The sequence below is a fragment of the Paenibacillus vortex V453 genome (genome assembly GCF_000193415.1).
GTDB lineage: Bacteria > Bacillota > Bacilli > Paenibacillales > Paenibacillaceae > Paenibacillus_AQ > Paenibacillus_AQ glucanolyticus.
Genome location: NZ_ADHJ01000008.1, coordinates 1 through 57671, shown reverse-complemented (window position 1 = coordinate 57671; position 57671 = coordinate 1). Strand labels below are relative to the sequence as shown.

Sequence of the window (57671 nt, the reverse complement as noted above, 5' to 3'; positions counted from 1 at the left end):
GCTGATATGCACGGCCTCCTGCTTGACGGAGTAGGGCTCTGCCCCGCTCTCGAACGCTAGCGAATACAGGTATCTCCGCTCATCAGCATTCAGCAACAGCGCACTGGCAACACAGTCCAGCACAGACGAGGATACCTGAATATCGCGCCCTTGCTCCAGCCAGGTATACCATGTCGTGCTGACACCTGCCAGCTGGGCAACCTCCTCCCGGCGCAGGCCCGGTGTTCTCCTTCGGGTGCCGGAGGGCAATCCAACGGACTCGGGGGAGATTTTGGCACGCTGACCTTTCAGAAAAGCCGACAAGGCTTGAAGCCTGACTTGGGAATTCATAGGGTACGCCTCCTTCATCCAACTCAGGATAGCAGTATTTATACTAGGATAAACGGTATCTTGTAATAGGATACTCTACGTGACATTATAACCTTAAGATTGACAAGTTATAAAGGCTTGCCGTTAGTAAAGTCTTAAAGGAGGCTGTTATTCCATGGAAAGAGTCGTTATTACCGGCATGGGTGTCATCTCACCGCTGGGAAATGATGTTGAGACGTTCTGGTCCCGGCTTGTTCGGGGAGAATCCGGTATTACACATATAGATGCATTTGACACATCGAGGCAAAAAGTAAAAATAGCAGGTGTCGTAAAGGAGTTTGATTCAAACTCGCTGTTCGGTGTAAAAGAAGCACGGCGTATGGACCGCTTTCTGCCAGTTTGCACTGGCTGCGGCAGATCAGGCCTTGCATAACGCCGGACTTGATCTTGACCAGATCAACCGGGAGCGCATGGGGGTATACGTCGGCTCCGGCATCGGCGGTATCCAAACCTTGATGAATCAGAGTGAAACGCTGGCTTCACGAGGACCTGAGCGAGTCAGTCCTACTCTGGTGCCGATGATGATTCCCAATATGGCGGCTGCCCTCATCAGTATTAAATACGGTGCGCTGGGCTCTACGCTGGCTCCGGTTACAGCGTGCTCGATCGGCAATACGGCGATTGGGGAAGCTTTCTTTAATATCCAGGCGGGACGGTCCGATATCATTATCGCGGGAGGCTCCGAAGCGGCCGTGACCGATATCTCGCTGGCCAGCTTCTCGAATGCAACCGCCCTCTCCACCCGCAATGATGATCCCGGCCGAGCCAGCCGGCCGTTTGATGCGGCCCGGGACGGATTCGTGATGGCGGAAGGGGCCGGTATCCTCGTGCTCGGAGTCGCTCTCCCATGCCCTGCGCAGAGGGGCCGGCATTTTGGGTGAAGTAATCGGGTATGGGGCCGGCTCGGATGCCTACCATATGGTGGCAACCCCGGAAGACGGCAACGGTGCAGCCCGGGCGATGAAGCTGGCACTGACGGAAGCGAACCTCTCCCCTTCCGATATCGATGTCATCAGTGCCCATGCCACAAGCACAGTGATTGGCGACCGGTCCGAGACGGCTGCAATCAAGTCTGTATTCGGTGAAGCTGCCTACCGCATCCCCGTGACCGCCAACAAATCGATGACCGGACATATGCTGGGCGCATCGGGTGGCGTCGAGGCGATCGCCCTCGTGAAATCGTTGCAGGAAGACGTCATACCGCCAACCATCAATCTGGATGCAGCCGATCCCGGATGCGATCTGGATTATGTGCCTAACGAGGCGAGATCAGCTGCGCTTCGGATCGGCATGTCCAACTCCTTCGGCTTCGGTGGACACAACTCGGCGATTGTTATCAGAAAATATGAGCATGAATAACAGCAAAAACCGAAGACCCCCGTATTGGGGTTATTCAATCTCATCTTAAACTCCCTGCAGAAAACAGGGAGTTTCGCGAAACTCTGAGGCCCCAGTGAAACTGGGGTCTTTTTCTTGTTGCGACCGCTGAAGGGTTCGCTGAATAATGAGGCAGACGCTGTTTTTAAATTTTTTATGGAAAATCAAACTTTTTGAAGGACTTGCACGTCATGCATCCGTAAGTCAATTGCAATTGATGGTTACCCGCGCGGGCCCAAAGGAGTGTCATATTTACATGAGAGGCGGACGGAAGCTGGAGAAGCTTCTTTTACAGTGCATAACCGAAAATCAGGATAGCGCCTATCGACTGGCATACAGCTACGTTAGAAACAAAGAGGATGCCCTCGATATCGTTCAGGACGCCATCCACAAAGCATTTTTATCCATAGAAAAACTGAAGCAAACGGGTTCATTAAAAAGCTGGTTTTTCCGGATTATTGTAACAACCTCCCTGGATCTCATAAGAAAACAGAAAAAAGTCCGCGTCATGGACGACGAGAACCTGGAGTTTGTATTACCCAGCAGCCATGATCATTATCCCAATCTGGATCTGGCCCAGTCCTTGGAGGAACTTCCCGACAAATATCGGGTCGTGATCATTCTCCGGTATTTTGAAGATATGAAAATCGAAGAAATCGCCGAAGTGCTTCATGAGAATGTCAGCACGGTGAAAACACGGTTATACCAAGGACTGCAGAAGCTGCGCGTGAATTTAAGTGAGGAAGATCAAGAGGAGGAAAAACAATAATGCATGACAAGCTGAATAGGATGAAAGAACAGTACGAGAGCACTCCTATTCCTGATGAATTGAGCTCGCTGGTTAACAGGACCATTGCAGCCAGGCGAAAAAAAAATAAAACCCTGCCCTGGCTCGCCAGCGCGGCGGCAGCATGCATTCTGCTGTTTGCCGGTGTGAACACCAGCCCAGTCCTCGCCCAAGCCATGTCGGATGTGCCGGTTCTAGGCAATATCATCAAGGTCATCACCATAAGGGAATATACCGAGCAGGATGACCAGACGAACCTGCATATGGAAACGCCGGGCATAACCAATCTGGGTAATGCGGAGCTGGAGCAAACGTTGAATAACAAATACCTGGAAGAGAACAAAAAGCTGTATGACAACTTCAAAGACGAAGTGGCCCAGCTTCATAAGGAAGGCGGCGCGCATCTGGGACTCGACAGCGGCTATGAGGTTATCACTGACAATGAACAGCTGTTGATCCTTTCGCGCTATGTCGTCGAAACGGCCGGCAGTTCGGCCGAGTCCAGACAATACGATACGATCGACAAAATCAATCAGATGGTGATCACGCTGCCAAGCCTGTTCAAGGATGATCGTTATATCCAAACCATCAGCGACAATATCAAGGAACAGATGCGCCAGCAGATGCAGGATAACCCGGATATCGTCTACTGGGTAGAGCAGCCGGGCGTGGAGCCTGAAATACCGGAGGATATTTTCCAGTCCATCGCTAAAGACCAAAACTTCTACATTAATCAGGACGGAAAACTGGTCATCAGCTTCAATGAATACGATGTCGCACCCGGCTATATGGGCGTTGTGGAATTTACGATTCCAACGGAAGCCATCGCAGCCGAGCTTGTCAGCAACGAGTACATCCGGTAGATCACACATGGTAGATATCCATTATAAAACTGGAGGTAATAACGATGAAAACAATGAAACATACAACGACCCCGTTGACCAGAACCTTGGCGGCTGCCGGATTAGCAGGCATTCTCATGATATCCGCTTCAGGGCTGTCGTCCAGCCACGTCCATGCCGAAACCCGGACTGCAGCGAGTACGGATCAAGCAGAAACGCCGGCCATAACCCCACCACTCGTGACATCCAAAACGCTGCAATCCAAGGAAAAGTGGCTGGCAACCGACATCAAAATCCCTGTATTTCAGGGTCTGGCCGACACCAAATATCAGGAGCGAGCTGAACGACATCATCGAATCCCACGCTTCCAAGGATATGGCCAAATGGGAGAAGGAAGCGGCAGAAACAGCCGCCAGTGCTCAGAAGAACGGCTATACCATGCGCCCTTATCAGCTGACGATCACCTATGAGCTGACTTCGGATGGCACGGATGGCGACTTGTTCTCCCTCAAAGTCATTACAGCAGGCATGGGAATGAACAATGGTGACCCCCGCGTGGATACGTACAACTTCCGAAACGAAGCCGAAGCACAGCGTGTGACGCTGGAAGACCTGTTCGGAAGGGATTACAAAGCCATTGTGGATCAAGCGGTCAAAACAGCAATTGCGGCAGATCAAGAGAATTACTTCCAGCATGAGGACGGGTTCCAGGGCATCGATGCCGGGCAAGCCTTCTATGTTTCAGGTGGAACCGCCTATATCGTGTTCCAGAAATACAGCATCGCACCCGGGGCTGCAGGCATGCCCGAATTTGCCGTGAAGCTGCTTGGTCAAGGTCAAGCAACGGAGGAACAAGCAGCTGCAGCTGTGATGAAACCAGGCGTTTATTATAAGGATAACAACGGCAAAATCATGGTTCCGGCAGCTCAAGTGCTGCGCCAGCTGCACTTCGACGTCAAGTGGAACGGCAAGAGCAAAACCGCCGAGATTTCCAAGGGAGCCGTCTGGAGTGCGGTGACTCTGAACAAGGATGCTTACTCTGTTGGCAAAATGGCCCCGCGCCCGCTCGGCTCGGCTCCTGAAATGAAAGGCGGCCATGTGTATGTTCCGCTGGCCTTCCTGACGGATATTTTGCATCTACAAGCCAAGCAAGACAAGCACGGCGACATTACGGTGACAGCAGCGCAATAACTTTTTATGCTGATCTTATGTCATTAACTTCCATCCAACTGTACGGCTGCTCCTCAGCCAGAACACCATGCCACAGCACATACCGAGGCACTCTCAATCCCTTGAGGTGGGCCTCTTTTCGCGCTGTGCGATGGGCGGATGGGCGGTTAGCCCTGCGACCTGCCAGCATGACACCATGGTGATTGTGCAGAAGCTCAACCATGCGTTTTTTTTACGAAAGCGTCATAAGCTATAAGCATTCAGAGGTATTCCTTCACCTGTATACCGGCTTGTCATCTCTGCATAAAAGGTCGATAATGGAAGCAGATTTCTATCGTACTATGGGATTGAGGAGGGTATGGGATGGAATATGTCTATTTGGGAAGAACCGGACTTGAGGTATCCCGCTTTTGCCTGGGAACCATGACTTACGGAGACTGGGATTTGGACGAGAAAACCTCGCTTGGCATCATCGACCGTGTGCTGGATTCCGGCATTAATTTTATCGATACTGCGGATACCTATGGCAAAGGTACGAGTGAAGAAATTATAGGCAAAGCCATTCAAGGACGCAGAGACGATGTTATCATCGCGACCAAATTCAAGGTACGGACCGCCGAAGGACCGAACGGAGAAGGCGCAAGCCGCTACCGTATCATGAAACAGGTTGAGGCAAGCCTGAAGCGGCTGAATACGGACTATATTGACCTGTACCAAGTACATCGGCCCGATCCGCATACCCCGCTGGACGAGACGCTACGTGCGCTCGATGATCTGGTTACCCAAGGGAAGGTAAGATATATCGGCTGCTCGAATTTCGAGGCTTGGCGAATCGTTGAATCCCTATGGACCAGCGAAAAAATGAACCTGGAGCGTTTTGTCACCAATCAGCCTTCGTACAGCATCTTCAACCGCTACATCGAGCAGGAAATCCTGCCGGCTTCACAGCGTCACGGGTTGGCTACACTGGCCTATTCCCCGCTGGATGGCGGCTGGCTCTCCGGTAAATACCGGGCCGGGCAGCCGCTCCCGGACAACTCGCGCGGTGAGCGCATGGACATGGATTCACCTGATAACCGCGCCAAGTTAGAGAAGGTCGAGCTGCTTGCCCAGCGGGCGGAGGAGAAGGGAGTCACGCTGGGACAGTTTGCACTGGCATGGCTTCTGCAGCGCAACATTGTTCCTGTTGTCGGTATCCGTAACGAGCAGCAGCTTGCAGATAACCTCGGTGCGCTGAAGGTGCAGCTGACCGAGGAGGATTTGAAGCTGGTCGACCAGGTGTCACCAAGTCCATACCGGGACTTCTCCCAGGACGGCAGCTTCTGGTTTACCGAGCCTCGGGCCTACCGGTTTAAGTAAGCCTGTCCATCCAAAAATCGGCAAACATATGAAAAGCCGCAATCGCACGTAATTCTGCGATTGCGGCTTTTTGAGTTACAGCCTCATGCTATAGATCATCAACAAACTCCAGCTTCCCGAACCGGGCAGGAATATGATAATTCACCTCTCCAGTTGGACTCCATGCCTGATATTCCCGGATGCCTTGAGGGTCTTCGTCGATCCGGTAAAAATTCACATTCCAGCTCCGCCCCCTCTGTGGAGGATTACCGAAGTTCACGGCAGGGATTGTAATCTCACAAACCCAATTCCCCTGCTCGTCATGATCGACCGAGGTCACAAGACCGGTTAGATCCCACTTGATATCGCTGGTCGTAATCGACTTCCCGCCGTCGTTGCGGATAAGGGCATCAAATACAACATTGTTCGGGCTAACCTCAAGCTCTATGTATTCCTTTCCACTCCCGGCATCATCCACGAACAATTCCACAACATCCTGTTCATATAGCGGCTCATCCCTGTGAAGATACTCGGATACCATGTATGAATCCTGACAAACAAATTGCACATGAAAATATTCAGGACTCCAGCAGGCACGGACCTCGGTTGCTTCTTTCACGGCATGCCCGGTCACCGTATCGTGGAGAACAACCGCTTCATAGCGACTCCAATCGATCTGTTCCCGTTCCTCTCCCTGCCGGGTGAATGAAGCCGGCTTGCATGGATAAACGGCGGCATTGTGCATGATAACCCCTCCACAAAATTCAATTGCAACTCATCTCTCTATGATAATTCATACCCGTTGGGTTCACCATGCCATGCCAGGAATAAAAAATTCGGAAAATCCCAGCTTTTGCTCTATATCCCCATAGTGAAAAAAAGCGCATGCTGTGCTACAATATTAAAATTGCAAACTCTAGGGAGGGTTATGGATTCGCCATGCTCATAATTGGTATTGCCGGCGGCACCGGATCGGGCAAAACGACGGTTGCCCGCTCTGTCATTGACCGTCTTGGTTCAGATAAAGTGACTTTCATTTCGCAAGATAACTATTACAAGGATCATAAAGAGCTCAGCTTTGCGGAACGCGAAGCGATCAACTATGATCACCCGTTCGCCTTCGACAACGAGCTGCTTATCGAGCATCTCGGCATCTTGAAGGGAGGGGAGCCCGCTTATGCACCGGTCTATGATTTTACTGCACATGCCCGCTTCACGGATCAGACCCTTGAGCTCAAGCCAAACAACATCGTTATCATTGAAGGACTTCATGTGCTGTCCGACGAGAATCTGCGCAAGCTGCTTCACATTAAGGTGTTTGTGGATACCGATCCCGATGTGCGCCTGCTTCGCCGGGTCGTTCGTGATATTGAGGACCGCGGCCGGACCATCCAGTCGATTCACAATCAATATCTGACAACGGTCAAGCCTATGCACGAGGCGTTTATCGAACCCTCGAAGAAATACGCCGACCTGATCATTCCGGAAGGTGGAGAGAATGAGGTTGGCATTCGCCTGCTCTCCATACTGACCGAGAAATATTTGACCGGCGATCACACATTGTCAGGAGAATAGCCCTGGCACGCGCGCCCTATAAATCTCCCCGTAGGGAGACGTCAATAACGCCCGCATTCCTGTTGCTTACAGGTTTGTGGGCGTTTTGGCGTTTATGTTTTTCATAAGCGATTAATTCCCTGACGGTTTGGGCTCGTTCGTGCACGGATCATAATCGGCAACCACCAGCACATCCATATGCCTTGCATATCTCAGCAGGCTTCGGATCGATTTCCGCTCGTCGTACAGCCTCCATCCCGTGATCTTCGGCTGACCGATGATCAATTGGGTAGCCTTCGCCTCATCAGCCGCCGCGACCCATTGGGATGCAACTTCACGCGCCTTCCCTCTTCTTACAGGCAGCACGCAGAATGTTCCTCCAAGTCGTTCTGTCAGCGTTTGAAGAGCCGTTAAGCGTTTGGAGTCAGCACGGGATGGATGCGCACGCCCCTCCTGAAGGAGCGTCACATACCAGGCCGCCTTCAGCCGATGGGCAATCCGGAAGCCGCGGCGGATGAGCCGCTCCCCCTGAGGTCCGCTGCCAACCATAACATAGATAACCTCCTCGCGCCGCCACGGTCCCCGAAGCGAGCTGCTTCGCTGCCATGACTCCAGCCTCTCATCCACATCATCTGCAATTTCCCTCAGGGCCAGTTCCCTTAGAGCAATCAGATTTCCCGTCTTGAAAAAATGGCTGAGCGCCTGGTGGATCTTCTCCGGCGCATAGATTTTGCCATCCTTCATCCGCTGCTGCAGCGACTCCGGCGTGACATCGATGAGCTGAACCTCGTCCGCCAATTGCAGAATATGGTCCGGCACCGTCTCGCGGACACGTACACCGGTAATTTGCTCCACCGCGTCATTCAAGCTCTCCAGATGCTGCACAATTCACGGTCGTAATAACAGAGATGCCAGCCGACAGTATATCCAGCACATCCTCATATCGCTTCCTGTGCTTGCTTCCGGGAACGTTTGTATGCGCCAGTTCATCCACCAAAACCACATCGGGCCTTTGGCGGATGATCTCATCGGTATCCATCTCTTCAAGGCATGAGCCCCGGTAATCCATCACTCTTCGTGGAAGAACTTCCAGTTCGCCGACCTGTAAAAGCGTATCCTTCCGCCCGTGCGTTTCCAGCAGTCCGGTAAGAACCGTCAGTCCCTTTTTCAGCAGATCATTGCCCTCCCGCAGCATCGTATACGTCTTGCCTACACCCGGGGCTGCACCGATATAGACTTTGAACCGCCCACGCTTGACCTGCTCGATCTTCTGATCCAGCTCCTGTTCATTCAAGCGATGAAACGATTCGGACGAACGCTGCGGTGGATGAATCTGAGCCGGGATGATTCGTTCTCCGTCATGCGCTGCCCGGTCCGCTACGATAAAAATATCAATCCCGCGCGTTTTCTTAAGCAGCTCCTGAATCATCGATCCCTGCCGCAGCTCCTGCCAGGGGGTCTGCTTCGAGTGACCCAGCACAATACGGGTGACATGATGCTCAAGTGCATATTGAACGAGTTCACCTGGCAGCTCCCTTCGCGAATGAAGGGGCAGTTCTTCCAGCTTGGCGCCAATCCGTTCCGCAAGCTTCAGCATGGAGCGCTTAAAAGCCGCCTGTTCCTTCGTAAGCTCCTGCTTCTGATTCACAAACGTTACCGCCAACAGTTCGCCGTTCAGTCTCTTCGCAATCTGCTGACCGCGGCGCATATAGATGGACCCGTTCCAATGGTACTGTGTGGACACCAGTATCCGCTCATCGGCCCCCGATGGGCCGATGAGTCCCTGTTCCTTGCGGTACCGCGCAAGCGAGTTGTTCACGCCCTCTGCAACAAGACGGAGGGTAAGCTCCCGAAGCACGGCCAGATTGCCCTGCTTCCATATGCCTCCCCCCGCAAGCAGGCCTTCCTGTGCCCGATCCAGCATCGTTTCAGGTGTTACATCAATGAGCACCACCTCATCGGCGGTCTCAAGGGTATCGGCGGGCACCGTATAACTGGCCTTGATGCCCGTCAGCTTGGTGGCAATGCCATGCACATCCTCAAGCTCATACACATTCACCGTTGTGATGACACTGATCCCCCGGCTTAACAGGAACTTTATGTCCTCCAGCCGTGTGGCATGCCTTGCCCCTCTCCGGTTCCGGTGGGCAAGGCCATCCACAAGCACGACCTCCGGATTGCGCTTCAGCAGCAGATCCAGATCGAGATCCTTCTTCTCTATGCCGTCCTGAACCCAATGAATGCTCGGCACCCGTTCCAGATCCTGTGCCTGCTCCACCGTCTCCGGACGCTGCATTGTGGATACGGCACAGATGACAACATCAATGCCTTGCTGTCTCAAGGTCTGCCCCTCGCGAAGCATATGATAGGTTTTTCCCGAGCCGCTCACGGCCCCGATATACACTTTGAGCCGCCCCTGGTGGAGCTTCGAGATGGACCTTAAAATTTCCTCCGGCGATTTTCTCCGAAAGTGATCCATCGTCAGCTAAGAAGCTCTCTGAGAGCCAAGTTCAGCTTCAACACATTCACGCGCGGTTCACCGAATACACCTAAATCCCGTCCTTCCGTATGCTTCTCCACCAGCTGCTGAAGCTCTGCTTCCGGAATTTCGGTCAGCTTGCTGATCCGTGGAATTTGAATATCCGCTGCTTGCGGCGAAATGTGAGGATCCAGTCCAGAGCCGGAATTCGTTACCAGGTCCATCGGGAGCTCGCTTACCGGAACGTCCGGATTATTCTCCTTCCATGCCTCAATCGACGCCTTTGTTCGATCGATCATCTCGGGATTGGAAGGTGCATAGTTATTGCTGCCTGAGCCGGCTGCGTTGTATTCGATGCTGGACACCCTCCCATGGAAAAATTGCGGGTCCGTAAAGTTCTGGCCGATCAGTTCCGAGCCTACCACCTTTCCGCTCTCATCCGTAATCAGGCTGCCGCCGGCTTGCTTCGGCATCAGCAGCTGCGCTGCACCTGTAGTTACCAGAGGATACAGAACTCCGCACAGCACAATGAATACAAGACTTGCTCTAAGCGCAATGCCTACGGAGACGCGAGCGTTGCCCGCCTCAGCATGAGGCGTGGACGTTGACGATGTTTGCACAGGATTATTCATTATTCTTCGACCCTTTCTTTCATATCTACCTTGTATAATCAACCTTTGGTTTATCTCTATATACCCGGTTTAACCAACACGCCTAAATCCATAGGTGGACAATCATGTCAATCAGCTTAATCCCGATGAACGGCACGATCACGCCGCCTAATCCATAGACAAGTACATTACGCTGCAGCAGCTTCGATGAGCTCATCGGCTTATAGGCGACACCCTTCATTGCAAGCGGAATGAGCAGCGGAATAATGATCGCATTGAAGATCAGCGCGGACAGGATGGCCGACATAGGGGAACCGAGTCCCATGACATTCAATACGTTCATGCTTGGAATAGCAGCTGCAAACATGGCGGGAATGATGGCAAAATATTTGGCGACATCGTTCGCAACGCTGAACGTGGTCAGCGCGCCTCTTGTCATCAGCAATTGCTTCCCGATGGCAACGACCTCGATAATCTTGGATGGATCTGAATCCAGATCCACCATATTGGCCGCCTCCTTCGCGGCGGTGGTACCGCTGTTCATCGCAAGCCCGACATCGGCCTGTGCAAGGGCCGGCGCATCGTTCGTTCCGTCACCGGTCATGGCCACCAGCTTGCCTTCGGCCTGTTCTTTTCGAATGACGGCGATCTTATCCTCCGGCTTGCTCTCTGCGATGAAATCATCCACTCCCGCTTCGCGGGCAATCGTCGCTGCAGTCAGCGGATTATCGCCTGTACACATAATGGTCTTAATGCCCATCCGGCGCAGCTGTTCAAACCGTTCCTTCATTCCCGGTTTCACAGTGTCCTTCAGGTAGATCAATCCATAGATGCGGTGATCCACAGCCACAGCCAGCGGGGTTCCTCCCTCCGTAGCAATTGCATCACTGTTTGGCGTCAAGTCCGGAGGTATGGAGCCTCCTTGAGACAGCACCCAAGCCTTGACGGCATCCACTGCACCCTTGCGAACTTTTCGGCCATCCTTCAGGTCCATGCCGCTCATTCGGGTCTCTGCCTTAAATTCGATGAATTCGGCTCCCGCCGTCATACTCTCATCCACCTCAAGGCCTTCCTTCTTCAACAGCTCCAGAACGGAGCGGCCTTCCGGCGTTTCGTCCAGCAGCGAGCTGACCGCTGCCCACTGGGCAACCGATGCCAGCGTTTCGCCACGGGCCGGGATCAGTTGACTTGCCATCCGGTTGCCAAACGTAATGGTTCCGGTCTTATCCAGGATCATTGTATTAATATCTCCGGCCGCTTCCACCGCTTTACCCGACATCGCCAACACATTGAACTGGGTCACCCGGTCCATGCCTGCAATCCCGATGGCCGACAGCAGCCCGCCAATCGTGGTCGGAATCAAACATACCAGCAGCGAGATCAATACCGGGACAGACAGCTCGATGCCAAGATACTTGGCAATCGGAGCGAGTGTAACCACAACGATCAGGAAGATCAGGGTCAACACAATCAGCAGTGTGTTCAGCGCTATTTCATTCGGCGTCTTCTGCCGCGAAGCTCCTTCAACCAGTGAGATCATTCGGTCAATAAACGATTCGCCGGGATCGCTGGTAATCCGAATTTTGATTGTATCGCTGACCACCCGGGTTCCCCCGGTGACCGAGCTGAAATCGCCGCCTGCTTCTTTGATCACCGGCGCGGATTCTCCCGTAATGGCAGATTCGTCGACAGATGCCAGACCGGCGATGACCTCTCCGTCACCAGGGATCATCTCGCCCTGCGTAACCACCACGATATCCCCTTTGCGAAGATCGGTAGACGGCACGGACTGAACCCCTCCGCCTTCCATCACTTTATGGGCGGTCATTGCTTTCTTGGATTGCTTAAGAGAATCGGCCTGAGCTTTACCCCTGCCCTCGGCAAGGGCCTCGGCAAAGTTCGCGAACAGCAGCGTAAACAGCAGAATCACAAACACCGTCAGATTGAATCCGGTACTGCCTTCTGTACCGAAATAGGATGGAAACAGTGTCATGAGCAGAACCACCAAGGTTCCGGCCTCCACAACAAACATCACGGGATTTCTCATCATGAAAGCTGGATTCAGCTTGATGAAGCTGTCCTTCAGCGCTTGATTGACCATTTCTTTGGACATCACTTTGGTTCTCGTATTATTCATGGTAATAGGCCACCTTTTCTAATTAACGGATCGTCAGATGCTCAGCAATCGGGCCGAGCACCAGCACAGGCAGGAAAGTCAATGCGCCGATGATCAGAACCACCGCGAGGAGAATGCCGGCAAACAGCTTATTGTCTGTTCGGAACGTCCCGAGTGTCTCCGGTACCCATTGCTTCCGCATCAGTGAACCGCCGACCGCCAGCAGAGCGATCATCGAGATATAACGGCCGAACAGCATGACGAGCCCGGTTGTGATGTTCCAGAACGGCGTGTTATCTGCAAGTCCTTCAAACCCGGAACCGTTATTGGCTGCGGATGACGTGTATTCGTACAACACCTGTGAGATGCCATGGAAGCCGGCATTGGTAATGCCCGCCTGCCCGGCATCCGTCATCAGGGCAAGCGCCGTCGGAGCCAAAATGATAAATGGGTGCACCAGAATGACGATGGCGATCAGCTTCATTTCCCGCGCTTCTATTTTTCTGCCCAGAAATTCAGGCGTTCGCCCAACCATAAGCCCGGCCAGGAACACAGCCAGTATCGCATACATGAGCATATTCATCAGTCCGACGCCTTTTCCGCCAAAAACAGAGTTCAGCATCATCAGGGACAGCGGCGTAATTCCGCCAAGCGGCGTGAGTGTATCATGCATGTTGTTAACTGAACCGGTCGTAGCCGCCGTCGTCACTGTAGTAAACAGCGAGGACTGGGCGATCCCGAACCGGACTTCCTTACCTTCCATGCTGCCTTGAGATGCATCAATCCCCAGTCGGTTCAGTGCCGGATTGCCGTTTGATTCAGCGGCATAGTTCAGAGACAAGAAGCCGATGAACAAGGTCATCATCACAGAGAATATAATCCAGCCCTGCTTGCGGCTCTTGGCAAACAAACCAAATGTATACGGAAGCGCAGCACCGAGGCTCCACATGCACAGGATCTCAATCACATTGGTCAGAGGGGACGGATTCTCAAACGGATGGGACGAATTGACCCCCATATATCCGCCGCCGTTGGTGCCCAGATGCTTGATCGATTCAAGAGCAGCCACCGGACCTACCGCAATTTGCTGCTCGCTTCCTTCCATCGTGGTCACGCTGAGCGCAGGCTTCAGGGTCTGAGGCACCTGCAGGGCGACCAGCACCATTGCAATGATGAAGGCCGCCGGAATGAATACCCGGATATGAGCCTTCACAAAGTCCTCGAAGAAGTTGCCGACGGTTGTCCCCTTACTGGTCACTGCCCGGATAAAAGCGATGGCCACGCACAGCCCGGTCGCCGCCGATGTAAACATCATCATCGTAATGACAGCCATCTGCGCAAAATAGGATAGCCCCGACTCTCCGCTGTAATGCTGCAGATTCGTATTGGTCATAAAGCTGATGATCGTATTGAATGACAAGGTTGATTCCATATTATCGATTCCGTTCGGGTTGAACGGCAGTACCTTTTGCAGCCGCAGAATCAGGTAGCCTGAAGCTACCAGTATGATATTCGTAATGACAAAGCTGAGAGCATACCCTTTCCAGGTCATCCCCTTGCGGTCTTTCAAGCCAATCAGTGCAAATATCGGCTTCTCTGCCCAGGAGAACCATTTATCGGTTCGGTTATCTTCATTGCGAAATACCTGATATAGATAGGTTCCGAGCGGCTTAACCAGCAGCACCAGAACCAGAATAACGATGGCAATTTGTATAATGCCCATGACGAGTGCCTTCCTCCTTCAGCGGTTCCCCTAGAATTTTTCAGGGTGAACCAGCGCATAAATCAAATACAGAAAAATAAAGAGCGTACATACCAATAATATGATCACGGCTGATCAGCCTCCGGTTCTGAAACCACGCGTCCACACCAGGACATAAACAGCATGAACAGTCCGTAGGTCCCTCCTAATATGAGCACCATATAAAAATCCTGCATAATCCAATCCTCCACGAACCGTATTTGGCATTAAATCTGCAACTAGCTGACAATGGACGAAATCAGGAAAGATACCTGATGATGGTTCGTATGAAGCACCACATCGGCGCCCAGTCCCTTATATATCAACCGCGGATTGCTGGAGTGGGTAATGACGTAAATCGACTTTGTTGTCCATGTCCGGCAAATCCGCAAATAGCGGCAGCACAGATTCAAGCTGCTTTCGAACAGAAACACCTTGCTGACGGGAAACTCGGGAATGATCCAGGTTGACTCGTCTCTGGTATCAATCAGAATAATGTCTTTGCAGCCCAGTTCCATCATCCTCTCCTGCTCGGCCCGATTGTTGGCTATAGCTGCAAACGAAATATGTTTGTACATCAGCTGGCGGATAAATTCCTCCCCGGCCTTATTCGGGGCGGATACCAAGATGAAATCCTGCGGTTTCTCCATGTGTTTCTCCTCCTAAGTTTCAGAAAGAGAAGGCAACAAAAAGAAGCCTGCGGGAGGAGAAGAACTCTTCCCGCAGGCTTCTTATTCATCCACGGTGAAATACACCGTGGCTAAAGTCCACGACAATCGTTGCCTCTCTCGATACGCTTACGAGGTTAGCTGACGGATTCGGGCGTGAGAGTCGCCCTACCCATAGACCGTTATCTTGTCTATGGGATTCACCCCTGAGAGATCAAGTTCATCTCCCGACTGGTTCCCCCGTTCCTTTTCCATTCAAGGACTCAGCGAAAATTGAAAACGAGTAGCATGTTATTCAATTAGCTATTGACTTATATTCCAAGCCTGGCAGAACTGTACAGCCGTCAGAGTCAAGCCGTGAGAGTCGCTTGACCCTGAGCCTCTGGAAGACCCATGGTGCCTTCGCCGAGGTTCTCATTCATAAAGGAGCACCGCAGCTCTCACACTGCCTTGTATCCTTATGAATCTTATCGACCGGCTGCCGCTGTGCCCTGCTCTTGGAATCATCCGTCAATTCATAGTTCGTATCATACGTCCGGCCGTGCGGGATGTAAATGAGCTCAGAAACACGTGTGGCTGAATGTGGAACAAGATCTAACCAGTATGTCTTCATTATCTCTCGAATACTGCTTTATACTATGTATTTCTCTTGTTTTCTCGAATTTATCGCAATCCATCGAGATACTGAGATTTTGCCATGATAATAGATGACAATACCAAATGTACACGTTTTCTTTTACGGATTTCATCGATTTTCGGAATGTATGCGTCAAATACGGTCATTTACTTTTGGCTGCCTCCGGCGTATGATTCATCCATCTATTCGAAACACACGTTATACGCTGAGCTCCCGACAGATCGGGAGACGGGGGAACCAATATCACCGATAGGACTTCTGTTGGTGAATGGGGTGAATCCGCGATGCCTGACCAGGCATTGTGGTAGGGCGCTCTCAAGCCCGAATCCGACAGCTAACCTCGTAGGCGTATTTAGAGAGAACACGATCCAGCCAAGCTAAAGCGGCCGCTTCATCGGCTGCTAACCGGAAAAAGGCCTGGAGAGCGGGGTTTCTCTGCTCACCAGGCCTTTTTGTCTTGCATATAACATCTTATAAGGGAGCGTAGATCATGACGAAACTCATCGAATTCGAAGCACAGGCAACAGCCATCCAAACAGCGCCAACAATATGTGAAGAGCCCATCCGCTATATGGAGATGTTCCGTTTCGACTGGGGCTCGGCTGAACGCTTTATCCCCTGGAGTGATCGAAGCTGGAACTGCGGCTTGTTCAAAATCAGCTGCGGAGAAGCAGCCGGTTATGCGGAATATGCCCTGCCGAGCACGAGAGAATTCGCAGATCTGGTCCGCTGGGCATCTGTATTTGCAAGGCTGCGGGGCATGCCCGTGACTGAGGCCATACGCTATGCTCAGCAGCAGCAGCAATGGGGATCCACTCGGATGCTGCTCGCCGTATCGGCGTTAGCCGATCTGGAGAAGAACCTGCACCAGCATGTAACTCGCGAACGCCTAGGCAGCCTCCCGCTGGAGCGGTCCTTCCTGATGGATTGCTCGCAAGCTTATTATTTCTTTTAAGGTAAGGGCGGTGTTCACACCCCTCACTTGAACATATTTTTCAGCACCATCATGAGGTTAGCCGGCTTCTCCGCCAGCCGCCGGGTGAAGTACGGGTACCACATCGTCCCGTAGGGCATATAACAACGGATGCGATAGCCATCCTCTGCAAGCGCAGCCTGATCGTTCATTCGCAGCCCGTACAGCATCTGAAATTCGAAATCCTCTTTCTCTATGCGGCTCTGCTCGGCAAACACCTTGACCCAGTCGATGATATTGTCATCGTGCGTGGCAATCGCAGTGTACGCTCCCTGATCGAAATGCATTTTGATCAATTTTTTATAGTTATCGATCACTTCGCGTTTCTGCTGAAAGGCGATGGTTCCGGGCTCTTTATATGCCCCCTTTACCAGGCGCAGATTGACCCCCGCCTCCATCAGGCTTCGCACGTCTTCCTCCGTGCGGAACAAGTAGGCCTGCATCACGGTGCCCACATTGGGCAGCCCCTCCTTATGGAGCCGCAGCGTCATATCGATTGTCGCCTGGGTATATGGCGAATCCTCCATATCCAGACGCACGAAATTGCGAAACTCTTTCGCCTTTTTCACCACCGACCTGATATTCTCGTAAGCCTTCTCAAGGTCCAGTGCCATGCCCATCTGCGTCGGTTTCAATGACACATTTGACTGCACTCCCCGCTGTGCGATTCCCTCCACAAGCTTCAAATATTCCTCGCGGTATTCGGCCGCTTCGTCCAGCGTCGTAATGCCCTCCCCCCAGATGATCCAGCGTGACGAGAATGCCCTTCGCATTGAGCCTCTCGATTTCATCCAAGGCCTCATCCAGCGTATTGCCGGCAATGAATCGGCCTGCCAATTTCCTTCCGTATTTGATCGACAGCCACTTCACGAGTTTATTGCCGGACACCGTCAGGATCACTTTACGGTAAAACTCGGTTCCGTCCATGCATGCGCCCCCTTTGTAAGGTAAACCAAATGCACCTCTACCTTAACTCATATGCAAAAATCATGACGGCATGCAGGAAGACATACATATCACGCAGGCAATGGCCGTGTCGGAGCGATTCTGGCTTTCCGGCATGCAAAGAAACCTCTCCATTACGATAGTGGAGAGGTTTCTTTGCATGCCGAAGATTCTTTTATTGAGCATTTTAAAATCATTATAGTTCCGATTGATTTTTCGATTTGCAGACAATTGAAGTAGAAAAGTTCGCCATATGTAAAAGAGATAACTGTAAATATTATAATATACCATTTTTACTATTATAAATTCATAATCACACTATTTTTTTAGAGAAAACACAACTTTTTTCATTTGTTAAATTTTAGGATTTTAATATATATTATTCGTGTTAATTACAAAAAATAACAGTAAGGGGTTGATTTTTTGAGTTTTTGGGGAGTAATTAAAAAAGTAGCCGCTTTTTTGGCTTTGGTAATGTTATTAAATACGGTATTTGCAGCAATTACTGTATCCGCGCTTCCTGCACATAGCGAACTGCAAAAGACTCAAGAGGAATTAAAACTATCAGAAAGCGAGATTCAAGAACTTCTATTATTTATTCAAGAACATTCTACAAGCATAGAGGAAGCAATCCAAACAGACAACAATTTAAAATTAAAAATGGAGGAATACGACGAGTACAGCAAAGAATTTGCCTTGATACTTGCTTTTGCAGATATAGCAAATAGTCAGACCTCAACGATTAGTCACTTGTCAGATCCCAGTATTCAGAGTGAAATTTCACCGGCGATTTGGCCTATTGTTTGGGCGGTTGTTGCTGCTATAGTAAAAGCAGCTGTAAAAAAGAAGATGGGAAAGAAAATCCAGCAGCAACTCGGTGATCGTTTCGATAGAGAAGTTTGGCCTCAAATAGAGCCAGGAATTAAAGCGCAATATGAAAGATATGGTTATACTAGAAACAAAGGACCTGAGTTACCTTCCGCACCGAACGGGATTAATCAGGGCGAGCAAATTATTTCTTTATTTGGTCAAGATGGTACAGAATATTTGAGACTAGATGTCTTTACTTCCCAATCAAGAAATCATACTCGGTGGCACTATCATACAAAAGATGATTGGCCTGATCATAAAGGAAATATTGATTTATACCATAATTCACTTCCAAAGTGGGGTTCAGAGTAAAGTTGCATAAGAGACGATTTCTATTAACGTTTGGTCGAAATTTAGACCATAGTAATATCGACTACTTGGTAAAAAGCCGATTATCCAGGTATAAGGGCGGAATCCAGAAAGATTATTTTAATACCGTTCTTAAAAAAGGCGCCGAAGTTATTCTAAACTACCAGATTATCGATACGAATTTTGATCGAATATCGTCCAGGTATTATTTGGACGACTTTCATTTGACGGAAGCTCAAAAGAACGGCTTCCTGCTTTCATTAAGCAAGCTGAAAGGCACCCATGTCTGGTGCGATCCTAGGATTCAAGGTCATGCGTTCTGTGTAGTGGGTGATATTGAGTTCAGTTTTTATGTGTATCGGTCACTTGAAGGCCAGGAATACCGCTTTCCTCAATACTACAATCATGACGGTAACGCTGATATTATTGTACATTCTCAGCTGCCTAAAATGCCCGAAGAAGAACAATATTTGTGCTTTCCGACTGATTGGAGCCTAGAGGTCAAAGATGAAATAACGATCAAATGGATACAGAAGCTGATTAATTGTAGTTAACGATACTCTAAACCCAGCCGACTCGAACCAAGAAGGTATAAGAATATACTGAAAAAGCTGAACTAGCATCATCTAGTTCAGCTTTTTACATAATTTCAGTCTGTAAAAGGCCAGGTTGATTAAACTTTAGCCCATTGGTCTGATGACGACCACATCATATCCGTTTGGAGAAAAGCAAAAATCACATGTTCTACGCCTTGGCCTTGCCGTTAATCTCCCGGACCACTTTGCCCTGAAACGATTGGTTCATCCAGTAAGCGAGATGAATCCCCTCCTCATTGAAGGTACAATCCGTGGTTAAATAGAACGGCGTCTCCGTCAACCGGATCGTCAGTCTCAGCGTCTGGTCGTTCCAGGTCATGGAGGCGGCATAGTCGTTATCCTCGAGCATAATCAACTTCGTGGTTCCTGACTTCCACTCATTGCGGCCAAAGGCAATCGAATTCGTGCCGTCTTCCCCCGCAAGCTCCATTACAGCGCCATCTTCTTCGAACCGAATGGAGATCGAATGCAGCTTATCCTCATTCTCCTCCAGCTCATACACAATTCCGGTAATGTCCTGCTCGATCGGGGAACGCGCTTCTTCCCTTGGGGGATCCAGCTTGAGCTCTTGCAGCACTCCAGCAAGAGAGGACTCGGCCCCCGTGTCAGCCGGCAGCTTATCAGGTCCCATGGCAGGCAGCAGATGCTCCCATACCACGTCCAGCACTTCCTGCATGTCCCCAAGGCCGGAGGTAATGGCGATGACCGCATCCTGCTCCGGCAGCATGACGCAGAACTGGCCGAATGCGCCATCACCTCGATATCCTCCATGACGGCACATCCAGAATTGATAACCGTAGCCTTCGGTCCAATCCGATGTGGAGTCCGCAGGTCCGTTGGATATCTGCTTCGAGGTTGCCTCTTCGATCCAGTCTTCCGGAATCAGGCGGCGGCCTTCCCACACCCCCTTCTGAAGGTAGAGCTGGCCAAACTTGGCGATGTCCTCGGTCTTCACCTTAAGCCCCCATCCACCGGTATTGATTCCCTTCGGACAGCTTTCCCAGGTGGCTCCATGTATGCCAAGCGGTTCGAACAGACGGGGCTGCAGATAATCCAGCAGCGTGATGCCGGTTACCTTCTGCAGAATAGCCGAGAGCATGTAAGTCGCTGCGCTGTTATAGACAAAATGGGTTCCAGGTTCATGCTCTACTGCTTGTTTGAAAAAATCATCTACCCAGATATCGGACTGCATGGCAGGCTCCTGGGCATGCCCCGTTCCCATAATAAGCAAATCGCGTATCGTCATCGCGGACAGATTTGGAGAAGGTTCCTCCGGCGTATTTTCCGGAAAGAATCCGATCACCTGATCCTCCAGCGTGACCCGGCCTTCCTCGGCCAGAAGTCCAATCGCGGTAGAGGTGAAACTTTTGCTTAACGAGAAGAGCATGTGCGGCTTGTCCGCCTGATACGGCTTCCACCAGCCTTCCGCTGCGACATGCCCGTGCCGCACCAGCATGAAGCTGTGCAGCTCAAGCTCCTTCTCCTGAATCGATGCGATAAAACGTTCAATAGACTGTGATGAGATTCCTTGGTTTTCGGGGGTACTTCTTGGCAATAACGGAACCGTATTCATATTCATCTTCCTTTCGCCTCTCCCTGTATTAACAAGATACATTCATCCGTACGCTTCCATTATACACCGGATAATGGAACCGCTTCATCATATACGAATCGCACGAAAGCCCCGTCGTTCGCTAATCTCATTCAAGTCCTCCCGTGCAAGAAAGGAAGCCTCCTCATTACGCCCGCGCGCCAGTTCCTCCCCATCCACTTGAGCATTGCCGCACTGCACCATTTCCTCCGAATACAGTGCCGGATGGGACAGGAAGAAGTACTGGTCTTCCGTCAGACCGCCAAGCACCCTTTCAAACGAATCGGCGCCGTCCGGGACACCACCCGGGAAGAAGTTGTAGTAATCGCGATGGTTGATAAGCCCCTTCGCTTCAATCCAGCGGTCCAGCTCTTCCTGCAGCCCGGGTATAGAGCGTTCCGGCAGCATATGAGAGTCCACGTAAGAAATCTTGAACCCTGCTGCGGTCAGTTTATCAAGCTGTGCTTCGCATTCCACGATAATCTCCTGCAGTGAAGGCGGATGATCCCGGAACAAGATCGGGTCCTGATAGAAGTATCCGGCCCGATCGACAAGCGAAGGAACCTGTTCCTTCGCGGCAACAGGTCCCCAGCGTACGTTATCCCACTCTGCATTCAGCGTCATATGAAACCCGAAGCAGATGTCCTTGCGATGCGCCAGCAGCTGCGCGGCCTCGGCTAGATAGGGGCCGGGCGCCATAATGGACACATTTTTAATAAAACCGGCATCCACACTTCGGGCAATCGCAGCATTGGCTGAACGGCTGGAAGCGTAATCGTCCGCTCTCGTGATGATCCGCCTCATTTTACCGCACCTGCCGCAATCCCCTTGATGATGTATTTCTGCGCGAAAATATAGAATATAACCACCGGGATAATGGTCAGTGTCAGACCTGCCATCGCCTGGTTCCACACAATCGTGAATTCCCCGAAGAAGTAGAAGGTGGAGAGCGGAATGGTCCGAAGCCCTTTGTCGGACAATGTCAGCGATGGAAGCAGATAGTCATTCCACAGGGCAATGACATTCAGGATGGCAATCGTCACACTGATGTTCTTCAGCAGCGGAAACACAATTCTCCAGAATACACCCAGTTTGGAGCAGCCATCGAGCGTTGCCGCTTCCTCCAGCGCCACCGGCACGGATTTAATGAAGCCGTGGTAGAGAAAGACCGCCATGCTCGAAGTAAAACCGATATTCATATAAATCAGACCCTCATGGGTATTAAGCATCGGAATGTGAAGATTGCTGCGAATCCAGTCCATGACCTGCATTAGCGGCATCATCAGCGTCTGGAACGGAATCAGCATCGTTGCCACAAATGTGAAGAAAATGACTTTGCTCAGCTTGTTATCCGTACGCACCAGCATCCAGGCCGTCATGGAGGCGAGCACGATGACAATGACAACCGAGATGATGGTGACATACAGCGAGTTGCCCAAAGCCGTGAAGAAATTCATCTTCTCCATCGCCGATTTATAATACTCGAAGCTGAAGGAGGAAGGCAGCGCAAGCGCATTCTCATACAGCTCCGCACGATCCTTGAACGAGTTAATCAGCATGAGGAAGACCGGAGACAAGAAGACCAGCGCAAAGAGGAACAGCAGAATGTCGAGCAGCCATTTACCTGATTTCTTCATTACATCTGCACCTCTTTTCTCTTCGTGATGATGACTTGCGTCAGCGTGAGTCCAGCAACAATCAGGAAGAAGATGATCGCTTTTGCCTGACCTAAGCCATAATTGCCGTAAGCAAAGATCTCATTGAAGATATTCATCGCAAACATCTCTGTCGCATTGCTCGGTCCGCCCTTGGTCAGGGACAGATTGACATCATAGATTTTGAACGCACCCGACAAGGTCAGGAACAGACAGATCGTGAAGGAAGGCATCAACAGCGGGAACACAATGCTCTTCAGACGCTGCCACAGACTTGCTCCATCGACCTTGGCCGCTTCCATCAGCTCATCCGGAATCCCCTGGATTCCCGCGATATAGATGATCATCGTATAACCTGCCAGCTGCCAGGTGAACACCGCAACGATGGCATACAACGCAAACTGCGGATGCAGCAGCCAGTTAAAGAACACACTGCCGAGCCCTGTTTTCTCTCCCAAGAAACTGAAGGCATCCGTAAAAATAAACTGCCAGATGTAACCCAGGATCAGACCGCCGATCAGGTTCGGCATGAAAAACATCGTCCGCGCCGCGTTTCTTGAGCGGAGTTTTGTCGTAACGAGCAGTGCAAACCCAAGCCCTAAAATATTGACGCAGACCAGCGCAAGCAGCGTGAATTGAACCGTATGCCAAGCCGATGACAGGAATCGGTCGTCCTGGAACAGCTGAACGTAATTGTCAAACCCTACGAATACTTTCGGATTGGCCGGAATACCGTCCCAATTCACAAAAGAGTACACAATACCGATAATGAACGGGATGATGACGACCGTCGTGAAAATAAACAGAAGCGGCACCGTAAACAGGGCAAACCAGGCTTTGTCCTTTCTTTTGCTCATAATCCATACCTTCTTTCCGTTCCGGATGATTCCCGCGCGGGCGGCATCAAACCTTGAATTCGTGTTAGAAAAAAACAAAAGCCTAACGCTCTTGGATCATAAGAACGTCGGAGGCTAGGCTTTCGTTTTCATGGAATTGTTATTTCACTTCAGCGGCTTTGCCTGCTTCTTACTTGGATGCTTTCGCCCATACCTCATCAAGTTTCTGCAGGAACTGTTCACCTGTCATGCCCGGATTCATGAAGTACTCCTGCGTCGCCGGAGCCAGGTCATTTGTGATGATGCCCGACGGGAAGTAGTTCAGTGCCCAAGTAATCGTCTCGCCTTTCGTTGTTGCCTCATGCACCGCTTGGGACAATGGATCCAGGTCGCCTGCTTCAATATTCGTTAAAGCCGGAATGAATTTGAAATCGTCCACGATGGCTTTCTTGCCTGTGTCGCTGGTAAACAGCCAATTCAGGAAAGCGTTCGCAGCTTTGACTTCATCAGCATCAGCCTGATTGTTGACGACCCAGTAGCTCGCCACGCCAACGGCGATTTTATCGTTGCCCGCAAGCGGGAACGGCATCATGCCGACCTTGGAGCCGAAATCACCGAAGTCCGCAAGCATGGAGTAACTCCAGTTGCCTTGATGCACCATAGCCGTTTTTTCTGTTGCAAAGTCACCCATCTGGCTGTCGTATTTCACTTCCAGCGGATTCTTGGCATTGGCTTTGATCACATCCATGAATTTGGCCCACTCCTGGAACTCTTTCGTGTCGGCCATCTTCACTTCGCCTTTATTCAGCTGTTCAATATAAGCCAGCGGATCCGCTTGAAGCGCAAATGGTGTATTGAGAATGTGTCCGATCAGGAAGTATGCCTCCTGGGACAAGCTCAAACCGTTCTTGCCATCAGCCTTCAATTGCTCCATCGTCTTGGTGAAGGAGTCCAGGTCTTTCACATTCGCCGGATCTACCAGGTCCTTGTTGTATACAAGTCCGAAGCCCTCTACACCGTATGGAACGCCAACGGTTTTATCGTCGACCTTCAATTCCATGTCAGGCGCAATGTTCTTAACATACTCTTCACCGCTCAAGTCGGAGAAATAGGATTTCAGCTTCTCGGACTCGGGTCCCTGTGCTACGCTGAATATCGTCGGTCCCTGATTGCTGCCGAGCTTTGCTACCAGCTGCTGCGAATAGGCATCGCCCGCTGCACCCCATACTTCAACCTCGTTGCCGGTCTCTTCTTTATAAGTTTTAACCAAGGCTTCAAGTGGTTCTGTAATTTCAACTTTAGATTGGAAGAGCGTAATTTTCTTTAGCTTATCTCCCCCGGATGCTGCTCCAGACTCTTTGTCAGATGTACCGCCACAGGCCGCAAGTGTCGCAACCAAAGCGGTTGCCGTCAGTATGCTTAATACCTTTTTTACTTTTTTTAAGTGACACGCCTCCCCCTAACGGACTCTATAAAGTAAAACGTTTACAAACCCATCATATGGCGGTTTATCTAGATTGTCAATAAAAATTGTACGCGTTTTCATAAAAATATTAAGTAAAAAAACTAGTAAAATATTAGATATTTTACTAGTTAAATTCCCTGCGTTTTATTTTACTGTTTTCCGCCACTGGATGGTGGCATTCAGTTTAAAGGGTTCCCTGCCCGTGGTGCCCTTGATCATTTCCAACAGTTCCTTCGCCGCTAAATAACCGCTTTCATAACGGGGGATGGCAATCGTGGTCAATCCGGCCATGGCCGCCGCATCCGAATTGTCGAATCCGGTGATCGAGATATCCTCCGGTACCCGCAATCCATTCTCCTCCAGCGCTTTAATCGCGCCCAGAGCCATGTTGTCATTCGCGCAGACCAGCACTTCTGGCAAGACGTTACTCAGTACCAGGATTTTGGCAGCCTGATATCCGCTTTCCTCACTGTAGTCGCCATGAAAGTAATTGCGGCGATCAAAGACGATCCCGTTCTTCGCAAGCGTATCTATAAATCCGGCGTACCGCTCCTTATGGTCCAAAGTAAACTCCAGCCCGCCGATGTATCCAAATGTTTTGAACCCCTTATCCACCAAAGCCTGAACCATCTCACACATCACAGGGTAATTGTCAACGATCACGCTCTTGGTGTTGGCATACTCGTTATCGATAATCCGGTCCATGAGAACAACGGGAAATTGAGGCGTAGCTACAGAGACCAAATATTCGTCCGTCATATTCCGGTCCAGACTTATGGTACCGCTTGCAAATTTGCTGCGCATGAAATTCGTGCTGGATTTATTCGTGCAGATGATGAGGTCATACCCGTTCTCCGTCAGGCAATGGCTGATGCCCTTGATGATTTTTAAATAATAATCGCGATCAAAGTCGCTGAATACAAATATAATCGTGTTGCTTTTATCGGATTTGGTCCCCTTATGTGGAAAATAGCCATGTTCCGAGCATAATCTCAGCACCCGCTCCCTCGTATCCTGGCCCACGTTCTTGCGTCCGTTAAGTACATTGGACACTGTAGACACCGAGACATCCGCGAGCCTTGCAATTTCCTTCAAACCACTCATGCGTCCTATCCCCTCTCCAAAGGCGTTAGTAAATTTAATATAACATGGTTTTATTTTTAATAAAATTTACTTATTTTGTTTGGACGAGTTTTGGCATGGAAAATAATTGATGGGGATCATCGCTTAAGCAGGAAATTCTTTGCTTATACAGGCCAAGAAGCAGGCCATACGATGACATCGCCGTGACCTGCTTATCCGTATGTATGTACCGGGAATCAGAGCTGGCTTAAGGACAATCACCGGCCCTGCCTCACTCAATATCCGCAGATGGCAACGCACTTGCGGCTGGCCAATTCCCAAAATTTCTACGATGTCGCTGACCGATCTCGATTCTTGCTTTTAGAGTTCAACAATGTTAAATCGGTTCGGTTACCCGTTCCCTTTGCTTATGCTGGTTCTCTTAGAGAACCAACAAAGAGGCCGCCCAATGGCGGTCCTCTCTCACTATAAACTCCTCTATAGATCAAAACCGGTCAAAACTATGAAAATTTCATAAAATCACTATGGTTGAATTGACACATTATGCAGCTGCATAATACCGTTTGGATGTCTCCAAAAGCCCTCGACCTTGCTGCTGACTCCGTTTAAATACTCCTGGTGGTGGATATACAACATCGGGGCCAGCTCAACCAGCTTCTCTTGCGCCTGTTTGTAGATTGCCTTGCGCTGTTCAGGATCGTTCTCCTTACGACCTGCATCCAGCAGTTTATCCAGTTCAGGATTCTTCGTAAAGGTGCGGTTACCCGGCTCCCCTACATTTTTGGAATGGAACAGCTCATACATGCCGTAGTCGGCATCAGCCGTTACCGTAGACCAGCCCAAGATGAACATATCATGCTTGCCTTCTGCTGTCTGGGCCAGATAAGCGCCCCACTCCACCACTTCGATTTTGACATCGACATTCAATTCCTTCAACTTGGACTGTACATACTCGGCAACCTTGATGCGCTCCGGATTATCGTTGGTCCAGATGGTTGTGGAGAAACCTCCCTCGTACCCGGCCTCCTTCAGCAGTTCCTTCGCTTTGTCTATGTTATATTCGATCGGCTTTACGGTGGCATCATAGCCGTTTACGTCCGGTGCCAGCGGACCCACGGCAGGAATTCCCGTACCTTCATAAATACCCGAAATGATCTCATCCTTGTTGATGGCCATGGACAAGGCTTGCCTTACCTTCACATCATTAAACGGCTTCTTATCGTTATTAAATCCGATATAAGACAAGCTCAGCGAGGCTTGACGGTTCAACGACATGCCGGCTGTGCTTTCAACCCGGCTGATGCTGCTTGGCGACACCGGATCTATAATGTGCGCATATCCCGTTTCGATCTCGGCGATCCGCGTCCCTTCTTCACTTACGACCTTGAACGTCACCCGATCCACCTTCGCTTTATCCCCCCAGTAATCGGCATTTGCGACAAGTTTCACTTCCTGCCCGGGGTTCCAGCTCTCTAACTTGAAGACGCCCGTACCTACTGGATTCTGTGCAAGGTACGTGCCGGCTTTCTCACCTGCCTTCAGCTTGTCATAATCCAGCTTGATGGCCTCTGCACTCACCATGCTGACCGCGGAATGGGCAAGATGCGCAAGCAGCGGCGAGAAGGCATACTCGGTCACGAACTGCACCGTATACTCGTCAATAACCTTGACCTCTTTAATCATGGCGACAAGCGAGGCTCGCGGAGAGGCTACGTCCGGATCCTGCATGCGCTCTATGTTCGCTTTTACGACCTCGGCATTGAATGGGGAGCCGTCTGTATAATTTACTCCCTGTCTCAGCTTGAACTCCCATGTCAGCTCATCGATTGCTTTCCAGCTCTCGGCCAGCCCGGGCTGAATGTTCAGGTCCTTATCATGAATCACCAGTGTGTTATAGATATGTGTTGTCATTACACTCGTTTGCTGGTCCGTCGACATATGAGGGTCCATGGATGGCGGATCAGAAAGCCAGGCAATCACAAGCTCATTCGCACCGGCTTCGGTCGTCCCCTCGGCGGGATCTTTGCTGCCTGTCTCCGGAGCCGGTGTATTGCTGTTATTTGACGGCGTTTCGGGATTACTGCTCTTGCTTGAACTATTGCACGCTGAGAGCACTACGGTAAGTATGACCAAGATACAGACAAGCCACCTTAATCTTCTATTACCTGCCATGTGAAACAAACTCCCCCTTCTCAATCAAAATAGGAAAATATTTTATACACAGTTAACATATATTTTACTATTTGATATTTATACCAGAAGAAGCCAGATTTACTTGCCGTTTCTACGACACCAATTCTGATATCCATACTCTGAGAAAGGATGATTTCACGTGCATAACATGACCGCTGATGCCAGACCACAAGAATCCGGTAATCATGGAACCCGCCTCGTACAATGGAAATCTTTCTACCACCGTCTGAGGAAAAACAAAGCGGCCTTATGGGGGGGTTATTTTCTCCTGCTGATGATTATTGTCGCTGTCATCGGCCCCCTGCTCACCCAGTATGATCCGACCAAAGTAGACTATTCTACGAAACTGCTCAAACCCTCTGCTGCCCATTGGTTCGGTACGGATCACAACGGAAGAGATATATTCACACGAATTATCCACGGCATGCGCCTCACACTCTCGGTCGGTTTTATCTCCGTCATCATCGGAGCTGCTTTTGGTGTCGTACTCGGAATCATATCAGGCTATTACGGCGGCAAATGGGATACTCTCATTATGAGAATTACTGATGTCATGCTGGCATTTCCAGGCATTCTGCTAGCATTGGCGGTTGTAAGCGTTCTCGGAAAAAACCTGTTTAACGTGATCATTGCAGTCAGCATCTTCTCGATTCCCACTTTTGCCAGAGTCGTCCGAGGCTCCACGCTTGCCGTCCGCAAGCTCGAATATATCGATGCCATGCGTTCGCTTGGCGCGAGCGACGGCCGCATCATCTTCGGACATATTCTGCCGAATATTACATCCCCCATCATCGTGCAGGCTACGCTGCGGATTGCGGTTGCCATCCTGACCGCCAGCGGTCTCTCCTTCCTCGGTCTTGGCGCCCAGCCTCCGACACCGGAAGTGGGGAGCCATGCTGAATGATGGGCGCAACTATATTATGGATCACCCTCATGTCGCCCTGTTCCCCGGCCTGTCGATCGTTGTCGTGGTCATCGCATTTAATCTGCTGGGTGACGGCTTGCGAGATGTCCTTGACCCGAAAATGAAAAAATAATGAAGGGAGCTGCCGGGCCATGCTCATCTATTCCATTCGAAGGCTTATTCAGACGATACCTGTCGTCATTGGCGTCACCATTGTTGTCTTTCTGCTGATGCACCTCATCCCGGGGGATGCGGCGCAGGTCATTATTGGGGAAGGGGCACCTAAAGAGCAGGTTGAGAAAATCCGCGAAAATCTGGGATTGAACGATCCGCTGCCACTGCAGTATTGGAACTATGTCAGCGGTTTGCTGCAAGGAGATCTCGGCGATTCAATCCGCAGCAACCGTCCCATCGCCGATGAAATATTCAAAAGCCGGTTCTGGATCACCGTCGAGCTGGCCATCTACAGTACGATCCTGGCCGTATTTCTTGGCATTCTGGCAGGCATCATCTCCGCCGTTAAAAAAAGCTCGCCTGCCGACATCGGCGTCATGTTCATCGCCCTGTTCGGGCTGTCGATGCCGAACTTCTGGCTGGGGCTCATGTTGATTCAGTATTTTGCCGTAGATTTGGGCTGGTTCCGCCCTTCCGGCTGGGGCACCTGGTCGCAGACGGTCCTTCCCGTGATCACGCTCGGGACAGGCGGCGCTGCGATTATCGCCAGAATGACCCGCTCCAGCATGCTGGAGGTTATCGGTCAGGATTACATCCGCACCGCCCGTGCCAAGGGTGTCCGGGAGCGCATCATTGTCTACCGGCATGCCTTGAAAAATGCAATGATTCCCGTCATTACGGTCATCGGCCTCGAATTTGGAGGCCTGCTCGGCGGGGCGGTGCTGACCGAGTCCGTCTTTGCCGTGAACGGCATGGGACGCTATGTGATCGACTCGATCAGGGCGAGGGATTTTCCCGTTGTGCAGGCCACTGTACTGGTGCTCTCGGTCATGTTCGTGCTTGTCAATCTGCTCGTGGACATATCCTACCGATACTTCAACAAGCGCATCGATTTCGATTGATTGATCTGGTTAGGATTCCAATTGACCCCCTACTCGCTGCCTGCCGGACTTGATCTATTTCTGGGTGCTGTGCGGACATAGTATCCGCTGTTTGCTGAGGAATGGCCTGTTTCTGGGGTGCTGCGCAGACGCATGATCTGCTATTTGCTCTGAATCGACCTATTCTCGAGACCTTGCGGACACGATCCGCTATTTGCCGAGAATCGACCTATTCTCAAGCCCTTGCGGACACACGATCCGTTATTTGCTCAGAATCGACCTATTCTCGAGACCTTGCGGACACACGATTCGTTATTTGCTCAGAATCGACCTATTCTCGAGACCTTGCGGACACACGATTCGTTAATCTACTCAAAACCGTGGATTAATCCCGGAATATTTCGCATTAGCGGATCTGGTGTCCTCATACTGCTACTAAATGGCTAAAAACAAACAAATAGCGGAACCACGGTCCGAAAGCTACCCTATTGAGACAATCTGAGCTATTTGGGAGCCTTTTGCACACCTATATTAGATACCAAATCCTCATTAGCCTAATGGAGCGCATTTACTGAAATTACTTTGTTTCGGGACTTTGGAACATACACCCCTGTTTAGTTGAATTCAATTTGTTTTGGAACTTTGGGGCATTTAATCCAACACCGGACACACGATCCGAGGAGCGAGCCTGTTCTTGATTTCCTGCGGACACACGATCCGCTATTTGCTCAGAATCGACCTATTCTCGAGCCCTTGCGGACACACGATCCGTTAATCTACTCAAAACCACGGATTAATCCCGGAATATCTTGCAATAGCGGATCTGGTGTCCTCGTACTGCTACTAAATGGCTAAAAACCAACAAATAGCGGAACCACGGTCCGAAAGCTACCCCTAATTGAGACAATCTGAGCTATTTGGGAGCTTTTTGCACACCTATATTAGATACCAAATCCTCATTAGCCTAATGGAGCGCATTTACTGAAATTACTTTGTTTCGGGACTTTGGGGCATATGCTCATGAGTAGCCCAACATCGTGCCGCTCCGAGCCAACAGCAAATACCGTCAGATCAATTGAAAGCGAAGGGAGCTTAGACCATGATGAAGATGGAACAGCACGCATCAAATCTGCTTACGATCAAGAACCTGCAGACCTCTTTTTTCACCGACCTGGGAGAAGTAAAAGCGGTGGATGATATCAGCCTGAGCGTACGTAAGGGGAAGACACTCGGGATCGTTGGCGAATCCGGCTCAGGCAAAAGCATATTGTCCTTGTCCATCCTGCGGCTGATCCTTCATCCGGGACGAATCGTTGGAGGACAAATCCTATATAACGGAGAGAATCTGCTCGATAAATCGGACCGGCAGATGCGCAAATTAAGGGGCAACCAAATCTCGATGATCTTCCAGGAGCCGATGACCTCGCTCAATCCGGTCTTCACCGTTGGCGATCAGATTGCAGAGGCGTATCAGATTCATGAGAATCTGAGCAAAAAACAAGCCATGGACAAAGCCGTCGACATGTTACGGCTGGTGGGCATTCCCTCCCCGGAAAAAAGAGTGCGCCAGTATCCCTTCCAGCTGTCCGGCGGTATGCGCCAACGTGTCATGATTGCCATGGCGCTGGCCTGCAACCCCGATCTGCTGATCGCAGACGAGCCGACCACGGCGCTTGACGTGACCATCCAGGCTCAAATACTGGAGCTGATGAAGGAACTGCAGCAGAAGCTGCAAATGTCGATTATTTTTATCACACATGATCTGGGCATTGTAGCTGAAACCTGTGATGACGTAGCGGTCATGTACTGCGGAAAAGTGGTGGAATATACCGATGTGCGGACCCTGTTCAAGCACCCGAAGCACCCCTACACCGTCGGCCTGATGAACTCGCTGCCGCGGCATGATGTCGATAAAGAAACGCTTGAGCCGATTAAAGGCTCCGTCCCAAGCCCTTATGATCCGCAGGATGGCTGCCGGTTTGCGCCGCGCTGTCCGCACGCCGCCCAGCTGTGCTATGACAAGCTGCCTGACCTCCAGGCACTGGATGACCATCAGCAGGTAAGGTGCTGGATATACACGGATCAATGGCAGACCGAAAGCGAGGTGAACGTTCTCCCATGAGCAAAGAGCTGTTAACCGTCAAGAATCTCAAGCAGTATTTCCCGATCAAGGGCGGCGTCCTTGGCCGCACCGTCAATGTCGTAAAGGCCGTGGATGACATTTCGTTCTCTGTGCATGAGGGGGAAACCGTCAGTATCGTGGGCGAATCCGGCTGCGGCAAATCCACCACGGGCCGGGCCATCCTAAGGCTGGATGAACCGACCTCCGGCGAGGTGCTGTTCGAAGGGACGGATCTGCTCTCCCTGAACAAAACGCAGATGACCCGAAGGCGCAAAGACTTGCAGATGATTTTTCAAGATCCCTACGCGTCGCTGAATCCCAGAAAAACCGCGCTGCAGGTGCTAGAAGAAGCGATGGACATTCAGAATGTCGTGCCGAAGAAGGACCGCCGGTCCCGTTCCATCGAACTTCTGGAGACCGTCGGGCTGGCTTCCTATCAAGCCAATCGTTATCCCCATGAATTCAGCGGCGGGCAGCGACAGCGGATCGGGATCGCCCGTGCCCTGTCCGTGAATCCCAGGCTGATCATCAGCGATGAAGCAGTCTCAGCGCTCGACGTCTCGATCCAGGCACAGGTACTCAATCTGATGAAATCGCTGCAAACCGAGTTCAAGCTCACCTACCTGTTCATCTCCCATGATCTCGGGGTTGTACGCCATATCTCCGACCGGATCATCGTGATGTACCTGGGAAAAATTGTGGAAATCGCGGATAAGCGCGCGCTCTTCCAGCAGCCGCAGCACCCCTACACCCGCGCCCTGCTATCCGCCATCCCGACGCTGGATCCCGAGCGCAAGAAGGAACGAATCATCCTGAAAGGGGATGTTCCATCCCCAATCAATCCGCCTTCCGGCTGCCGGTTTCATACCCGCTGCATGTATGCCAAGGACCTATGCAGATCCGAGGCTCCAGCGCTTCGGGAAGTGCTTCAGCAGAACAGCGGCCATCAAGCAGCCTGCCACTATATCGAGGAGATTGCCGCCGGTACACTGGAAATGGCGCAGCCCTGTTCACCACTTCGGGCCGAATGACGGAAGTGTACAGGATGCGCGTGGTCCAGGGCACACTTGAATGGCTGTCGAGACAACCACACGATAAATACGCCACCAAAAAAGCGAGAGAACCATCATCTCGCTTTTTTTAATGCACGGAGCTATTAACCGGCCCCGGAATGAAGCGTAAATACCGAAATTTCCGGCGGATTGCCCAGCCTGATTTTAAAGCGTGTTGTGCCGATGCCCCGGTTCACATATAACCGTGCTTCCCGCTCTGAGCCGGGTATGTCATACATCCCGCTTATATACTTGTCCGCCAGCGAAGTCCTGATCCATGCTCCCAGCACAGGCACATTCACTTGACCGCCATGGCTGTGACCAGACAGAATCAGGTCAATCGGATACCCAAGCAAGCGATCCGCTACGTCAGGCTCATGCACAAGCAGCATATTGAAGTGATCTTCGCTCAGGTCGGATAGTGTACCTTCAGCGTCCGGCCGACCCAGAAGATAATCGTCCAGGCCCGCAACGGTCATCGTCTCTCCGCTGCCGAGCGTTAAGTTTGCCGTATCGTTGACAAGCACGCGGAACCCTGCCTTTTTCATATATTCCTGGTACACGCGGCTCCCCCCGCCACCGCGGTCGTGATTGCCATAAACGGCGAATTTGCCTAGCGGCGCCTCGATCTCGGACAGAATATCCGGTACTTCCTTGATGCTCGCCGGACTTCGCCATACCGAATCAAATAAGTCGCCCGTAAATACGACCAAATCCGGCTTCTCCCGATTCAATCGCTGAACGAGTTGGCGCAGCTGGCGGTTCGAATAGCTTTCGCCAAGATGAGTATCACTGAACTGGGCGATTTTGATCCCATGAAAAGATTGCGACAGGTTCGGCGATTCCACCGTATGATGGGTCACCGTCAGTCGGCTCGGTTCTATTTGCGTAGCATAATAATAAGTCCCGGCAGTCAGCAGGAGCATTCCGATTACAATCCAAACGATGACACGGAGTGGGCGAGGTGATTTGCCCATTCCCGCTGCAGCAGCTTTTGCCTGCACTCCGTCGTGATCCAGCATTCTCATATCAGCCTCTTCCTCTCTTTATCCCAGAACTCGGTGCCCCACATACAGCAGCAGCACCACTAGCAGGAAAAACAGGCTCAGCAGCAGACTCGGCAGTTTATGAATCATGGGTGTCATCCCTTTCTCTCGGTGATGACTACATCTTAGGTCCCCTCTGTTACATCAATGTGACAGCAGCAAAAAAAGCCAATACAACAGCCTCACGGCTGATGCATTGGCTCTAATCGATCCTCCTCACGAACGAACGATTTCAGGATCGCTATGATGATCCATGAACGGCAGGGAAAAATAGAAGGTCACCTCATCTGCGTCAGGACGGACCCCATAGATGGCATGATGCTTCTCCAGAATCGTCCGTACAATCGACAGGCCTAGGCCTGTGCCGCTGTATAACTTGCTGCGCGAGGATTCCATCACATAAAACGGCTCCCATACGTGATCCCAATCGACTGGAGATCTTGCAGACGGTCCTACTGCGTTGGTGATTTCGAAATGAAAAACACCCACCCTGCGCTCTGCCCTAACCCGGATGGTTTCATCCGCGGTATACTTCATGGCATTTGTCAGCAGATTGTGAAACACCGAGGCCAGCTTGGCCTCGTCGGCCATCACCATGCCGCCCTCTGGCGGCAGCAAATCCTCAAACTGCACGCTTAAACCCTGCTGTTCAAAGGATAAGCGGTACGTATCCAATATCCCGGTTAGCAGCTGACGAATCTCAACAGGAGCATGCGTATACGGCTCGACCTGCAGCTTGGAGAATAACAGGAGACGATCAACCATCTCCGTCATGTCATCGGTTTTGTTTCGTATAATTTCCGTATAGGTTCCGTCGTCAAGTCCATCCTGAATGCCTGTCGCATACGCCTTGATCAAGGCTAACGGTGTCCTTAGCTCATGTGAAATATCGGCAATAAACCTGCGCAGCTCCTCATTCTTCCCCTCAAGTGTCACATGGGCACTCTCCAGCTTGGTACTCATTGAGTTAATCCGCTCGGCCAGCTCCTCCACCTCATCACCGGTGCGAATGTCCGCTTTTGTAAAGGTCAGGTTGGAAATCGCTTCGGCGGTTTCATTCAGCTTCGCCAGCGGCTTGACGATTCGCGTCGTAAACAGCACGGACAGCAGGATCAGCACCACCAGGGCCCCGCTCCAAATATACACATTAAACTGATTAACCATCGAGATGGTGTCAGACGTATACGGAATGGACTCTCCAACGGCAACAACATTCCCTTCCATTGGCAAAAAAATTGACGAGGAAGTTCGATTTTAATTTGGGTTGGTCGTATATTTTGTTAACCCTTCCGCCTTCCCGCAACGTATCGATGTTGTCCGCTGTCAGCCAAAAGCGGCTGAGCGTAATCCGCTTCTCATTCAGCCGCGTCTTGAGGCGGTCATTCAACTGATCTTCGCTCTCCGCCAGATCCGCATAAACGATCGTAACCCGGTAGGTCTGCTCCAGCTCCGCTATTTCCTCCAAGAGCCGCTTCTTTTCCATCGACAGCACATGGGAGCTGACTTCCACGAGCTTCTGCTTCTGTTGGTATAACACGTATTTCGGGAGAAAATACGTATTTAAGGCAAGAGACACAATGAATACGGCGGAGAGCACCAGTGTAATGCGAATGATCAGCTTTTTGCTTAACTTGCTCATAGACTGTCATCCAGACTGTATCCCATCCCGCGGTGGGTTTGAATGCATGACTCGCCGATCTTTTCCCTAAGCCGCCGGATGTGGGTATCCACGGTGCGCTCATCGCCAAAATAATCAAAGCCCCATACGTGATCCAGCAGCATTTTTCTCGACAGAATCCGGCCTTTGTTCGCCAGAAAATATTTCATGAGTTCGAACTCTTTATGCGTAGCCATCACGTCCTGTTCCCCGCGGTAAATCCGCTGCTCCTCCAAATCCACGGTCACGTTCCCGATCACGACCTTGGCGTTCAAATGCAGCAGTTTCTTGGCGCGCAGCAGCAGAATACGGGGATCAAACGGCTTCCGTACATAATCATCCGCACCGGACTGCAAAGCCGCAAACTCATCGTCCGCCTCGCCTTTAGCGGTTAACAGCAGAACTTTCGTATGGCCAAGCTGTTTAATGGTTCTGCATACTTCAATCCCGCTCCGCTTGGGCATCATCCAATCGAGAATGACCAGATCCATCTTATGATGATAAAAGAGGTCGACCGCCTCTTCCCCGTCCTGGGCAAGAAAAACAGTAAACCCCTCTTTTTCGAAATAAGCTTTCAAAATATGAAGCATGTGCTGCTCATCATCTGCTATTAACAGGTTCATATACGTCTCCTTAACCTCATCGTGAGTATATATGCCCATCAGTATAACAAAAGACGATCTTCCGCAGCAATTACGCCGCCTTCACAGAAGGCGCATCCCCCGCTTCGCTTGGAATCATGTTCTTCCGTCTGTAGATGGAGAGAAGCAGGCCGACCACAGCGAGATCCAGGATTTGGTTCATCCCGCTATAGGAGATGAATGGCGGTTCTAATGTAACTTTTGGAAAAATACCCAATCCCATTAATATAGGCCAGAGCAAGCGGAAACCGAATACAACGATCAGTAACGAAGAGATGTGTTTAGCATAAATGTCTTGGTGGACCGCAGAAATATTCCATATCCTCATGAGGAATAGAAGAATCAGCACTCCTGTCGCAATCCCGAACATCCACCCAAAACAATAAATCAGATAAGGAAACACGTTTTCATACAGGACATAAGGGATCTTCGGTGTAACTTCACCAAATCCTTGTCCAAACCAGCCCGCTGTCTGGATCGCCTCAGCGTTATTCCCCATGTACCACAATTCCTTGGCTGACGGATTCATGAACTCTCTCCACCTGAGCAGTAAATGATCCATGCGAGTGAAGAGAAAAATGGATAACCCCGCAAGAGGCATCACAGAAATCAAGGCAAATTGTTTTCGGCTTCTGCTCGTTCTCCAAGTTAATACAAGAAACCCGACCGTATAAATGTACGTGTATATAATCGAGCTGCTTATGCTGTACAGGACCACTGGCAGAACCCCGCGATACAGGGTGTTCAGTACCGCCTCCCACCGTCCCCACTGGCTGGCAGGCTTCATGCCTGCTAAGGCGATCAGAAGCGGCAGCAGCGAGAACGTGACGATATTGACGCCGATGAAACCTATATTGATATAAGGAGTTCTCATATCGTATAACTGCCCATATAACAGCGAAAAGGCTAATAGAAGGACGACGAAGAAAAACACAGGTGCCGAGTACTTTCTCAATTGCCGATAATCCAGAAAATAAAAAACGGTCATACATAGAACACCGATTCCGAGGTAGAGCAACTTTCTCTCTGCAAGGACGATGGAATACCTTTCGTCTCCGTAATACACACTCAACATGCCAACCAGCCCTATAATCAAAAGAAGCCCCAGCATCACCAGCAGCTTCCAATCCATCTGGGGCCGATGGGCCATGTGCAGGCTCTTGCCGATATCCTCCGGGACCCCCATCTGTTTTACCGCATCCTCCACGGCCGATTCTTCCGTATTCCCCTCCCGCATCAAAAACTCGACCCGATCTTCGATATGACTGAGCAGTTCCTCCCGAATCTCTATATGCATTTGTCTTGTGCGAACTTGTTTGCACACACGGTCTAAAAATTTCCGAACAATCTGATACTCCTCCATTTGCCGCATGTGGTTCCTCCTTGACAGAATATAATTCAGCATTAGCTTCCAGAAGTTTAATGACATCACGCCATAATAATCTTGCATATATAGGCAGGTTACATTAGCTAAATGATGAATATTTTTACAATAGTTAATTAAAAAAAAGATAACTCTCCCTAAACTTCGAAAAGAGTTATCTAATCATGATGGGTTAAAACAGTAGAAGTTGTACGATAAACCTGTTCGATATAACATAAGTTTTGCTACATCAGCATTGCAATTACGCCGCCTTCACAGAAGGCGCATCCCCCGCTTCGCTTGGAATCATGTTCTTCCGTCTGTAGATGGAGAGAAGCATACCGACCGCAGCGAGGTCCAGGATGTTGTTTGTGCCGCCATAAGAGATGAATGGAAAATCCAGACTCACAACCGGTACCACGCCAAGTCCCATAATGATCGGCATGAGCAGGCGCAGGCCCAACACGACAATGACACCGGTCACGATATTTTTCCCGTAGGAATCGTGAAGTACATTGGATATGCTCCACATTCTGGCGAGGAACAAAAGAACGACCATCCCGACCACAATGCCAAACATCCAGCCGAAGCAATAGATCAGATAGGGATATATGGAGTCGCTATAAACGTACGGGATCCCCGGATTCGGCGTTGCAAAACCTTGACCAAACCAGCCGGCAGAAGAAACGGCATCGGCGATGGTCCGCATGAAGTAGTCCCCGGCTCCTTCTCGATCTGCAACCCCCTCCAGTCTCCACATGAGATAATTCCTTTTTGTAAACAGGACAACCGCCAATCCAGCAAACGGCAGCAGGGTCAATACTGCAAATTGTTTACTATTCTTTTTGGTAGTCCAAGTCAGTACCAGGAACGCCAGCAAGTAGATGAACATATACACCATGGATCCACTCAGACTGTACAGCACGATAGGCAGCACACCCCGATACAGGATGTGAAATACCCCCTCCCATGGTCCCCATTGGCTAGCAGGCTTCATGCCTGCCGCAGCAAATAGGAGAAGGAAGACGGAAACCGTTCCCAGCATGGGAATCACAATAGGCCCGAAGTGAAGATATAGGTTTGCCCCATTCACATTTGAGCCGAAAAATTCCGTCATCGCCATGAGGCACAGCGTGATGAAAAATAAAAACCCTGAATATTTTTTAAGCTTTCTGTAATCCAGGAAATAGAGGGCGATGAGAAGGATGAATCCTATACTCAGAAACACGGCTTTTCTTGCGAATATATCTGTGACGTGTTCCGTACCGGCATAGTCCACGCTCAGCGCGCCGAACAGTCCAATAATCGAGAGCAGGGCCAGCAGGACCAGCAGCTTCCAATCCATCTGAGGCCGATGGGCCAGATGCAGGCTCTTGCCGATATCCTCCGGGACCCCCATCTGTTTTACCGCATCCTCCACCGCAGGCCCTTCGGCATTCCCCTCCAGCATCAGCAGCTCCGTACGCTCCTCAATATGCCCGAGCAGCTCTTCGCGGATTTCCGGATGCATGGCTCTGGCACGCACCTGCCTGCACACGCGGCCCAGAAAATCTTGCACCACCTTGTATTCTTCGATCGGTCGCATGCTAACCGCCCTCCCCGATCACGGTGTCCACCGCCGTGCGGAACCTGACCCATTCCTTGGTCTTCTCACGGAGCTGGTCCTTCCCAAGCTCGGTAAGCCGGTAATATTTACGCTTTCGGCCATCATGCTGACTCCAAGAGGATTCAAGCCACCCTTCCGCTTCAAGCGTGTGCAGAATCGGATATAACGTGCCTTCCTTCATCAGGAATACCCCGTCCGAGCTTTGCTCGATCTCCTTGATCAGCTCATAACCGTACATTTCCCGCTTGTTCAGCACGGTAAGCAATAAAATGACGGTGCTGCCCTTAAGCAGCTCTTTGTTAATGCTCATTCTCTTATCACTCCAATACCTAGATAATCTATGTATCGTAAATCTATGTATACGAGTATAAAATAAGCTTCCCCATATTGCAACGGTAACTTCTCAAGTAATTAGATGCTCCATGTCCTTGCCGATCACAAATGATTCGTGCCTGCGCATCTGTGCCCTACGCTAAAATAGAATCACAGCAGCTCCAGTAAAGCCTCTCCTTCCGCACGCTGTATGACTCCACAGCGAATAGCCCGGAAGCTTCAGCTGTCCGGCTATTCCAACAGTTTTCAATTATTCAAACAGCTATTCCATCGATTAATTAAACAGCTCTTCATTTCTTCCTATCCAAACGGCCACGGAACCTCAATAGGCCGTAGTTTCGAGTATGGGAAACGACGATTTGGCCTTCTTCGCTCTTCGTAAAACCGTAAAGATCCGCTACGCAGGAATCCGCACGCTTTTTGTGTACCTTCCTTATCGGGACCGCACCACATTTGTTACATGCTGGGCAAAATCCTCCGTATGACGTCGCAGCTCTTCATCCGTCAGCTGCATGGCATTATGGACGGTAAATACCGGCAAGTACGCCGCGCCTACCAGACTGGCCGTCACTTCATACGGCCGTGTCAGCTCCTCCACCGTATAACGGTTGTATCCCCCGCTGCTGTACGCCTCAGCGGCTCCGCCGGTCGTAACGGCCATGCCCCACTCTTTCCCCCGAAGCTTGTCGCCGCCCGGACCATACGCCCATCCGAAAGTCAGCACCTGGTCGAACCAATGCTTCAGAAGGGGCGGTGAGCTGTACCACCAGAAGGGAAATTGAAACACGATTCGGTCATGCCGAAGCAGCAATTGCTGCTCTGCCGCGATATCGATGCATCCATCCGGATACTGTTGATACAGGTCATGCACCGTCACATTTTCCATAGATCTCACCGTCTCGGTTAGTTCCCGATTGATCCGTGATCCCGTTTGCAGACTCGGATGCGCAACGATTACCAGTGTTCTCATGTAGGATCCCCACCCTTTTCTAGGTCTAGTGTTATGTATACAAAAGGTATCAATCCCGACCGACGCCCGAATATGAGAAATGTCACAGGTAGCGTTATCCGTCTGTGATACTGTAGCAAGGAACATTGCGGGCGAAAATAAAGTACGCCAAGGGAGGAGAATGAGAACGTGGCCCTTGTTATTCAAAATGTCAAACTGGCTCATCGCATCCATCGACTAACCGTTCAAGGCAGCTATTCGGCACGAATGGGACAGTTCTTCATGCTTCGATGCTGGGATACGTATCCCGTATTGTCACGCCCGATCAGCGTTCATAACCTGACGGAGGACTCCGTTTCCTTCTTGTATCGCGTGCATGGAACAGGCACATGGCTGCTATCGGCGCTTCAAGCGGGTGACAAGATTCAACTGGAGGGGCCTTTCGGGCAAGGATTTCCTGAGCCCCAAGGCCGGACGGCACTGGTAGGAGGCGGCATTGGCGTTGCCCCACTGCTGCTGGCAGCTAAGGAAATACCTGATGCCAGCGTATATCTGGGATACACCAGCGTCCCTTTCGGAGTCACCGGATTCCACGAGATCAGCCGCAATGTCACCGTCAAATCCGGAGGCACCATTGTTGATGCAGTGGACCCAAGCCGCTATGACAAGATATTCGCATGCGGACCGGTTGCCATGCTGCAAGCTCTGGCCAAAAAAGTGGAGGGCACCCACGCCGAGCTTCACGTCTCCATCGAGAAGCGAATGGGCTGCGGCATCGGGGCATGCAACAGCTGCACGTTAACCTCCGCTGGCGCAAGCCGCAAAGTATGCACCGATGGTCCTGTCTTCCCGGCGAAGGAGGTGAATTGGAATGATCTCCATCGATTGTGAACTGGCAGGCGTGCCGCTGTCGAATCCGATACTGGCGGCATCAGGCACCTTCGGATTTGGCAAACCGTATGCGGATCTGTATCCGCTTCGCAAGCTCGGAGGCATCGTTTCCAAGGGACTGACCTTGAATCCTCGCCCCGGCAATACAGGTACGCGGCTCTATGAAACGCCATCCGGCATCATGAACAGCATTGGCCTTGAGAATCCGGGGATCCGGGCTTTTCTGGATTCGGAATTATCCGAAATGGCCTCGCATGGGACCGCGGTCATCGTCAATCTTGGCGGCGGTACCTTACGTGAATATACGGAGGGCGCCGAGCTGCTTACGGAAGCCAGCCTCAAGCTACAGGCAGCAGGCAAGCGTGCCATCGATATGATCGAGCTTAACATCTCCTGCCCCAACATCAAGGAAGGCGGACTTGCCTTCGGCGTTGAGAACGAACAGGCACAAGAGGTGGTCCGGGCTGTCCGCAGAGCTACTGCGCTGCCTCTGCTCGTCAAGCTCTCTCCCGGAGCACGGGATTTGAAGGAAATGGCACGAATGTGCGAAGCCGAAGGCGCTGACGGGCTTTCCCTTATCAATACGATTCAAGCGATGGCGATTGATATCCGGGAACGGCGAAGCGTATTTGACAGGGCTTATGCCGGATTATCGGGGCCGGCGATTAAACCGATTGCACTTCGCATGGTTCATCAGGTAGCCCGATCCGTATCCATCCCCCTCGTTGGGATCGGCGGAATCAGCTGTGCCGAGGACATCCTCGAATTCATCATGGCAGGTGCGGCAGCCGTGCAGATCGGCACCTTCAACTTCATCAACCTGCGAGCCGGCGATACCCTGGCTGAAGAGCTGATTCAGCTGATGGATCGTGAAGGGATCCCTTCGCTGGATGATATTCGAGGCATCATCTAGTCTAATAGCCCTCATCTGGAGTCATTCAAGTGGTCCCACACCCGGAGCATCATTGCTATTTGTGATTTTTTTCACCGATAACTATTCTTTTTAAGAATAAAATGAACTCAAGAACAACAATTGTGAAGTAATTCACAAAATTATAGGAGGAAACCAGAATGAAAAGGACACTCTCTCTATCCCTCTCCATTATGTTAATGTTTGCGCTGCTCGTTGGCTGCGGGGGCAACGGAGACCAAGAGCCTGCCACCACGGACAAACCGGCAGAGAGCCAAAACACGGATAATGGCGGAACTACGGAGCAACCGGCACAAGAAGGAACAGCCCTGCAAGACGGCTTGTATTACGCTGAAGGCGAGTTTGCCGAAGATTCCGGCTGGAAGGAGCTCGTAGCCATTCAAGTCGAAGACGGAAAAATCGTCAGCGCCAACTGGAACGGACTTCACAAGGACGGCGGCTTGGACAAAAAGACTTTTTCCGAGAAGGGTTTCTATGGCATGAAGGAAAAAGGCGGCGCTCAAGCGGAATGGCATGAGCAGGCAGCCAAAATGGAGGAATACCTCGTGGCTCAGCAGTCTGTCGATGGCTTGACCTTGAACGATGAAGGCCGCACGGATGCCGTTTCCGGGGTATCCATCCACGTCAACGGATTTACCGAACTGGCAGCAAAAGCCCTCGCGGCAGGACCTGTCGAAGCAGGACCATACAAAGACGGCAGCTACCATGCGGAAGCGGCTGACTTCGATGCCAACTCCGGCTGGAAGGAAACCGTTGACGTAACTGTCATCAATGGCAAGATCGCAGCCGTTAGCTGGAATGGTATTCACAAAGACGGCGGTACCGACAAAGTGACCCGTTCCAAATCCGGGGAGTACGGCATGAAGAAAGGCGGCGCTCAGTCTGAATGGCATGAGCAGGCTTATCAAGCCGAGCAGTACTTGATCGAAAAACAAGATCCGCAAGCAATCGTTACGGCCGAAGACGGCAAAACCGATGCCATTTCCGGTGTATCCATCCACGTCAACGGATTCGTAGAACTGGCAGCCAAAGCACTCGAAGGCGCTTAATAAGCAGCAAGAGCGATAGAAACAAGACAACTATTCCTTGAGGGGAGATTCGCATGAAACAGATTATCGTGCTGGGCGGCGGATATGGCGGCATACTCACGGCTAAGAAGCTGGCTAAACGACTGCGTAAACAGAAGGATTTGCGGATAACACTCATCGACCGCAAGCCGTATCATACACTGCTGACCGAACTGCATGAAGTAGCCGCTAACCGGGTAGAGGAAGATTCCATTAAGGTGGATCTCCAAAAAGTGTTTGCCGGATTCCGTAACGTGGATGTCGTGCTTGATGAGATCGGCGATATCGATTTTGACAACCAGAGACTCCGCGGTGAGAAACAAACCTATAACTACGACTATCTCGTCATCGGAACAGGCAGCAAGCCGACCTTCTTCGGCATACCGGGCGCGGATCAACACGCCTTTACCCTGTGGTCCTATGATGATGCGGTTCGCTTGAAGGAACACACCCTGAACATGTTCCGCAAAGCGGTACTTGAGCGCGACCCGCAGGTTCGCAAAGAAATGCTGACCTTCGTTGTGGTCGGCGGCGGGTTTACCGGCGTTGAGATGATCGGTGAGCTGGCTGAGTTTACTAAAGAACTCTGCAAGGAGTTCCATGTCGAGCCAAGCGAGGTAACTCTTCATGTTGCCGATATGGTCGACAAGATCCTCCCGATCCTGCCCGAGCCGCTAATACGCAAAGCCGAAAAACGGCTGCGCAAAATGGACGTCAACATCATTACAGGCTCCAAGATTACAGAGGTTAAGGCGGACGGCGTTACCGTCGGCGGCAGCGACATTAAATCCCGTACGGTGATCTGGACCGCAGGAGTCGAAGGCTCGGACGTGGTTGGCAGCATGGATGTTGAGCAAAAAGGCCGCAAGCGGATTTTGACCAACGACAAGCTGCAAATCCCTGCCCATCCTAACGTGTACGTTGTAGGCGACAATATATTCTACATTCCTGAGGGTGCAGCTGCACCTGTCCCGCAGATGGTAGAAAACGCGGAGCTGGCAGCCCCGGTCATCGCATTTAACATCGTGGCCGAGCTGTTGAACAAACCGATGAAGTCCTACAAACCGACGTTCCACGGCACGATGGTCTGTATCGGCAGCCGTTACGGGGTAGCCAATGTGGGGGTTCCAGGCCACATGTTCAAGCTCAGCGGCTTCCTGGCTATGGCAGTCAAACATCTGATCAACATGGTGTATTTGTTCCAGGTGTGCGGCTTCAACAAGGTATACCATTACCTGCTGCATGAGTTCTTCCATGTCCGGAACAACCGCAGCTTCCTGGGGGGACATTTTGCGAAACGTTCGCCGAATTTCTGGCTCGTTCCGCTGCGGATTTTTGCCGGATGGATGTGGCTCTCCCAAGGCTGGGATAAGATTCACAAAATTATCGACGATCCGGATAAAGTGTTTCTGATTCCGGCCAAAGCAGCCGACGGCGTAAGCGCAGCCTCTGCTGCAGGCGCTGACGCCGCCGGAGCCGGAGCGGCAGATGCGGTGTCCGCCGCCTCCGCTTACACGGCTGAAGCGGTCTCGGCACTGCCGGTGCCGGATTTCATAAAATCGATGGTGGACTGGTCGATGGACCTCATGTTCTATACCGGCGACGGCGGTTATACTTCGCTTGCTTATGTGTTTCAGACCTCGATGGTACTGGCTGAGCTGATCGTTGGCATCCTGCTGATTGTCGGTTTGTTCACGGCTCCTGCAGCCATAGCCAGTGTTGCTATGGGCGCCATGGTCTGGGTATCGGGCATGGCACCTAACGAAATGCTGTGGTACCTCGCAGCAGGGATCGCCTTGATCGGCGGATCGGGCAGCACGCTGGGTCTGGACTATTACGTGTACCCTTGGCTCAAAAAGGTATGGAAACGAATACCGCTGGTAAGGCGATGGTACGTGTACACGGACTAATCCCTTTCACTGTTATGAGAATAACCGTCACCATGCACGGCTGATTCATCTCATAAGCCGCTTCTGCGTCGATATTTGGAACCCCATGATCAGACCTCAGAGCCGCGCATGTGTCCAGAGCGTAAGTTGCGTTCCCTTGTCGTTGCGATGCCGCCGCGGATTCTGCCCTGGTCCCCGGCGGTTACGGACGATTAACATGAACGTCCTGCGCTCTCTAATCAACACGAGCCTTCCGGAAGGAGTCAATCAACGATGGATATGAAGCTTTTACAAGATACAATCGACATGCTTCGGTCGCATATCGATTCCGGAACGGATATCGATTGGACAGATATGGATAACAGGCCGGTGAGGGACATTGCCGATATGCTTGACGCTTATGAACTGGCCCATTCCCGCAAAATGACGGTACTGGCATGCTGCATCCTGATTCAATCCGCGCTCAGCAAGCACGGCAAGCTGCAAACACAGGATAACGAGAGATTGACGAGGATGCTGCTCGACGGCGATTATTTGACCGGACTCATGTACCGGATTGCCGTCAAACGGAAGGAGTGGAAGCTGCTGTCCCGGCTCCTGCCTTTTCACAAACGCATGCAGCTGACCCTGCTGAAGAAGAATGCATCACCTGAAGTCCTGCTGAGCGAGCTGAAACGTGAAATCCGCAGCTACCTGGAACAACGGAGCGCATAAGGAGCCCTTAAGGGAAAAAGGAGCGATTATTCAGATGAATATTCATAAACAAATAGGAGTGGATCTCGCTTCCTTCGACCGCCTGCTCCGGGAGGTGGTCATTTCAGACCGTGACCTCTCCCCTCCATCCGTTGTGCTGGAGAGCGTCGTGAATCTCATCAACTCCGGTGGCAAGCGGCTGCGGCCGCTGATGGTCATGCTCGGCAGCCGTTTCGGGGTAAGCGGGCATGAGTCCGCCGTCATGAAAACCGCCGTGCTGCTTGAATATCTACACATGGCTTCACTGGTGCATGATGACATCATCGATCAATCCGATATGCGGCGCGGCATGCCAACCCTGCATGAAACAACGGATGTTCAGACGGCCGTGCACATTGGCAACTACATGATCGCCCGTGCGATCGAGTGGGCTGCTGGCCATCCGGGCGAGGAATCAGACGGGGCCAGCGAAGCTGTCTCCGAGGAGGATGCTTACCGTTTGGCAGAGCTTGCCGCTCTCGTGACGGAGCTCTGTATGGGGGAGTACGACCAGCTGCATCACCGCTTTAACTATGATCTGACGATGGAGCAGTACTTGGAGAAGACACGCTGCAAAACCGCCCTGCTCATGGCTCACTGCCTGAAAGCGGGCGCTGAGGCGGCCAAAGCAGATGCCAGAACCGCTGAATTGCTCTTTCAATTCGGCGAAGCGCTGGGGATGGCGTTTCAGATCCGGGATGACCTGCTCGATTTCACGCAGTCCAAGGAGACCATCGGCAAACCCGCAGGCGCCGATCTGCGTAACGGCAACATTACGCTGCCCGTGATCTATGCCCTGAACGAACCTGCCCTTGCAGCGAAGATCAGGCAGCTCGGCCCAGGCTCAGCGGATGCTGACATGGATGAAGTGATACTCCGCATCGCGGGAAGCAGCGCAACCGAGCAGAGCGAAGAACTTGCACGCTCCTACGCGGAGCAAGCTCAGCTCATGATCGGTGAATTGGCCGATCATCCGGCCCGGTGTGATTTACAGGCTTTGCTCCATTATTTTCTGCCCTAAAGACATGAACTCATATATTCCAACTTGAACAGGGATCGTCCAATACGGGCGCATCCCTGTTCGGTATGAAAGGATGTTCAAGCACATGAATCACAAACAAATATGGAGGTGGAGAGCAGCGCTGATCACCTTCCTGATCCTGCTTGTCGCCGGAGGTTTCATGCTGTTCAAGTCCTCTCCCCTTGCCGATGGGGCTGCAGGCGACACACAGGTGAAATCCATTGCTGTTTTTGCTCTTAAGGGCTGCGGCAGCTGTTCCATAGCACTGGATGCCATGGAACAGCTGGAAGCAGAAACCCCTGCCTACCGCTTCCAGTACTTCAGCATTTCGGAGGATACGGAAGCCGTTAACCGGTACGGGATCATCCAGCATCCCACCATCCTGTTTCTGAACGCTCAGGACGAGGAAGTCGGCAGATTGACGGCAGATATTTCGAGCGAACGGATTATGCGCGAGCTGGAGACCCTCGCCGAAGACCCGGAGCGCGTGAGCCCGGCTCAAAGCACGATTATATCCGCCGTTCCCAGCACCATGCCCAGCGTAACTCTCCATGCCTATGACCCGCACAGCGGTTTATTCACGCCCGTGTCCCAGTATGTTCAGGCGGATACCGCTGTCCGTTATGCCAAGGTCAGTGCCATGACGATGCTGACCCAGCTTGGGGATCTGCTTCCACCTGAACTTGAGAGCGCCATTCCAGCAGGCGTAACCTTCGTGGAGATCCGAACCGAGAATGGGACAACCGTGGTTGAATTATCCACCTCCTTCCGTGATTTTGCCGCCTCGGAGGAAGGACAACGGGCAGAGCAGGCTATCGCTTTGACACTGCATACGTTCGAAGGTGTACATGGCGTTCAAGTGGTAAGCGGTTCGTATCGGGGGAGCGTGCTGCAGGCGGAGGATCTGGTCGGCCGATCGGACGGAAAAAGCGACTATCTGCTGAACCCGGCTTCGCCCCTTCCCCATATAACCAGTGTAAAGGAATACAATACGGCGATTCTTCACGCCAGCCACTTAGCCTTTATGCCCTGCTTCTGCGGGTGCGGTGATGCCGGCCACAGCAGCAATCTCAATTGCTATTATGCCAGGGGAGACGATGGCCGGCTCACGCCAACCACCCACGCAAAATTCTGCCAAACCTGCCTCGACATCACGAATATGTATCTGGACGGCAGGCAGCAGGGCCTTGACCTGAAGGACATCCGGCAGTCCGTTGATCAGGCCTATCAGGGGATCGAACCGACGGACACCCCTTTGCCGTTAGATTAATAGGGAGCACAGGGCTGCAAGATGATCTCACCAAAATAATCGTTCAGTCTTCCAATTCATACGTATTATTACCATTTTATAACTTTACGCCTAATATGAATCTAGTCTATGATTTGACTGGGTAAATCATCCATGGATCGTATACATCGGGCAGTGAAAATCGACGGATTCAGAAGAGGGGACTTATTGAAGAGTGCGCAAAAAATACCTGAGTTTTATGACAGTAGCCTTACTATTTCTCTTGTTTGCCCATGAAGAGATCAGGGCTTCAAGCCAGAAAATGAATTTGACTATTTCTAACGGAGTAACCTATTACGGGGAATTGAAGAATAACAAGCCCCACGGGAAAGGCACCATGAGATGGGGACCCTACAAAGTGTACAGCGGGGATTGGTACAATGGTCAAAGATCCGGCTTTGGCAAGTACATATCGGATAGAGTCTCTGATCATACGATCATCGTCTATGAAGGTGAATGGAAAAACGATCGTCCGAATGGAAGCGGGATTCGCAAAGAAAGCAACCCCGAACTAGAATTCTATAGCATCTCAAAGGGTCTGTTTCAAGATGATGTCTTTACATCAGGTCATTCCATTGTGCAATCGATCGGCGAGATTTGGTTTGAATATCAAAATGGGAACACCTACTTGGAATTTTCCGTAATGGATAACGAGGATGCTGCTGTAATGCATTCCGAACTGACAGACGGTACCATTGAAATTCTGAAATATTACAAAAGAATAAAGTCAACGCCTGATTTCAGAGGATTCGAATATGCAAGGAGCGTAGAGGATTTCGGCAGTTCCTCCAGCGAAGGCATATACAGGCCCGGTGATTATGATCTGATGGAAATCTATACGGGGGTCCATCAATATTACGCTGGCGGGAAGTACTATAGAGCAGAGAATTATAAGAGCGGGAAACTGCTTTCAGCCAAAGACATACTGGAGAAGGGACAGTTCGATGGGAGCCTCCAAAAGAAAATCAAAGATCATAAACATGTCTTGCTACCCTATCTGAGCGAATTCTCAACACTATTGAAGGAGATTGAAAATGTCCCGGAGTCAACAGGCTGTCGCAATACCTCCACAAGCATATGCGGTTCCTTTCCGATTAAATTCGAGTAACCAACCGCAGTCCCTTAGGGACTGCGGTTATCTCCATGTTCATGACATACCTACAGCAGTTCAGCAGCGGCCACAGGCAGCAGGAACGCCCCAACAAACAGCGTGTCTGCCCGTTTCCATACGAAGGCCCTGAATCGGCTTCTCGGCGCCCCCAGATGGTATCCTCGCGCTTCCATGGAATCGGCTAGCCCGATAGCGCGGCGGAATGCGCCTGTCGTTACAGGCACCAGCAGGGCAATGATCAGCCGCGCCTTCTCTCTCAGCGGCCGGGACGACAGGTCGAGTCCCCGGGATTGCTGCGCCTTCCACAGACGTTCCGCCTCCTCGAAGATAGTCGGAATGAACCGAAGCGCAATGCCAAGCATCAGTACCAGGCGATCAGTCGGCAGACCGATATAGGTCAGCGGCTTCAGCAAGCTGCCGAGCCCCTGGGCCAGCTGCTCCGGTTGTGTCGTAAAGGTCAGCACCGCAGCCAGCATGATGAAGAGCGCCATCCGCGATGCGGATACGATGCCTTTTTCCAGTCCGCCCGCATACACCTTGAACGCACCCGCATCCAGCAGCTTGCTGCCCCCTGCATCATACAAGAGATGAAATACCAGAATGAACAACATCAGGAACATAAGCGGCTTCATGGCTCGTATGAAGTAGCGGTACGGAATTCCGGTACCTCGGATCACCGCGAGAGTAAACAGCAGCAGCGCGAGTGCACCCATGTACCCGTCCACCATAAACACGGCCACCATAAACAGCGGCATGGCCGCCATCTTGGCACGGGGATCCAGCCGATGGACCCAGGAATCGCCTTCCATGTATCGCCCCAGAATGATTTTTCGTTTCATGACTGCCCCTCCCTTCGCTTATGCCCTATGATTGTGATTCGAGAAGCCCCGCATACCAGGCCGCCAGGGCTGCTGCATCCGGCAGCATCTCCGGTGTCTCTATTCCCAGCTGCGCTGCAAGAGTACCTGCTATCCGTACCGAAGACGGAGCCATCAGACCCGCCTCCTCCAGTACCTCCTGCTTGTGCACCAGTTCCCGGGCCGTGCCTTGAAAAATAACCCGTCCGCCCTTGATTACCACGAAATCATCCGCATAGGATACAAGCTCCTCCAACCTGTGAGTAACAACGATCACCGTCTTCCCCTCCGCCTTGGTCAACCCATGCAGCCGCTGCATCAGATCCTCGCGGCTCGCAGGATCAAGGGATGCCGTAGGCTCATCCAGGGCCAGGATATCAGGATCAGCCGCCAATACAGCCGCCACGGCCGCCTTCCGCATCTGCCCGGAGCTTAACTTGAAGGGACTCTGTGCCAGCAGTGCCTCATCCAGCCCGACGAAGAAGGCTGCCCGGCGGACCGCTTCGGCGGCTTCCGCTTCACTCCATCCGAAATTAAGCGGCCCGAACAGCAAATCCTTCTCCACCGTATCCTCAAACAGCTGCTGCTCCGGATATTGAAACACCAGCCCCACTCTTTGCCGAAGCTTGGGAGGGATCTTCCTGCTGTCGCCTGATTCAAGGTTGAAATCCAGAATGCGAACCAGCCCCTCATCTGCCCGCATCAATCCGTTCATATGCTGAAGCATCGTGGATTTTCCCGAACCCGGTGCGCCGAGGACAGCAATCATTCGTCCTTCTTCCAGCTCCAGATTCAGCCCGTCCAGTCCAAGAATCGGGGTCATCCCCCGGTCCCGGTAGTGGTAAGATACCTCTTCGAATGATATAACCATAACGCCTCCTGCACCTCCTTCTCCCTGACAAGCTCACCGATATCGATCCCACGCTCTTTCAGCTCCCTGCACAGCTGAAGAGCAAACGGAGCCTTCAGCCTGCACCGCTGGAGCAGGTCCTCTCGCAGAAGCAGCTCCCTCGGACTGCCGTCTGCTGTCACCATTCCGCCATCCAATACGATCAACCGGTCGGCTTCAGCCATCTCCTCCACATCATGGGTGATGGAGATCAGGGTATACCGGCCATCTGCATGCATCGCTCTCATGGAATCCAGCAACTCGTTCTTGGACTTCTCATCCAGCATGGAAGCCGCCTCGTCCAGGACCAGTATGGAAGGCTCCATGGCCAGTACAGCAGCAATGGCGGACCGCTGCTTCTGTCCGCCGGACAGGGTTGCCGGATGGCGTTTTAACAGATGGACGATATCCAGCCGTTCCGCATAGGTCTGAATTCGATGCTGCATCTCTTCCCGGCTCAGACACAGATTTTCCAGGCCGAACGCGATATCGTCTTCCACGGTCAGGCCGACAAATTGATCGTCGGGATTGGCGAATACCATGCCGATATGGCGCCGAATGTCGCCCAGCGTACGGCCGCTTTGCTCCAGACCATCGATGAGAATGCGCCCGCGGCTCATGAGAAGCAGGCCGTTTAACAGCCGGATGAGCGTGGACTTCCCGGCCCCGTTCCTTCCGGCGATACAAACCCACTGCCCATGTGGAATAGCCAGCGAGACGTCCTTGAGCACATTCGTGCAGCCTTGTCCGTAGTACACATGCTCCAACAGGACGGCATGCTTTGATTTATCGATTGTGCCCATGCCCTTCGCCCCCTCCTTAGCTTTCCGCATGAAACATGCCAAACGGATCAATCCGTCTCAGGGATTCAATCAGATGTTTAGCAGCCCATCCGACAAAAATCCCCGTTACCACCCCTGCCCCGAGCAGGAACGGCAGGTAAAAGTATATTTTCGTTGTACCCAGTACGAGCGAGGCTGCCGTCAATTGGCCGATATTATGAGCTACGCCTCCCGCGATGCTCACGCCGGTCAGACTGAAATTGCTTCCGCCGAGCCGGAGCATGACATACATCACCAGGAAACTGCCCAGAGCCCCAAACATGCTGAACATAAAAGTCGAGAAACTTCCGAGTATAAAGGCGGTCAACAAGGTTTTTAGAACAATGAGCCACAGGGCATCCTTCCCCCCCAGACAGACCAGACAAGTCAGTACGAGAATATTGCCAAGTCCCAGCTTGGCACCGGGTATCGTAACCGCGAACGGAATCAATGCTTCCACGATGCCAAGCACCACCGATAATGAAGCACAAATGGCGATCACGATCAGTTTGCGCAGCGCATAGGGATCAGGAGACAACGGCATCGGGCTCACTTCCTTCAACTTGATCTCCGGTTACTTCTACAAACACGCGATTGGGCAAGCAGACAATGGTGTCATGGACATCATGGACGTGACCGAAGCCAACGCAGAGCTGGTCCGGACAATCCGACTCAACCATCTCGATTCCCTCGCGCGATATTCTCAGTAGGTTATGCCCCCGCTCTGTGCGGATTTCTATATCCTGCGGTTCCTCCGTAAGTGCCACCGTATCATAATGCTTGCCGTTCACCTCGATCATGGCATAGGTTCCTTTCGCCGTTCCGTCCTCTCCCATAAACCTGGACAATCCAAACCAGGCGACAACGGCTATCAGTACGAGCGCTATTCCAATATCTCCGCGTTTCATCAGCATCTCTCCACTCCGCTTTGCTTATCTTCATTATCAGGCCAACACCAAGTGCCAGAAATGATTTTTCTCACATTCAGCACGATAAGGGTCTGATACGCTGGAATCATCAGAATCGAAGAGGAGGAGGCCCTGCCATGTACCGCACGTTTTTTTCCTTCGGCAGTAAACTGGTCATGTCCGCCATCCTGTTAATAGGTTTAATAGGATGTGCGTCCACAACGGATCGGAAGGAAGCAGCCGTAAGCACTGCACCGGCAACCGAACGTTATTTTATATTCGACACGATTGTAAGCCTGCGTGTTTATGACGAACGGATGACATCCCAGCATTTCGATGAGGTGCGCGGACTGCTGGAGCAAATCGACCAACGAATGAACCGGCTGCTTGCAGGCAGCGAGATTGATCAGGTCAATCAGGAAGCGGGGGCTTCTGCTGTTAGCGTCTCAGAGGAAACCTTCAAGGTTGTTCAGACAGCCGTTGATTACGCAGCAGCTTCTGGCGGACATTTCGACCCGACCATCGGACCGATCGTCGATCTATGGGGGATAGACAGCGAGCATGCGGACGTGCCAGAGGATCGTAAATTGACTGCGGCAATGCAGAAAATTGACTACAAGAATGTGACCTTGGACCCGTCCTCACACGCCATCATGCTGAAGAAAAAAGGCATGTCGCTTGATCTCGGCGCAATCGCCAAGGGCTATGCCGCCGATGTGATCGCGGATTATTTGCAGCAGCAGGATTTCAAATCCGCCATTATCGATCTAGGGGGCAATGTCCTCGCGATGGGTGCAAAACCGAACGGTTCCCCCTGGAATATCGGTATTCAGGACCCCGGGGAACAACGCGGACAGCACCTGGGCACCCTTGAGGTCGTGAATAAAACCATTGTCACCTCCGGTGTATATGAACGGTTCTTCGAATCTGAGGGAAACGTGTATCACCATATTCTGAGCCCCTTCACCGGCTATCCGGTTGATAATGACCTGCTCAGTGTAACGATTGTGACCGAGACGTCCATGGACGCGGACGCCATGTCAACTTCCGTCTTCTCGCTCGGTCTTGCGGAAGGACGGCGGTTCATTGAGAGCCGGGACGATGCTGAGGCTATTTTTGTCACCAAGGACCATCAAATCTATCTCACCTCAGGCCTTACCGAAACATTCAATCGGACCAACGACGATTATCAGCTTGCCGAATAAGCTTACGGAAGGAGAAGATCGTATGAAACAGAATAGGGGCACCAGGTCCGATTCAAGGGATGGAGGGTTGTTTCCCGCGGGCACTTCCCTCGTCTACTCACCGCCGCATCTCGCTTTAATCCGAGAGATTGCGGAGCCTGTCCGATTGTTGGCCGGCGATTATTTATATCAGGAGAACGATCCTGCTGACCAGCTGTATTTTGTTCATCGGGGAAGCTTGAAAGTGTCCAAGCTGCTTGAAGGAGGACTGTCAGCGACATTGTCCCTTCATATCCCCGGCGATCTGTTCGGTGAACCCGACCCGTTCGGGCGAGCCGTCCATCAATTCGAAGCCAAGGCGCTGGAGGATAGCGAGGTTGGGGTAGTACCGCAGACGGAGCTGGATAAAATCATCCGCACCAACGGCGACTTTGCCCTGGAATTCATGGGCTGGATGGCGCTTATGCACCGCACGACACAGAGCAAATTGCGTGATCTGCTGCTGCATGGTAAATCCGGCGCATTATGCTCTCTGCTGCTCCGTCTGTACAATATGTACGGCACGAATGGAGCAGGCAAGGACAGCAGAGCCATAATCAGCAAGCGGATAACGAATCTGGAAATGGCGGAGATGATCGGTTCAACCCGTGAAAGCGTCAATCGCATATTGAACGAGCTCAAGGAACTGGGCGTAATTTCAACCGAACGGGGACGCATTGTTCTGAATGATCCCGAGTATTTGCGAAATATTTGCCACTGCGAGGAATGCCCCAAGGAAATATGCCGAATGTAACGAATAGCCTGAATGCCAGATTGGCAGCGATACCACCAACAAACCGGCGCTTCCTCGTGAAGCTGCCGGTTTGTTGTCATTGTCATGATAGCGGAATGAAATTTCCACATGAAAACAACGCTAATTAGTGATGTATTCTGACTCTTCCCTCGCACGCTATGATAGAGTGGGTCCACAACAGCAGCTAGCAGATCAGAACCTGCCCTGTGTATTTCTGATAGCGTTTCCAATTCAATTATGCATAGAAATGAGGTTTTGCCCCATGACGTATCCATTTCAAAATCCGGACCTTCCGCTGGAAGAGAGGGTGAATAGGATCAACCTGAACTGCATAGCAAGAATTCATCAGATGTGCTTATTTCCCGGCTCAATCACCAGATTATTTTGGAAGTATAAGACTTCTAATCATTCGTATGGTTATGAAAGATAAAAGCCGTCATCAATGGCCTGCCTATGAGCGCCAGATACAATCTGGTGGTCTTTTTAGTTTTTGCACTAGGAAGGTTTACATATTTACAAAATACAAAAAACACATTAGATTTCTTCCATCAGTATTTTATTAAAAATAACCCGTTGGAATTGATCATCAGCGGGTTTTCAAAATTCAATTTTTTAACATATAGATCAACCGATTTGACATACCAGGAAGATGACCGTCATTTGCTAAAACAGTCTTACATAAAATAAGACCCACCCACGCATTCACGTGACAGTAGGTCTTATTTCGAGTTTAGAGGAATTTCATCTATTAGTTCCGACCCCGTATTCTTAACGTTTCCTACTGCAGCAGAAACGGGGTAGGAACGCATTTAAGCTGCAGGGAAAGGAGATAACAGTTCTTGCCCTTACCCTTATGCTGCAGAATATTAAAAGCGACATAGATTAGTCCTGGTGTTCGATCCATTTTTAGGATTTGATAAAAATCTGGCCATCGTTGCATCAAAGTCTGGTTTACCGGTAGTTATATCACACGCCACAAATTCTCTGTCCAGAGTCGTTCCTTTACCAGTTGCTCTGGCGGCTGCTTGAGTAATTTGCTGGTATCGGATAACTCACATCATTTTGATGCCGTGTATATAATAACTTGCTCCTCTATATCTAAGATTCCCCTAATACCATCTATTTTCAATTCGGCAATGTGATCCTTTGCAGGTTCATTTAAAATAAGTCCGTGTTAAGAAAGATGAACTGCCTCAATAATACGTGTGGGGAAGTTCTGAATTTGTTGTTCTAGGATGCCAAGCGTCGTATTCGTCACTGGAGAAAATTGCACTCCCTTTTTTATTCAATATGAGGTTGTACAAATATAGAATTTATCAAATGTCGATGAGTCACCTCATACATATTACAAGTAAGATGTTAAAAGCGTGGAGGTGAGAAAAGTCTGAAAAAAATCAAAGCAATCCGGCGCACATGGCCGAATATCAGGCTGATTCAGAAAAAAATCAAACTTAATCGTAGGTTGATTCGGAATTTGAAGCGTGCGTTGTATCAAAACCGAAGGCATGCAGTTTTTAAAAGAAATAGGGATAAAGCAATAAGAAAAAGGAGGTTTTCAAATAAAAGAAAACAATGCAATCTTGTTCGCAATAAAAAATACATTAGAGGACCAATCGGTTTTCCTGGAGCCATCGGAGCAACGGGACCTACAGGTATAAGCGGTCAGCAGGAGGGAATAGGTTCAACTGGGGCACAAGGTACTAGAGGTGCGACAGGTGCGACAGGCATTGGACTCAGCGGGATTGTTCTCTTTGATCCTGCTACAAGTGGACTGTATTCCCAAGGACAAGTGGTCACTTATAACGGAAGCACCTATATTGCAAACGTTTCTTCACCTATAGGGATACCATCAGAATCGCCAGATTATTCCTTGATTGCAGAAGCAGGTGTCGGACTCAATGGAGTAATTCCATTTGATCCTGCATTAAGTAATAGTTATCCAGCGGACCAGGTGATTACCTTTAATGGAAGTACTTATTTGACGAATGTTGCCGATCCCGAAGGTTTACCCGGAATGTCTCCAGATTATATGCTACTCGCAGCAAGAGGAGATACGGGCATAACCGGGGCCACTGGTGCAACCGGGGTCACTGGAGTAACCGGAGCCACAGGCGCAACCGGCGCGACTGGCGTTACCGGAGCCGCGGGCGTTACCGGAGCTACGGGTATAACCGGGCCTACAGGTGCAACGGGAGCTACGGGCACAATTGGGGCCACGGGCGTAACGGGAGCTACGGGCACAACCGGAGCCACAGGTGCTACTGGAGCGACGGGGCGTTACCGGAGCTACGGGCACAACCGGAGCCACGGGCGTTACCGGAGTCACAGGTACAACCGGCGCCACGGGCATAACCGG

Annotated in this window: 50 protein-coding genes, 6 pseudogenes and 2 riboswitches (1 of these 58 running past the window's edge); of the genes and pseudogenes, 25 read left to right on the top strand and 31 right to left on the bottom strand. The window is 51.2% G+C overall.

Features of this window, described 5'->3' with window-relative positions; genetic code table 11:
• Nucleotides 1-330, bottom strand: partial view of a helix-turn-helix transcriptional regulator gene (locus tag PVOR_RS04045; protein ID WP_006207808.1) — the start only. The gene continues 510 nt to the left of window position 1, outside the view; 330 of the gene's 840 nt are visible here — the first part of the coding sequence; its start codon is at nucleotides 328-330; its stop codon lies off the left edge, out of view.
• A gap of 154 nt (nucleotides 331-484) precedes the next feature.
• Here PVOR_RS04045 and fabF point away from each other — a divergent pair.
• The 5 genes and pseudogenes from fabF (at nucleotide 485) to PVOR_RS04025 (ending at nucleotide 4566) form a co-directional block, all read left to right on the top strand.
• Nucleotides 485-1728: pseudogene (gene fabF / locus PVOR_RS04040) on the top strand (beta-ketoacyl-ACP synthase II).
• 274 nt (nucleotides 1729-2002) lie between these two features.
• Complete coding sequence (locus PVOR_RS04035; RefSeq protein ID WP_040680178.1) at nucleotides 2003-2515, top strand: sigma-70 family RNA polymerase sigma factor; 513 nt, start codon at nucleotides 2003-2005, stop codon at nucleotides 2513-2515.
• The gene (locus PVOR_RS04030) at nucleotides 2515-3396 is read left to right on the top strand and encodes a DUF3298 domain-containing protein (RefSeq protein ID WP_006207806.1); all 882 of its coding nucleotides are present in this window, start codon (nucleotides 2515-2517) and stop codon (nucleotides 3394-3396) included. The genes PVOR_RS04035 and PVOR_RS04030 overlap by 1 nt, the downstream gene beginning before the upstream one ends.
• Nucleotides 3397-3440: 44 nt before the next feature.
• The gene (locus tag PVOR_RS31325) at nucleotides 3441-3845 is read left to right on the top strand and encodes a hypothetical protein (RefSeq protein ID WP_006207804.1); all 405 of its coding nucleotides are present in this window, start codon (nucleotides 3441-3443) and stop codon (nucleotides 3843-3845) included.
• The gene (locus PVOR_RS04025) at nucleotides 3751-4566 is read left to right on the top strand and encodes a stalk domain-containing protein (protein ID WP_234972772.1); all 816 of its coding nucleotides are present in this window, start codon (nucleotides 3751-3753) and stop codon (nucleotides 4564-4566) included. Before PVOR_RS31325 ends, PVOR_RS04025 begins: the two co-directional genes overlap by 95 nt.
• A gap of 4 nt (nucleotides 4567-4570) precedes the next feature.
• On the opposite strand, the gene PVOR_RS30520 is transcribed toward PVOR_RS04025, so the two are convergent.
• Nucleotides 4571-4768 carry a hypothetical protein gene (locus tag PVOR_RS30520; protein WP_160163974.1) on the bottom strand — a complete coding sequence of 66 codons (198 nt, stop codon included), beginning with the start codon at nucleotides 4766-4768 and terminating at the stop codon, nucleotides 4571-4573.
• Between the two features lie 140 nt (nucleotides 4769-4908).
• Between PVOR_RS30520 and PVOR_RS04020 the strand changes: the two genes are divergently transcribed.
• On the top strand, nucleotides 4909-5904 hold the full coding sequence (locus PVOR_RS04020) for an aldo/keto reductase (protein WP_006207802.1): 996 nt from the start codon (nucleotides 4909-4911) through the stop codon (nucleotides 5902-5904).
• 88 nt (nucleotides 5905-5992) lie between these two features.
• On the opposite strand, the gene PVOR_RS04015 is transcribed toward PVOR_RS04020, so the two are convergent.
• Nucleotides 5993-6628 (bottom strand): carbohydrate-binding family 9-like protein, encoded by a 636-nt coding sequence (locus PVOR_RS04015; RefSeq protein ID WP_006207801.1) that lies wholly within the window; start codon nucleotides 6626-6628, stop codon nucleotides 5993-5995.
• Between the two features lie 194 nt (nucleotides 6629-6822).
• Between PVOR_RS04015 and udk the strand changes: the two genes are divergently transcribed.
• A complete protein-coding gene (gene udk / locus PVOR_RS04010; RefSeq protein WP_006207800.1) occupies nucleotides 6823-7458 on the top strand; it encodes a uridine kinase in 636 nt (211 codons plus the stop codon).
• 111 nt (nucleotides 7459-7569) lie between these two features.
• On the opposite strand, the pseudogene PVOR_RS04005 reads toward udk, so the two are convergent.
• The 6 genes and pseudogenes from PVOR_RS04005 to PVOR_RS03985 form a co-directional block, all read right to left on the bottom strand.
• Nucleotides 7570-9916, bottom strand: a pseudogene (locus PVOR_RS04005) (histidine kinase).
• Nucleotides 9917-9918: 2 nt separating this feature from the next.
• On the bottom strand, nucleotides 9919-10548 hold the full coding sequence (gene kdpC, locus PVOR_RS04000) for a potassium-transporting ATPase subunit KdpC (RefSeq protein WP_006207799.1): 630 nt from the start codon (nucleotides 10546-10548) through the stop codon (nucleotides 9919-9921).
• A gap of 82 nt (nucleotides 10549-10630) precedes the next feature.
• Complete coding sequence (kdpB, locus tag PVOR_RS03995) at nucleotides 10631-12664, bottom strand: potassium-transporting ATPase subunit KdpB (RefSeq protein ID WP_006207798.1); 2034 nt, start codon at nucleotides 12662-12664, stop codon at nucleotides 10631-10633.
• A gap of 22 nt (nucleotides 12665-12686) precedes the next feature.
• On the bottom strand, nucleotides 12687-14366 hold the full coding sequence (kdpA, locus tag PVOR_RS03990) for a potassium-transporting ATPase subunit KdpA (protein ID WP_006207797.1): 1680 nt from the start codon (nucleotides 14364-14366) through the stop codon (nucleotides 12687-12689).
• A 30-nt stretch (nucleotides 14367-14396) separates the two neighbouring features.
• The gene (locus PVOR_RS32955) at nucleotides 14397-14474 is read right to left on the bottom strand and encodes a potassium-transporting ATPase subunit F (RefSeq protein ID WP_076151255.1); all 78 of its coding nucleotides are present in this window, start codon (nucleotides 14472-14474) and stop codon (nucleotides 14397-14399) included.
• Between the two features lie 149 nt (nucleotides 14475-14623).
• Nucleotides 14624-15034, bottom strand: a complete 411-nt coding sequence (locus tag PVOR_RS03985; RefSeq protein ID WP_006207795.1) for a hypothetical protein — start codon at nucleotides 15032-15034, stop codon at nucleotides 14624-14626.
• A gap of 128 nt (nucleotides 15035-15162) precedes the next feature.
• A riboswitch (cyclic di-AMP (ydaO/yuaA leader) is annotated at nucleotides 15163-15331 on the bottom strand.
• A 551-nt stretch (nucleotides 15332-15882) separates the two neighbouring features.
• Nucleotides 15883-16054: riboswitch (cyclic di-AMP (ydaO/yuaA leader) on the top strand.
• Between the two features lie 125 nt (nucleotides 16055-16179).
• Between PVOR_RS03985 and PVOR_RS03980 the strand changes: the two genes are divergently transcribed.
• A complete protein-coding gene (locus PVOR_RS03980; protein WP_006207794.1) occupies nucleotides 16180-16644 on the top strand; it encodes a hypothetical protein in 465 nt (154 codons plus the stop codon).
• A gap of 23 nt (nucleotides 16645-16667) precedes the next feature.
• On the opposite strand, the pseudogene PVOR_RS03975 reads toward PVOR_RS03980, so the two are convergent.
• Nucleotides 16668-17589, bottom strand: a pseudogene (locus PVOR_RS03975) (proline dehydrogenase family protein).
• Between the two features lie 441 nt (nucleotides 17590-18030).
• On the opposite strand from PVOR_RS03975, the gene PVOR_RS03970 reads away from it, so the two are divergent.
• Together PVOR_RS03970 and PVOR_RS31320 are read left to right on the top strand one after the other, a co-directional pair.
• Nucleotides 18031-18789 (top strand): YpjP family protein, encoded by a 759-nt coding sequence (locus PVOR_RS03970; RefSeq protein ID WP_006207793.1) that lies wholly within the window; start codon nucleotides 18031-18033, stop codon nucleotides 18787-18789.
• 221 nt (nucleotides 18790-19010) lie between these two features.
• On the top strand, nucleotides 19011-19340 hold the full coding sequence (locus PVOR_RS31320; protein WP_228029893.1) for a hypothetical protein: 330 nt from the start codon (nucleotides 19011-19013) through the stop codon (nucleotides 19338-19340).
• A gap of 190 nt (nucleotides 19341-19530) precedes the next feature.
• Here the strand turns inward: PVOR_RS31320 and PVOR_RS03960 are convergent, their stop codons facing one another.
• From PVOR_RS03960 to PVOR_RS03930, 8 genes and pseudogenes are all read right to left on the bottom strand, one after another.
• Nucleotides 19531-20961 carry a serine hydrolase domain-containing protein gene (locus tag PVOR_RS03960; RefSeq protein WP_006207791.1) on the bottom strand — a complete coding sequence of 477 codons (1431 nt, stop codon included), beginning with the start codon at nucleotides 20959-20961 and terminating at the stop codon, nucleotides 19531-19533.
• 81 nt (nucleotides 20962-21042) lie between these two features.
• Nucleotides 21043-21777 carry a polysaccharide deacetylase family protein gene (locus PVOR_RS03955; RefSeq protein WP_006207790.1) on the bottom strand — a complete coding sequence of 245 codons (735 nt, stop codon included), beginning with the start codon at nucleotides 21775-21777 and terminating at the stop codon, nucleotides 21043-21045.
• On the bottom strand, nucleotides 21774-22610 hold the full coding sequence (locus tag PVOR_RS03950; RefSeq protein ID WP_006207789.1) for a carbohydrate ABC transporter permease: 837 nt from the start codon (nucleotides 22608-22610) through the stop codon (nucleotides 21774-21776). Before PVOR_RS03950 ends, PVOR_RS03955 begins: the two co-directional genes overlap by 4 nt.
• Entirely contained in the window at nucleotides 22610-23485 is an 876-nt protein-coding gene (locus PVOR_RS03945) for a carbohydrate ABC transporter permease (RefSeq protein ID WP_006207788.1), read from the bottom strand. Before PVOR_RS03945 ends, PVOR_RS03950 begins: the two co-directional genes overlap by 1 nt.
• Before the next feature lie 169 nt (nucleotides 23486-23654).
• On the bottom strand, nucleotides 23655-24863 hold the full coding sequence (locus PVOR_RS03940) for an ABC transporter substrate-binding protein (protein WP_006207787.1): 1209 nt from the start codon (nucleotides 24861-24863) through the stop codon (nucleotides 23655-23657).
• A 210-nt stretch (nucleotides 24864-25073) separates the two neighbouring features.
• Nucleotides 25074-26033, bottom strand: coding sequence for a LacI family DNA-binding transcriptional regulator (locus tag PVOR_RS03935; RefSeq protein WP_006207786.1), 960 nt, complete (start codon nucleotides 26031-26033; stop codon nucleotides 25074-25076).
• 123 nt (nucleotides 26034-26156) lie between these two features.
• Nucleotides 26157-26357: pseudogene (locus PVOR_RS29490) on the bottom strand (ArsR family transcriptional regulator); the annotation flags it as partial.
• Nucleotides 26358-26534: 177 nt separating this feature from the next.
• Complete coding sequence (locus PVOR_RS03930; protein ID WP_040680170.1) at nucleotides 26535-28184, bottom strand: glutathione ABC transporter substrate-binding protein; 1650 nt, start codon at nucleotides 28182-28184, stop codon at nucleotides 26535-26537.
• Between the two features lie 160 nt (nucleotides 28185-28344).
• Between PVOR_RS03930 and nikC the strand changes: the two are divergent.
• The 4 genes and pseudogenes from nikC to PVOR_RS03910 all read left to right on the top strand — a co-directional run bounded on the left by nikC (nucleotide 28345) and on the right by PVOR_RS03910 (nucleotide 33317).
• A pseudogene (nikC, locus tag PVOR_RS03925) lies at nucleotides 28345-29242 on the top strand (nickel transporter permease).
• A 19-nt stretch (nucleotides 29243-29261) separates the two neighbouring features.
• Entirely contained in the window at nucleotides 29262-30185 is a 924-nt protein-coding gene (locus PVOR_RS03920) for an ABC transporter permease (protein ID WP_006207784.1), read from the top strand.
• Between the two features lie 1087 nt (nucleotides 30186-31272).
• Nucleotides 31273-32286 carry an ABC transporter ATP-binding protein gene (locus tag PVOR_RS03915; RefSeq protein ID WP_036644147.1) on the top strand — a complete coding sequence of 338 codons (1014 nt, stop codon included), beginning with the start codon at nucleotides 31273-31275 and terminating at the stop codon, nucleotides 32284-32286.
• Entirely contained in the window at nucleotides 32283-33317 is a 1035-nt protein-coding gene (locus PVOR_RS03910; protein ID WP_006207782.1) for an ABC transporter ATP-binding protein, read from the top strand. The genes PVOR_RS03915 and PVOR_RS03910 overlap by 4 nt, the downstream gene beginning before the upstream one ends.
• Before the next feature lie 125 nt (nucleotides 33318-33442).
• On the opposite strand, the gene PVOR_RS03905 is transcribed toward PVOR_RS03910, so the two are convergent.
• The 8 genes from PVOR_RS03905 to PVOR_RS03875 form a co-directional block, all read right to left on the bottom strand.
• The gene (locus PVOR_RS03905) at nucleotides 33443-34366 is read right to left on the bottom strand and encodes a metallophosphoesterase (RefSeq protein WP_234972769.1); all 924 of its coding nucleotides are present in this window, start codon (nucleotides 34364-34366) and stop codon (nucleotides 33443-33445) included.
• A 234-nt stretch (nucleotides 34367-34600) separates the two neighbouring features.
• Complete coding sequence (locus PVOR_RS03900) at nucleotides 34601-35608, bottom strand: sensor histidine kinase (RefSeq protein ID WP_083811661.1); 1008 nt, start codon at nucleotides 35606-35608, stop codon at nucleotides 34601-34603.
• The gene (locus tag PVOR_RS29050) at nucleotides 35559-36023 is read right to left on the bottom strand and encodes a hypothetical protein (RefSeq protein ID WP_052649248.1); all 465 of its coding nucleotides are present in this window, start codon (nucleotides 36021-36023) and stop codon (nucleotides 35559-35561) included. Before PVOR_RS29050 ends, PVOR_RS03900 begins: the two co-directional genes overlap by 50 nt.
• On the bottom strand, nucleotides 36020-36664 hold the full coding sequence (locus PVOR_RS03895) for a response regulator transcription factor (protein ID WP_006207780.1): 645 nt from the start codon (nucleotides 36662-36664) through the stop codon (nucleotides 36020-36022). The genes PVOR_RS29050 and PVOR_RS03895 overlap by 4 nt, the downstream gene beginning before the upstream one ends.
• A 70-nt stretch (nucleotides 36665-36734) precedes the next feature.
• Entirely contained in the window at nucleotides 36735-38054 is a 1320-nt protein-coding gene (locus PVOR_RS03890) for an FtsW/RodA/SpoVE family cell cycle protein (RefSeq protein ID WP_040680168.1), read from the bottom strand.
• A 253-nt stretch (nucleotides 38055-38307) separates the two neighbouring features.
• A complete protein-coding gene (locus PVOR_RS03885) occupies nucleotides 38308-39630 on the bottom strand; it encodes an FtsW/RodA/SpoVE family cell cycle protein (RefSeq protein ID WP_006207778.1) in 1323 nt (440 codons plus the stop codon).
• A gap of 1 nt (nucleotide 39631) precedes the next feature.
• On the bottom strand, nucleotides 39632-39961 hold the full coding sequence (locus PVOR_RS03880; protein WP_006207777.1) for a PadR family transcriptional regulator: 330 nt from the start codon (nucleotides 39959-39961) through the stop codon (nucleotides 39632-39634).
• A gap of 456 nt (nucleotides 39962-40417) precedes the next feature.
• The gene (locus PVOR_RS03875; RefSeq protein WP_006207776.1) at nucleotides 40418-40954 is read right to left on the bottom strand and encodes an NAD(P)H-dependent oxidoreductase; all 537 of its coding nucleotides are present in this window, start codon (nucleotides 40952-40954) and stop codon (nucleotides 40418-40420) included.
• Between the two features lie 168 nt (nucleotides 40955-41122).
• On the opposite strand from PVOR_RS03875, the gene PVOR_RS03870 reads away from it, so the two are divergent.
• From PVOR_RS03870 to PVOR_RS03835, 8 genes are all read left to right on the top strand, one after another.
• Nucleotides 41123-41824, top strand: a complete 702-nt coding sequence (locus PVOR_RS03870; RefSeq protein ID WP_006207775.1) for a dihydroorotate dehydrogenase electron transfer subunit — start codon at nucleotides 41123-41125, stop codon at nucleotides 41822-41824.
• Complete coding sequence (locus PVOR_RS03865; RefSeq protein ID WP_006207774.1) at nucleotides 41805-42737, top strand: dihydroorotate dehydrogenase; 933 nt, start codon at nucleotides 41805-41807, stop codon at nucleotides 42735-42737. The genes PVOR_RS03870 and PVOR_RS03865 overlap by 20 nt, the downstream gene beginning before the upstream one ends.
• A 158-nt stretch (nucleotides 42738-42895) precedes the next feature.
• Nucleotides 42896-43804 carry an FMN-binding protein gene (locus tag PVOR_RS03860; protein ID WP_006207773.1) on the top strand — a complete coding sequence of 303 codons (909 nt, stop codon included), beginning with the start codon at nucleotides 42896-42898 and terminating at the stop codon, nucleotides 43802-43804.
• A 53-nt stretch (nucleotides 43805-43857) separates the two neighbouring features.
• Nucleotides 43858-45732 (top strand): FAD-dependent oxidoreductase, encoded by a 1875-nt coding sequence (locus tag PVOR_RS03855; protein WP_006207772.1) that lies wholly within the window; start codon nucleotides 43858-43860, stop codon nucleotides 45730-45732.
• A gap of 252 nt (nucleotides 45733-45984) precedes the next feature.
• Nucleotides 45985-46425 (top strand): hypothetical protein, encoded by a 441-nt coding sequence (locus tag PVOR_RS03850; protein WP_006207770.1) that lies wholly within the window; start codon nucleotides 45985-45987, stop codon nucleotides 46423-46425.
• Nucleotides 46426-46459: 34 nt separating this feature from the next.
• Nucleotides 46460-47464 (top strand): polyprenyl synthetase family protein, encoded by a 1005-nt coding sequence (locus PVOR_RS03845; protein ID WP_006207769.1) that lies wholly within the window; start codon nucleotides 46460-46462, stop codon nucleotides 47462-47464.
• An 85-nt stretch (nucleotides 47465-47549) separates the two neighbouring features.
• A complete protein-coding gene (locus tag PVOR_RS03840; protein WP_006207767.1) occupies nucleotides 47550-48734 on the top strand; it encodes a PCYCGC motif-containing (lipo)protein in 1185 nt (394 codons plus the stop codon).
• Between the two features lie 217 nt (nucleotides 48735-48951).
• Nucleotides 48952-49860, top strand: coding sequence for a hypothetical protein (locus PVOR_RS03835; protein WP_234972768.1), 909 nt, complete (start codon nucleotides 48952-48954; stop codon nucleotides 49858-49860).
• Between the two features lie 50 nt (nucleotides 49861-49910).
• Here PVOR_RS03835 and PVOR_RS03830 read toward each other — a convergent pair whose 3' ends face one another.
• Genes PVOR_RS03830 through PVOR_RS03810 form a run of 5 tightly spaced genes read right to left on the bottom strand, consistent with a single transcriptional unit; the run spans nucleotide 49911 to nucleotide 53338 of the window.
• Entirely contained in the window at nucleotides 49911-50702 is a 792-nt protein-coding gene (locus PVOR_RS03830) for an energy-coupling factor transporter transmembrane component T family protein (protein ID WP_006207765.1), read from the bottom strand.
• A gap of 25 nt (nucleotides 50703-50727) precedes the next feature.
• A complete protein-coding gene (locus tag PVOR_RS03825; protein WP_006207764.1) occupies nucleotides 50728-51591 on the bottom strand; it encodes an ATP-binding cassette domain-containing protein in 864 nt (287 codons plus the stop codon).
• Nucleotides 51540-52412, bottom strand: a complete 873-nt coding sequence (locus tag PVOR_RS03820; protein ID WP_006207763.1) for an ATP-binding cassette domain-containing protein — start codon at nucleotides 52410-52412, stop codon at nucleotides 51540-51542. Before PVOR_RS03820 ends, PVOR_RS03825 begins: the two co-directional genes overlap by 52 nt.
• A 16-nt stretch (nucleotides 52413-52428) precedes the next feature.
• A complete protein-coding gene (locus PVOR_RS03815; protein ID WP_006207762.1) occupies nucleotides 52429-52974 on the bottom strand; it encodes a Gx transporter family protein in 546 nt (181 codons plus the stop codon).
• A complete protein-coding gene (locus PVOR_RS03810) occupies nucleotides 52958-53338 on the bottom strand; it encodes a NusG domain II-containing protein (protein ID WP_006207761.1) in 381 nt (126 codons plus the stop codon). Before PVOR_RS03810 ends, PVOR_RS03815 begins: the two co-directional genes overlap by 17 nt.
• Before the next feature lie 137 nt (nucleotides 53339-53475).
• Between PVOR_RS03810 and PVOR_RS03805 the strand changes: the two genes are divergently transcribed.
• The 3 genes and pseudogenes from PVOR_RS03805 to PVOR_RS32950 all read left to right on the top strand — a co-directional run.
• The gene (locus PVOR_RS03805) at nucleotides 53476-54543 is read left to right on the top strand and encodes an FAD:protein FMN transferase (protein WP_006207760.1); all 1068 of its coding nucleotides are present in this window, start codon (nucleotides 53476-53478) and stop codon (nucleotides 54541-54543) included.
• Nucleotides 54544-54565: 22 nt separating this feature from the next.
• Entirely contained in the window at nucleotides 54566-55315 is a 750-nt protein-coding gene (locus PVOR_RS03800) for a Crp/Fnr family transcriptional regulator (protein ID WP_006207759.1), read from the top strand.
• Nucleotides 55316-57221: 1906 nt separating this feature from the next.
• Nucleotides 57222-57671 (top strand): annotated as a pseudogene (locus PVOR_RS32950) (BclA C-terminal domain-containing protein); the annotation flags it as partial.

Bases quoted from the DNA above. Each gene is read 5' to 3' on its own strand.
- PVOR_RS04035 (WP_040680178.1), top strand. From the start codon at position 2,003: ATGAGAGGCGGACGGAAGCTGGAGAAGCTTCTTTTACAGTGCATAACC.
- PVOR_RS04030 (WP_006207806.1), top strand. From the start codon at position 2,515: ATGCATGACAAGCTGAATAGGATGAAAGAACAGTACGAGAGCACTCCT.
- PVOR_RS31325 (WP_006207804.1), top strand. From the start codon at position 3,441: ATGAAAACAATGAAACATACAACGACCCCGTTGACCAGAACCTTGGCG.
- PVOR_RS04025 (WP_234972772.1), top strand. From the start codon at position 3,751: ATGGCCAAATGGGAGAAGGAAGCGGCAGAAACAGCCGCCAGTGCTCAG.
- PVOR_RS30520 (WP_160163974.1), bottom strand. From the start codon at position 4,768: ATGGTTGAGCTTCTGCACAATCACCATGGTGTCATGCTGGCAGGTCGC.
- PVOR_RS04020 (WP_006207802.1), top strand. From the start codon at position 4,909: ATGGAATATGTCTATTTGGGAAGAACCGGACTTGAGGTATCCCGCTTT.
- PVOR_RS04015 (WP_006207801.1), bottom strand. From the start codon at position 6,628: ATGCACAATGCCGCCGTTTATCCATGCAAGCCGGCTTCATTCACCCGG.
- udk (WP_006207800.1), top strand. From the start codon at position 6,823: ATGCTCATAATTGGTATTGCCGGCGGCACCGGATCGGGCAAAACGACG.
- kdpC (WP_006207799.1), bottom strand. From the start codon at position 10,548: ATGAATAATCCTGTGCAAACATCGTCAACGTCCACGCCTCATGCTGAG.
- kdpB (WP_006207798.1), bottom strand. From the start codon at position 12,664: ATGAATAATACGAGAACCAAAGTGATGTCCAAAGAAATGGTCAATCAA.
- kdpA (WP_006207797.1), bottom strand. From the start codon at position 14,366: ATGGGCATTATACAAATTGCCATCGTTATTCTGGTTCTGGTGCTGCTG.
- PVOR_RS03985 (WP_006207795.1), bottom strand. From the start codon at position 15,034: ATGGAGAAACCGCAGGATTTCATCTTGGTATCCGCCCCGAATAAGGCC.
- PVOR_RS03980 (WP_006207794.1), top strand. From the start codon at position 16,180: ATGACGAAACTCATCGAATTCGAAGCACAGGCAACAGCCATCCAAACA.
- PVOR_RS03960 (WP_006207791.1), bottom strand. From the start codon at position 20,961: ATGAATATGAATACGGTTCCGTTATTGCCAAGAAGTACCCCCGAAAAC.
- PVOR_RS03955 (WP_006207790.1), bottom strand. From the start codon at position 21,777: ATGAGGCGGATCATCACGAGAGCGGACGATTACGCTTCCAGCCGTTCA.
- PVOR_RS03950 (WP_006207789.1), bottom strand. From the start codon at position 22,610: ATGAAGAAATCAGGTAAATGGCTGCTCGACATTCTGCTGTTCCTCTTT.
- PVOR_RS03945 (WP_006207788.1), bottom strand. From the start codon at position 23,485: ATGAGCAAAAGAAAGGACAAAGCCTGGTTTGCCCTGTTTACGGTGCCG.
- PVOR_RS03935 (WP_006207786.1), bottom strand. From the start codon at position 26,033: ATGAGTGGTTTGAAGGAAATTGCAAGGCTCGCGGATGTCTCGGTGTCT.
- PVOR_RS03930 (WP_040680170.1), bottom strand. From the start codon at position 28,184: ATGGCAGGTAATAGAAGATTAAGGTGGCTTGTCTGTATCTTGGTCATA.
- PVOR_RS03920 (WP_006207784.1), top strand. From the start codon at position 29,262: ATGCTCATCTATTCCATTCGAAGGCTTATTCAGACGATACCTGTCGTC.
- PVOR_RS03915 (WP_036644147.1), top strand. From the start codon at position 31,273: ATGGAACAGCACGCATCAAATCTGCTTACGATCAAGAACCTGCAGACC.
- PVOR_RS03910 (WP_006207782.1), top strand. From the start codon at position 32,283: ATGAGCAAAGAGCTGTTAACCGTCAAGAATCTCAAGCAGTATTTCCCG.
- PVOR_RS03905 (WP_234972769.1), bottom strand. From the start codon at position 34,366: ATGAGAATGCTGGATCACGACGGAGTGCAGGCAAAAGCTGCTGCAGCG.
- PVOR_RS03900 (WP_083811661.1), bottom strand. From the start codon at position 35,608: ATGGAAGGGAATGTTGTTGCCGTTGGAGAGTCCATTCCGTATACGTCT.
- PVOR_RS29050 (WP_052649248.1), bottom strand. From the start codon at position 36,023: ATGAGCAAGTTAAGCAAAAAGCTGATCATTCGCATTACACTGGTGCTC.
- PVOR_RS03895 (WP_006207780.1), bottom strand. From the start codon at position 36,664: ATGAACCTGTTAATAGCAGATGATGAGCAGCACATGCTTCATATTTTG.
- PVOR_RS03890 (WP_040680168.1), bottom strand. From the start codon at position 38,054: ATGCGGCAAATGGAGGAGTATCAGATTGTTCGGAAATTTTTAGACCGT.
- PVOR_RS03885 (WP_006207778.1), bottom strand. From the start codon at position 39,630: ATGCGACCGATCGAAGAATACAAGGTGGTGCAAGATTTTCTGGGCCGC.
- PVOR_RS03880 (WP_006207777.1), bottom strand. From the start codon at position 39,961: ATGAGCATTAACAAAGAGCTGCTTAAGGGCAGCACCGTCATTTTATTG.
- PVOR_RS03875 (WP_006207776.1), bottom strand. From the start codon at position 40,954: ATGAGAACACTGGTAATCGTTGCGCATCCGAGTCTGCAAACGGGATCA.
- PVOR_RS03865 (WP_006207774.1), top strand. From the start codon at position 41,805: ATGATCTCCATCGATTGTGAACTGGCAGGCGTGCCGCTGTCGAATCCG.
- PVOR_RS03860 (WP_006207773.1), top strand. From the start codon at position 42,896: ATGAAAAGGACACTCTCTCTATCCCTCTCCATTATGTTAATGTTTGCG.
- PVOR_RS03855 (WP_006207772.1), top strand. From the start codon at position 43,858: ATGAAACAGATTATCGTGCTGGGCGGCGGATATGGCGGCATACTCACG.
- PVOR_RS03850 (WP_006207770.1), top strand. From the start codon at position 45,985: ATGGATATGAAGCTTTTACAAGATACAATCGACATGCTTCGGTCGCAT.
- PVOR_RS03845 (WP_006207769.1), top strand. From the start codon at position 46,460: ATGAATATTCATAAACAAATAGGAGTGGATCTCGCTTCCTTCGACCGC.
- PVOR_RS03840 (WP_006207767.1), top strand. From the start codon at position 47,550: ATGAATCACAAACAAATATGGAGGTGGAGAGCAGCGCTGATCACCTTC.
- PVOR_RS03835 (WP_234972768.1), top strand. From the start codon at position 48,952: ATGACAGTAGCCTTACTATTTCTCTTGTTTGCCCATGAAGAGATCAGG.
- PVOR_RS03830 (WP_006207765.1), bottom strand. From the start codon at position 50,702: ATGAAACGAAAAATCATTCTGGGGCGATACATGGAAGGCGATTCCTGG.
- PVOR_RS03825 (WP_006207764.1), bottom strand. From the start codon at position 51,591: ATGGTTATATCATTCGAAGAGGTATCTTACCACTACCGGGACCGGGGG.
- PVOR_RS03820 (WP_006207763.1), bottom strand. From the start codon at position 52,412: ATGGGCACAATCGATAAATCAAAGCATGCCGTCCTGTTGGAGCATGTG.
- PVOR_RS03815 (WP_006207762.1), bottom strand. From the start codon at position 52,974: ATGCCGTTGTCTCCTGATCCCTATGCGCTGCGCAAACTGATCGTGATC.
- PVOR_RS03810 (WP_006207761.1), bottom strand. From the start codon at position 53,338: ATGAAACGCGGAGATATTGGAATAGCGCTCGTACTGATAGCCGTTGTC.
- PVOR_RS03805 (WP_006207760.1), top strand. From the start codon at position 53,476: ATGTACCGCACGTTTTTTTCCTTCGGCAGTAAACTGGTCATGTCCGCC.
- PVOR_RS03800 (WP_006207759.1), top strand. From the start codon at position 54,566: ATGAAACAGAATAGGGGCACCAGGTCCGATTCAAGGGATGGAGGGTTG.